A 55,628-nucleotide genomic window follows, 5' to 3' on the forward strand; every position below is an offset into this window, starting at 1 on the left:
GCCGGCGATGTCGGGATGATGCCAAAGGTAGCAAGGCGGCCGGCCTTTGCGGCGGCGGCCGCACTGTCGATGGCCTTGAGATAGGTCTCATCGAGGCCGATATTGTGGTCGGATGGGAGCACATGCACGAGGCGCGGACCATCCTTGGCAGCAACCAGGGCTGCGGCAGCAATCGCGGGTGCGGTGTTTCGGGCTATCGGCTCGAGCACGATGGCGGTCAGTTCTATGCCAACTTCCTGCGCCTGCTCGGCGACGAGGAAGCGGTATTCAGAATTGGTCACCACGATCGGTTTGTCATAACGGTTCGGATCTTCCAAACGCTTCAGCGTCAGCTGGAACAGGCTCAGATCGCCGGTCAGCGCCAGGAACTGCTTGGGCCGGGCAACCCGCGACAAGGGCCAAAGCCGCGTTCCCTTACCACCTGCAAGTATAACGGGTACGATCAGTTCGTTCGACATTCTCAATCCAATCCCTCCAAAACGCGGCGAAGAACTTGCGCCAACGTATCTAACATTTCGTCAGTGGTTTCCATCGCGCCGGTCTCGACATAAATGCGCATTTCCGGTGCATTACCCGACTGGCGGAAATGCACTGTATCGCCATTGCCGAGCGCCATGCGCACGCCGTCGAGCGTGGAAATCTCTGCCGGGGTGACAATACGAGCATCTATGCCGGCGCGGAAATCGGCCGAGGATTGCACGCTATCGAGGAAGATCTTGCCCTTGTCAGGCGCCAGGTCCTTGACGCGATCGGCCTTCATGAAGCGCGAGGGCAGAGTCGCGGCAAGCTTGGACAACGGCTGGCCTATTTCCTTGGCGAGCGCCAGGCAGGCGACCGCAGGCAGCATAGCGTCACGGGTCGGAAGCCTTTTCAGCAAACCCTTAGCTAGTGAAATGTCGTCCTGCAGTAGGAAGCCGCCATTGGCTTCGAAGCCGACGACCGGGCTTATCTTAGCCGCTGTCATGCCGACCACGACGTAAGGAGAGCCGATGCGCGTGCGCTCGACGACATCGAACCAGCCGGATTGTTCGATCGCGCTGGTCGACGACAGTGGTGTGACAATGGTCTTTGCACCGATCGCCTTGGCCGTCAGCACGCCCAGCACGTCGCCATTGATCTGTCGGCCGGTATCGTCGATCACTAGTGGCCGGTCGCCATCGCCATCAGTCGATACGACGGCATCCAGCTTTTTATCATTGATCAGCGCGCGGGCGCGGGCGACGTCCTCGGCATCGAGCGCCTCCGTGTCGACGGCGACAAAGCCGTCAACACGCCGGAAGGGATGGCATTCGGCGCCGAGGCCTTCGAAAATTGTTACCGTCAGATCTCGGCCGACAGCGGAATGCAGATCTATGCCGACCTTGAGTCCGGCGAGCGCGTTGCTGCCGAATGCCTCGACGTAGCGCGCGACGTAATCTTCCGCCACGGCTGCAAGCGCTGCGCCAGGTTCGAGCGCGGTCACCGCGCGGCTTTCAGCGATAATTTCCTCGGCGCGGTTCCGTAACGGCGCTTCGTCTTCCTTGAGGTTTCGCCATCCGGCCGGTAGAATTTGATGCCGTTATAGGCTTCGGGAATGTGGCTACCAGTGATCATGATCGCGGGCGCTGAGCGCGCCATAGCATAGGCGGCTACCGCTGGCGTCGGCACGTTGCCTGCCCAGATGGGCTCCCAGCCAACCGCCTTCACCGCCGCAAGGCACTGTCCAGCGATACGCGGGCTTGAATCTCGCAGGTCCGCGGCCACATAGACAACACGTGCGGCTGCCTGCGATGCGCAACGCTCGAGAAATGCCCTAACATATCCTGTGCAAACGTCCTGGATGAAATCGATCGCGCGTCCGCGCAATCCCGAAGTGCCGAAAGCTGCAGTCATTTTTAGGAACCCAAATTCAGAAAATTTCATTTGCAATTCCATTCCGGGATTGCATCAAGACTAAATTAATCGATGGACGAAACTAGCGACGTTCAGTCATCTGCGCGACCTCATTTGAATATAGATAGTCACAAGCCACCGCCAACAGCGAAACGGTGCGCCCGAAAATGAATTCGTTGCTCTACATCCTGTCGATCGATCGTTTTACAGTTGACCCCAAGCCTCGGCTGCTGCATCGCACAAAAGAATGCCCAACGAAAGCAATTTCTGTAAGAAAGCTCATAGGATTCTAATATTCGTGCCCTCCCTTCTCCCAAGCAAATGCACGCAATCACAATTGACTGCTTTCGCTTGAATGCTTTTTGGTAGGCTCTAAAGGGGATCTTTCAAATATTAAAGGGAGCTAAGCCGCCGTCAAAGGGGCTTTTTCAATACCTGTTTCGGGTGGTCATAAAGCTTTCTCCAAACTATCAAATCCCCCTCTGTGAATATTGAATTCTCCAAAAAGCAAATGTGAAAACGCCGATCTGGCAGAGTCCACCGACAGCCAGTGCGATTGGTATGCAAAAGACACCCGAGGAAGAAGCAAGGAAATAGGCAGCAGAAAGCGTCACAACAGAAACAACACAATACGACAAAAGCATCGTTTTCCTAAGGTGCATTGCAAAAGCACCGACCCCGGCGGTTGCGCCTGCGTACTGAAACCCAGCCGCGGCGGCCATGGCGATAAGAAAGGAGTAATACTCAACATATCTCTCTCCATAAATCATGAGCAGCACCTGGCTGCCGATTGCGTAGGACGCGCCGGTCGCAACCACCCCTACACACAACATAAATCCAATCCCGCCAAGTTGGGTGCGCCAAAACTGTGCCCACGCTCGTTGGCGGGCTTGATACGCGAGACGAGGGAGGATTGCTTGTCCAAAGGCTGTCTGGACCAGGCTACCTAGCGTCACGAATTGATTAATCGCGCTAAAGTAACCGAGTGTCGAAGCATCAAACTTATGCTCCACCACCAAACGAAGACCTGCAGGCGCTACCGACATAAGGAGATTTGCCAATGCTAGTGGGAAGCTCAGGCGAATGAGAGAGACCAACTGCGATACACCCAGTCCAGGCCATCGCTGACGCATAACAGATAGCGCTACTGCAATATCCGCTCTTTCGAAAAAGAAAGACGCCGACGCCATGGCGAGAAATGAAATGATCGAACCGAGTACTATGTTGGAGGTCACGGCATAGGTCGCGACCAAGAGAATGTTGGCCGGCACCACACGCACGATCGTCAAACGGAGCATCTTCATCGATTTCGCCTGTACCTGCAAAATCGCGCTCCATATGTCGAAGATACCCTCTGCATACTTCATTATGATTGCCGCAAGCAGATATGGTACGAGTTCGAAGCGGCCTAACCCAAACACCACGACAACAAATGCGAAGGAAAAGAGTGCGAGAGGCACGACTAATCGTAGCAGAACATGTCTGTCTATGGCCGTGAAATCAGCGGCAGCCAGGATTTGCTGTCGGGAAGAAAGCCACGCTAGATAGGAGACCGGTATCACTATGGCTTGAGCAAAAGAAAAATACCCTAGTTCGGTCGGCCCCTCAATTCGCGCAATCGCGACAATAACCAACCACTGGGTCAGAGCGGCCAGTACGGCCGCAGCGGTTATTGCTACGGTATCTCGACCCGTCGTCGCAATAGAATTAATCGATTTATGTATCGATATAACATAATTTGGAACAAATCGCATAAATCTGACTATTCACATTTTGGTTGAAGAGGGAACTTATGTGTAGACCGCGATCAATATAACGATTCCGGAGCAAGGAAAGCGTTTCTTCTACATAAGCATAATTATCATTGCGCCGTTTCTAGAAAAATAGAGAAGATACGAAATGATGGCCACATAAAAATCCGAATCTAGACGCCTTTACGGCGGCGCTCCGCGCACACCCAAACACTATCTCACCGCGTCTCATCCTGAGTAAAAAGGAGCAAAAGCACGACGAAAGCGTCCCGGAGGGCTATCCTGAGATAAAGACAAATTTCATTTTTACCAACTCCAGCAACGATCGAAGCAGCAATAAACAATGGCGCAGGAGATTACGAGAGAAATTCTCCAGCAAACGGCTGGGGAGTGCGGCAAAAGAGAAACCATAAGCGGAGACAAGGCATCCTTTGATCAATCGAAACCACGCGATTTTGCTTTTGTAACGATTTTCCATAATTTCAGAGATAGAAGTCACCGATGATCTGCCGCCGAACTTTCATCCGGTGGCGTTTAGAGCTTCGGCAGCTTTTGGTACGTCAAATGGCGCGGTGTGAGCAGCCGGCGGAAACGAGAAGCTTTCGCTCGCGCACGACTGCCGCCCATCAAATACGAGGACAAGATTTTCGGTGGCAATCTTGTCATCACCGTCGCGCCAACCGATCGACGCATGTGCGGACCAGGTATCGATATCATGAGCAATGCCGGGTAGATCTCGCTTTCGCAGTCGCCGACGCGCAAACCTCGGCCCCCACAAACAAAAGCAACGGTATGCCGGATATTTTCAGCCGTGGAACTCTCCTTTTGCTCAATGGATACCGGCGTCAGACTAATCTTCTTGCTCAACGCCGTCGTGTGTTTGAGCCGGGTCCAGACTTGATGGCGCGAAAGCCCCAACTGCAGGCCATCAAGCGTGACCGCTAGGCTCGAATCCCTCAGCATTCCATAATCGTGTGCATCCTGAAGCGCCTGACTTTTGCCCTTGCAGCTGTTCACGTGAGCATGGTTGGCATCTGCTTTCTCGTTGATATGTAAACTCCGCCGTATCCTGCCGTCGGGTTCCGGCTCGACGCGACACATCGGCCAGGAATGAACTGGAAATGAGCAGAAAAGACTCTACCTCACCGACGCGGTCATTCGAGAAGCTCGTATTGGCCCAGCCCGACAGGCTAGGTGCCCGCACCGATCGAACCGCCCATTTCCACTAATTGCCTCAATCGACGGTCGAGCGGCTTATCTGCAAGATTGCCGTCGGCAAGTTTCCCATCAGGCCATGGTGTACTGTTCCGTCGACACTGTCGCTGCTCGATTCATTGCCAGAGGTGCGCCCGCCCGCCGACGATGACCTTGGCGAATCTTCTGACATATTCGCATTCACGAAGCCGCCTCTATGCGCATCTTCATGTTTGTCGCACCTTCAGCTCCGCCAGGCCGACAAAAGCTGTCACATGGTAAGTTGCAAGCTCGGTATCGGCTTTCCCCAAACGGGCAGCGCCACCGCCGCGGATTGGCCCGCAGGCTTGCAGGCGCTTAGCGCGCAGGAGCCATTCTGGAGTTTGCAGGAAGCGGAGCAACGGTATAGTTAGTTCGTGGATCGTCATTAGCCTAGATCCCGCTAAAGACTTTTACGCAAAATACGCAATGTCTTGCACGAAATAATCCATGAATATGCGTAAATGAAGAGCTTTATAGACCTAATAAATTCCCCATAAGAGCATCTATAGAAGAGGTAAGCGAGGTAGAAATGCTAGGAGTTGCCATGTGTTTCATGATCACTGCAGCGGATTTTCAGTATTCATTAGGTGTCAATATTCATATCGGATTCAAAGATACGTCCTATAAAAACATCGATAGAGTGATCGATAACCTCGATTATTTGGGTATAACCAACGTCCGCGACCATGTTCCTGCGTATGACTGGATGTTGAAGGACTACAATAAGTTGGCTGACGCTGGCATTAAAATGGATTTGGTCTTAACCCCTGTAAATGGGTCGTACGACCTTCCATCAAATATCAGCTATTTAAAAAAAATATATATGCATAATTCCCAAGCCGTTAGGTTTGTTGAAGGAGCTAATGAAGTGCTCCTTAACAACTATCGCTACAAGGGTGGCAATCACGTCAGTGATATGGTCGGATTGCAGCGTGACCTATACAATATGGTTCACCAAATTCCTCTTCTAGGGGCGCTTGACGTACTCGGCCTAACGGGTGGGGGAACTGACAAAAATCTTTACGCCTCAATAGGCGATCTTTCACCATACGCCGATTATGCAAACGTACACTATTATTCCCCTTTTGGTGTCGTCCCCGGCACGTTCTGGGCTCAGTTTACAGCTCTCGACAAAAGCTTATATGCCTCAAAAAACCATGCCGTAATGAGCGAGACCGGCTACAATACCTTCAATGATCAAAGTGGGGTTTCGGAAAAAATACAAGCGGTCTACGGATTGGAAACAATACTGCGAGCAAAAAGTGAAGGATACGACTTAACGTATCTTTACGAACTACAAGACCAAAAACTGGACGGCGAAAAAGCTACCCGGCAGAATCACTACGGTCTCTTCAATTTCGATGGCACGCCCAAGCTTGCTGCAATCGCCATTCACAACTTTATGGAGATATTGAAAACAGGCCCGTCGCAGGTTTCTCCGGCCGTCGACCCAGCCCTAGATCGACTCAAAATCGAAGGATTGGGAACGATTGCGCAGACGCTGATAATAAATGAGGAAAATGGAGCGTATGATTTAGTTATCTGGCGGAATGACGAGATGTGGGACTATAAAACACATTCCGAGATAGATCGACCGAAGAGAGATATCGTCGTAACCTTCGGAACGCGATCAAATGTACGTGTTTACGACCCACTACATGACGACACTTTTCTTGTTAAGTATGACGACACCTCGAAAGTAAGCGTTACGCTTGGAAACGCCCCTATAATCATGGAATTTATACCTGCCAAAAACGCACTCTAGCTTTCCGGAACAGCCTCACAAAACTCATCCTCCAGAGTGTATAATGAAGCCAAAGCGTGTCGCACTTAGTCTGCCTCATATCCCGCGGCTTTGAAGAAATTCCGGCATTGAGCTCAATGGCAGCAGGATGCGAAGTGCTCCTTGCCGTCGTTTTGCACCGCGTCAAACGCTTTTCAGCGGGAATATCGATCAGCGCTGGCACAAACATTGGTGGTGAGGCTTGCCCCGGCTGCTTTCGCGACTGTCGGCGACAAGCCGTTCGAGCAACAGCACTCACCGACGCCCCGCCGTTATGTAAGCGTCCGGTGAAGGCCGCCTTTCTAACCGCCGAACTCTGCATGTTCTGATCTCTCCATGATCGCTCATCAGCATGCCGCCGGCGCCCGCAAGGAAAAGGGGGGCGGATATGCCCAGGGCCTGGGCCTGGGTCGGTCTCGCGGCGGTTTGAGCACGAAGATCCATGCAGCAACAGAAGCACTCGGCCTTCCCATTCGATTGATCGTAACCATCCGGTCAGGACCGCAGTAGCCGAGGCTTTTTGCGATTTCTTTCTGCCACTGGTTTCGATGGCGGGTCGCCAATTCCGCGAAGATTGCGGATAATCTGTTGAAGGTTTTCAATCCCCACTTGGGTGAACAAGATGATGTGCTCGCTCAGCTCCGAGGCCGGATAGTCATCATATGCACACAAGCAGCCATCTTCAGAGAACATCTCAATCGAACATTCTCGCAAGAAGTCTTCGTCCTCACCAAGCATCGCTGCGACATATTTCAGTGTGTAGAGGGCAGAGTTGCGGTAGCCCATGATGCCTCGTTCTGTGTTTTTCAGATTTGGTCAGTGCTGCTGGTTTTGGCTCTTCGCAATCCAGCTTTTCCGAGTGTCCGACGGCGGGCAATTTTAGCGACACGGTCTTGAATGATATCAACGCTTAAATCTTCTGGGTCAAAGCGGCCACCATACCAACGCAAGAACTCTCGATGCTGCGCATGTCGTGGCTTCGCCATAACGTTCAGGAATTCCTCGAACCCCGAGGTGCTGCCAACATCTTCCGGCGGCGCTCTGCGCTCACCATCGATGAAGCGCGGATATTGCATTCCCGGCACGAGAACTTCTCGCGCACTGTTTGGATGACCTTCCACTGGCGCGGGATCACTTCCAATGTCTCGGTAACGTCCTCGCCCAGTTTCACCAACTTGGCCGAGCCGCAGCACGGGCAGTTTGTCGGCGGGCTAATGACGACACGTTCGCGCGGCAAGTGCTCCGGAAACGGCTTCTTGGATGGACGCTTGCGTTCGAAGGCTTGGACGTCCGATGAGCGTGCCGCTATCTCGGCTGCCAGTTCGTCATGGCTGGCATCGGCTTCCAGCTCCTCGAGCTGCAATTCCATCTGTTCGAGAAGGCGTGCCTTGCGCTCCGAGCGGCTGCCGTGGATGTCGCGCCTGAGCTTCTCGATCTCCAGCCTCAGCCGGGCAATCAGCACATCCGAATGTGAGTTCACCGCCTGGGCACGGGCAGCAACGGCCTCGGCTTCACGGCGTGCCGCGCGCTCGGCGAGGATCATCGCATGCGCGCTGGCAAGGTCGTCGGGAAGCTGATCGGCCGTATCGTTCATGGCGAGAGGGAATCATATTCGCTCCCACCTTTCCAGCCATTTCCACTATCCAGCGGAGCTCGGACGCCAGGTTTTTTGCGGCATCCGCCAGTCGATCCCTTCGAGCAGATAGCCGAGCTGCGCAGGCGTGATCACCACCGTCCCGTCGGCCGCTGATGGCCAGATAAAGCGGCCGCGCTCAAGCTTCTTCGTGAACAGGCAGGCACCCTGGCCGTCGTGCCAAATCACCTTGATCAGGCCGCCCTTCCTGCCGCGGAAGCAGAACAAATGGCCGCTATGCGGATCACGTTTCAGCGTCTCCTGCACCATCAGCGACAGGCCAGGAAATCCCCGCCGCATGTCCGTATAACCCGTCGCCAGCCACACCTTCACACCGTTCGGAACCGGGATCATCGCCGCTCCACAACATCCAAGATCCGCCCGAGCGCCTCAGTATCAACATCGCTGTCCACTCGGATGCGCCGGCCGCGGCCAAGCTCGATCGTCACGATACTTGTCTTCTTGCGCGCCCGTGGTGCCGGTTCCACGGGATCGGGTGGTGGCAATGCCGTCACGACCTCAATCGGGACAAATGGCGGCAGGGACGGCGCTGACATTTGGCAGAGCTCTTTGCGCCACCGGAATAGCTGACTGACATGAATCCCGGCCGAGCGCGCCACATCCGAGACAACGGTTCCAGGCTCCAACGCCGCCGCTACGAGCCGTTCTTTCTCTTCGCGAGACCAATGCCGGCGACGCTCGACCGACGTGATCACCTCAATATGCTGCTTCGTCATAGGACTACTCCCAGTGCTACCACCAGGACTTCCAATGTTCGGCTTCACATCACAAGACGGCCGTCACCGTGGGGATACGATTGATCGGCTCTCCAGGGCAACGCAATGACATTGCCTTCGCCCATGACCTCGTCGATGGTTTCGAGGCCAGGGCTGCTATTGCCGACAAAGGCTATGATGCCGATCATCTGTGCGACAGGATTGCGCAAAGCGGAACGCATCTCGTCATCCCGCCAAAGCGCAACCGAAAAGTCCAGCGCGGCTACGACGCTGACCTCTATAAGGAGCGCAATCGCATCGAGCGCTTCTTCAGCAAGCTCAAACAGTTCAGGCGCGTCGCAACCCGCTACGACAAACTGCTTGTCAACTTCATGGGTTTCGTCAAACTCGCCGCAATCGCGATATGGCTCAAATAGTTAAATCGTCACCACGACCTAGCGCTCGATGTCGAACGGAGCGTCGATCCGCTTGACGGCTTCCAGTACAATCGGCGAGATCGGCGCGACGTTCTTTCCACGTTTGGTATTCAAAGCGATGTCGGCGAGCACGAAGAACTTGGGGCGCAAGTGTGCCCAGCAAAGTGCCTGCGTCAGCGGACCGCGATCTCGATCAACCCTGAACAGAGGAATTGCAGCCGCCATAGGCATCCACCTGCAGCATGCCGGTGAAAGTCTTCAGGTGGCGTTCTGGATGCTCCTGCCGCCGGTCTAGCGAAGCGTAGTAGAGGCCGGCCGGCGGAGACTGCTCACCGAACGGCCATCATCCCGGACATAGGTCGATATGCGTTCCGTATCGGTCTTTTGTCGTCGGCATGCAGCCGGTCGGCCGCCAGAACATGCGCCTCGATCAACGAATGAGTGGGCTTTAACGCTGCGGCGCATGCGCCGACCTGGTCAGCCGGTGTTTTTAATGGGGGTTCGTGCCGACAGCATCAAGCTTCCAACTCCTCTTGCTCACATTGCGAAGGACGGCGATGATCGGGCGCTCTATGTAGACATGTATTAAAGCTCCACCTGCGAGAGCGGCCGCCAGAATTAACGTATAGATGGCGGGCAGCGGAAACTGCCTTAGGTAATGGGAGGAAATTCCTGCAAGAGCGGACAGAAAAATGCCATGAGTGAGATAGATCGAGTAAGATGCGTCTCCAAGGAATGCGAGGAACCGAAATTTGAGCGAGGGAACTCCAATGGGGCAAACGCCCACGGCTATCACGATGATTAAAGCGCTAAGTGAACACGAATAAACCACAGTGGATATTAAATAATGAGAATATGATATAATCGAATAAAGGAAATTCGCCCCACAAAAAGCCAATGCTATAATAGCTACCGATAGGTTACTATTGCGGAATACCCAAGGACGTAGCTTATAAATGATGCCAATGGCGGCGCCAAGGCCAAAAAGAATATTAATTGGGGTAAATAGAAAATCGGCGGGCGCGCTTAACGATAATACACTTAAAATCATGGGACTGGCAACCCATAACACTACAAAGTAACGCCCCACCAATGGGAAGGCAATCCAGAAAGCGAAAATTGTGTAAAATAGCATTTCATATCGGAGTGTCCATGCTTGCGTGGGGTTGATAGTCCCATATGGGAAAAAGAACGCAGCTCTTATATATGCCCACCAATCGGCTTCGCCGTCGCGCGCAAAAAAACGTAGGGCAGCGTAGGCGGCGACGCAAAACCATAGAAATGGAACAATCCTTTCTATCCGTCGCAGGAAGAACAATTTGACCGATACTTTCGGAGCGAGCGACTTGGCATCAAGCGATATGAACACCATTATAAATCCGCTCAGCACGAAAAACACATTCACGCCAATCGCCCCAAGAAAGAGATTATCGACATTGATTATCCTGCGTCCGATGTATTTTTCGAGACCTATCACAATATTAATATGGTCAATAACCACAAATATTACCGCTATCGCCCTAACATACTGCAAGCCAACCAATGTATTTCTATTTTCGAGCCCTGCCATATCGATTCTTTTCTTTAGGAGAAGTTATTGTAAAGGCATTCATCAGTGGGAAGTCGGATGGCTCCGTCGTCTGCTGGCGAGATCCCAGTTGCTTCAGTCGATCCGTCTGCTTTGAAATGGATCAAATTTTCGAAAGTCGCCGTACGGCGCGTCGTCACCTTTGTCATTACGGGATCAACCACAACGCCTCGTTCACAGAAATGGATTCCAGCTCGAAATTCCTCGTCAGGGAACCAACAAAGTGATTTCTTCGCTACCACGAAATTCGATGGAGCGCATATATATTGCCTGAATAGAATTCGACCTACACAGATGTGTAGTCCGGCGCGCCCGCCTCATTGGAGACCGCGTGCAGGTTCTTTTTTGGCCAAAACATAATCATTCTCCGTGACGACATTCTTTTTGAAGACATGTTGGCAGCTTGAATCGAGTAGTCTTTTGTGAAAGAGGAATCCTTCTATTTTAGATGTCAGCCGCCTGCACTCTGCCACAATCGAACAAGATCGCGTTGGGATGGTTTTGGCCGCACCTTATCCATTTCCGAGACGCGTCGGCCGCTCGTCGTCCACTCTAGGCATTCTCGAAAGCCGATGCTTTTTCGTTGGGTACGAATATGAAGTTGTTAATATAGCGGCCGACTTTGCCGGTCAGGCCAACGTTTTGAATATCTTGATCTCGCGCAGCATTAAACTGTGAAAATGGTACTGGTCGGTTGGCGTCGATAAAGTAAACGCGATAGTTCAATTCTATCAACCATTGAGCTATACGCATTACAGAACCTTTGTTGTGGCGTTCTTCGATTTCAATCAAGAGAGTTGGTCGTTCCCGTCGTAGGGTAGCGGCTGCACCTCGTAGGACTGACTCTTCATAACCTTCAACATCAATCTTAATGAAGCCTACCTGGTCAAAAGAGAAGTCGTCCAACCTCATCAGCGGAACTTTGTGCTCCACAAAGCCTTTATCGGCATCCGCCATCTCAAGCTTATTGGATGACGCTAACGTTGCCCATGAGGGATTGTCACTTGGCATGCGAATTACAGCTGACCCAGCATGATCGGACAGGGCAACCCGATGCAGTTCAATTAGGCCGTCGTAATGTTTTTCCAACTGCTGTTGCATGCTTGGCAAAGGCTCAAATGCAATTACCTTCGACGTGAGCTTGAGCAAATGATGTACATAAAGGCCACGATTTGCGCCGATATCAATCGAAGCCTTCGATGGGTCAACCAGTTTCGATAGCTGCCCGATCTCAACCTCTTTATCTGTGAGAATGCGAATCTGTCTTCGGTGGACTGTTCTAGGAAATAGAGCGTTCGCGATACGTTTTAATAGTCTTCTCACGGTCGTCTCCCGCGCGTTGAATTCAATGTCAAACGTAAGTCGTTTTTTTAGATTTTCCCAGCAGAGTTTTTCTCTGATTGCTTTTGAAGATGGTCGGCGAGCGCGTGCCCGACATATCGGCGTTGGTAACTATCCGAGGCTGGACGGATTCTATCTCTTGTGACGATTGACTTTGTTTGCTTTTGCGCGACAGCGGACGGATTTCGGCTGTTCGCAGGCTGGCATGCTGTTGAGGACGGCGCATGCCGATCGCGATTCCCGACTGCTGTGCAATGAACGACCAGGTTTTAGTCGATAGATAAAGGACGATTTTCCGCTATTTCACTAACCCTCTCCTTCGGGGCCCGCAACTAGGTCGCCGCCGCCAGCCCCCGAGCACCCGCAAGGCCTATGCATAGGACGCTGTGAGCTGTGTTTGCTTCCTCTACCGAAGGTCGAAAACTCCTACGACACGTCTGCTTTCGTGTGAATTTGACCGAAGCCTCAGGGCTTTAAGCGTCCCCTGCCCTAATGCGTGAAACCGTCAGCAGAAATTGGATCCAGGATTTTTTGTCAATTTCAAGTGAAATCTTGAGCTAAAAATCACAGCGAATTGCTTTGTTGCGCGAAAATAGCTGGTCAAATGACTACGCCGCGTACCTATGTCACATCCTTTGCGACGCTTGAAGGCAATGAGCGAACCGCTTTCCGTACGGCAGGAGGCGCCCCCAGGTAGTTATGCAAGAGCTTCATATTCTCCTGGCTGGCAAGCATTGCCTGAACGGCGTTCATATCCTCCATCGCCACAGGATCGGCCTCCAGTGGCTTGGTTCCCCCGGCTCCAACACCGTCGAAGAAATAGGCCGCGGGGACATTCAGCGCGCACATGATCGCGTAGAGCACCGATGCACTGACTCGGTTCTTGCCTTTTTCATATTTCTGAATTTGCTGGAAGGTGATGCCGAGCCGAGCCGCGAGAACAGGTTGGGACATCCTTTTGGCGCGGCGAGCTAGAAATATGCGCTGCCCCACATGAATATCAACGGGATGAGCCCCCTGGGCGGTAATCGTCCGACGCTTCTTTAGTCCAGTTGGCTCTACGTCCACGACTTGGCTCCGATGCAAATTGGATCTTTGTCAGGAGAGCACCTATCACGCAAGCGGCGAACGAGGACGGCGACATCGGGGAGGCATTAGAAATTTCCTGCGAATCCAAATCGTTCTGTCGCGTCAACAGCAGTTCAGTCATCATATAGTTCGTCAGCAGAATGTCTGGCGGATTGGTGGCGATGCTCGCTGCCGAGCCTTCTGCTTCTTGTTGCGCTCGGCTAAACTCTGTCTGGCCATGCGCGCCCCCCGGCCTTCGATCCCGCTCAACAGCGTATTCTTGTCCGCCAGATCGTCAGGACCGATGATACCGCGGTCAACCGTCCAGAAAGTTTCTCCGTGGCGCCACCGATTAAGTTGCAGAGCGCCCGCGAAGTCCTTCGGATCTTCCCAGACCTTGAGCAGGACTTTTTGGAGACGCGACGTTAACGCCGGCGAACGCCACTGTGATGGCAATTAATCTCTGGTAACTGACCGGGCATGAAGGCGGCGGACTCTGAAAAAATCGATTCCTCTGCAAACGGCGTTTCAAGAAGTAACGGGGGGACGAAGTCCCCTTATGAGAACGCCGTTTGCAAAATCGGTCATCAGATTAAGCGGCTAAGAGATCGTCAGGTTCGCAGGTGAACCTTGCGGCGGAACGGCTGGTCATCGCGGGCATAGCGATCGACGAGGCTGTCGAAGACGTCATAGGACGCCCGCTCGTTGAAGCCCTGGTCGCTCAGCACGGCGACAGCCGCGTCGGAAAGCTGGTCAATCCGGTCGGGCCGCCCTTCCTTGAGATAGCTGGTGATCGCCCAGAACAGCAGGGCCCGAGCGACGTCGTCGCGATCCGGGCGCCGCTCATCCCTACGCCGGTCCCGAAGCCGCTGCTGCCGCTCCCGCTGCTTGGCGTTCCGCTCGTCGAGGGTCTGTCGTGCCATGATGTCCTCCCTTTTTGTTATGGATGGCACTCCCATGGTCAGAGGACCGGCGGACCGGCGCAACCCGTTTGTCGCGGCAACGGAATCATTGTGTTTTGAATCGGAATTCCGGAGCTTTGAATCGAATGAGCGCAATTTGACTCGAGTTGAGCGCACGTCGAAACAAATTGCCGGCAAACCATCGGACCGAGATTCAGCGAGCAGGTGGAATGTGGCGACGTCCGCGGCCTCCCCCGAAAAATTCGTGAATCGGAAAATTACGATTTGGAATCGTTGGTCGAGACTATCGAAACGTCAGTCGAGGTTTTGGAATCGTTCGCTCATAGGTCTGAATCGAATGAGCGCAATTTGTTTCAGGTTGCCGGCAATTGATATCGCGTCGTTTCAGTCGGCGCGGAGCCGATCCGCTGATCTCATGGCAGCTGGCCGAGTATCCAACCTTCCCAGGTCGCGACGTCATCGTCGTCTGGTGCTCCTTCAGTGCAGCGCCGCTCGACGACGCCGATCATTCCGAGCAGACCAACGACGGCATCGAAACGATCCTCACCAGTCTTGTCTATCCCAAACCCATTGGTGATCGTCGCTTCCAGCGCCGCGCCGTCGATATGCGGACGGTTGGCCAACCAGAGCATAAGATGAGCTCCTGCAAAACGGCGGCCAGCCTGCTGTCGCTTACTCCACACCGGGCGCCGCGGAATGCCAAGTTGACTGTAGACATCTCCTGGATATGCTTCAGCGACAACAGGTGCTCCGGGCTTCGTGAGTTCAGCAAGGCTTCCGTCGAAAGGCCATCGAGCAAGATCTGGAAGGTTCGGGATGATGATCTCTCGCCAGCCGATAATGGCCGCCTTACCCACTTGATTGCCACCTAGCGTCCAAACAGCATGCAGGCATCGCCACGGTCCGCCGTTGTACGTTCGCAGCGGCGGAGAAGCTCACTGCCGCTTCCGACTCCCAGGGCATCGAACAGGTGTCGGCGCTGCGTCCCGCCTGGCCGCATTGGATAGAAGGGACGATCGATGGCAATGTCGTTTCGATGCTTCGCGACGTCGAACCATCGCTCAAATCGCCCGGCGCCAAATGCTCCCAACGCCGAGCGGAAGTTGGCGAGACCCAGTACTTTGCCATAAGCAACCGGCAGGCCGATCGGGAAATCGAAACCCATCACCAGCGCGCCGTCTGTTTCGGCACGGTTTCGAAGCCGAGGGATGAGCTCCTTCGTTTCGCCGACAGACAATGGCGCCGACAAGACCACTTCGTCCCTTGGCGCACGGCGACGCACATCCACCGCTTTTCCGGTCGATACTCCAGTCGCAGTGAGCAATGACCGCCACAGACATCCTGACCTCCCATGTCCCCACAAGGTCTAGGAGGTGGGGGATAGGATGTCCATCACCGCATCGCCGTCGAGCGCCTGGGCATCGAACAGCGCCCGGACCAGCCGATCGAACACCACTCGGTTTTCGAAGATCACCTCGGTGGCCCTGGCCTGCGCAAACTCCAGACGCTGGTGAACCCGCGTTGCCAGATCGGCGTCTCGACTGAGGATCGCGGTCGGATCTTTGTGTTCGAGATAAAGCAGCGGATAGCGGCTACTGAATCCTAACGTCTGTTCCATGTCGAGTGCGATCCGCGTTGCGCGGGCGAGATCGCTCTGCTCTGCGCCGCCGGAGCCTGCGGATACGTTGTTCAGTACGATGAGTTCCGCCGCACGTCCGGCCATCAGCATGGCGAGTAGCCGCTCATACCATTCCACGGTATCGGGTGTACCAGTTGCGAACGTCAGGGCATTGTGGCCGCCGTCCTTGGTGTCAATCGTTAGACCCTTGATGGAACCCAGACGCAGGGCATGATGGACGACGGCGTGACCCGCCTCATGAATCGCATAGCGCCAGCGGACGTCGTAGGGGACCGGTGGCCGATGGCCACGAATGCCGGCCTCGATCTCGGCATAGGTCAGCCGACGCTTTTCGCGCCGCGCCTTCAACCGCGCCTCACGCACGACGCGTTCGATGTCGGCGCCGGTGAGGCCCATCGCCCGCGTCGCCAAACGCAGGAGTGCCTGTGCGATCTCTTCGTCATCGCGATGCGCGCGGGGATCACGGACACCTGGGTTCGTGCTTGTGTTATCGACCCCATGCGGCTCACCTGCCGCGTTACGGGGTTCCGCCGCCCTACTCATGGCCTTGCTCCTTCCTGAGGTTCCGCTTCTACGATGACATCGAGATCAGCGCCCAAGTGATGAGCGAGGATGCCAGCGAGGGCTAGGATGTCGGGTCGAGGGATCTCGATATGCGTCTCCAACCTTCCGGACCTGCGAATGGCCTCGTCGATTTCATGGGGGCGATTGGTGGCGCCGACAACGATTACACCCTCGCTCCTCACGACACCATCGAGCAACTCAAGCAGCTTGTTGACGCACGCGTTCCAGTAGTCGGCGTACTGTCTGGAAGCTGAGACCCGCATGCCAATGCCGTCGATTTCGTCGATAAAAAGGATGCACGGCGCCTGTGCTCGCGCTTCCGCGAAAGTATTTGCCATCCGGTCAAGCACGGCGTTCAGATATTCACCCTGCAGCCAAGTCGAGACGGAGGTCACGACCAGCGGGATCCGCAGGCTGTTGCACATGGCGCGCGCAAACGTCGTCTTGCCCGTTCCCGGCGGTCCGGAGAGAAGCAGCTTGGTGCTCATGTCGGACCAGGCCAGATCGCCGGCCAGATAATCCGCAAGGTCCGCCTTCAGCCCAAGCGCCCACTCCTTCGCTCCGCCGTAGCCGGTCAGGGTCTCCACCAGCATCGGCGGCCGGCACTCTCCTGGCGTCCCATCATCTGCCGGCATGGGGTGGATCACTTCGGCGCCGGTCGGCTGGGCTTTCGATCTGCCTTTTCGTTTGCCCGACGACGATGCGGTCTCGCCCTCGGCGCTACGATCCTGCGACGAGTGCGATGCCCGTCCGCTGGGGTGCTCGGTAATAAGCCGCCGCGAGGGAGCCGCGTGGTCTTTGTCTTTCTCGCTGCGCCGCTCTTCACGGTTATGGACCGCAAGCCCGGCCAGTGCGTCGATACTGGACAGAATCGGTCGACCAGGCCGGATGGCAATAGCGAGATCGTCAAGCGTCAGGGCGCCCGCATCGATCACCGCGATGAGGCGGTCATGGCACAACACTGCATCGGCGCCATAGACCGCTTCCAGCAAGTCGGCGAGGAATGTGACACTGATCCCTCCGCCCGTCAGTCGTACATCGCTTGTTAGATCGACCTGATCCGGAACGCCGTGGTCGGTTTCAGCCACGGCGAGAACCGGCGAGCCGTGCGCCAAGGCCCAAAGCAATTGAGCGCGCATGGAAGAACGGCTCGGGCGATAACTCTGAGCGACCGGAATCTGCAGGAACACGCGTTTGGCTTTGCCTTCCACATAGCTCCAGAGCTCGTCCACGAAGGTAAAATCAGCGGCCATGCCGACATAAGGACCGAACGGTACAAAGGCCGTTTCTTCGACAAGGTGCGGCAGCGCCCGCTCGAACCCGTCGACCGACACCTGCACGGCGAAGACCCCGGCGGGTTGACGAAGGAACGCGACCAGATCACGCAACTCAACGCCTGATTCCTCCATGGCCGCTGCGAGCAACAGGACGGTCGCCATCGTTTTGATGCCAAGCACCTCACCTGCCTCGGCGACAACCCTGACCGCATAGGCGAGTGCACCATCGTCAGCGCCGTTCCCGGTCGGCAAGCGTCGCCTGAGCTGCGCCGGCCACACAGGCGCGACCGACAGCAGGTCGGGCCGCCCACTCGCGTCCTGCGGAGCGTCGATCAGGAAGGCAGCGAGACGATCGCGGATCCATTGCCGGTCTCGGTCCACCTCGCCCGCCAGATGGGAGGGATCGAAGGCCGGAACGTAGCGGCCGACGACAAGGCCGTCGACGATGGCGGTTGTCATCATCAGCAGACCGTTGCGGACAGCCAGCCGCCGGATCTCGCAGCGCTGCAGATGGCGCAGACGCCGAAGCAGGAAAGAAGACAGACGATCCATCAGCTTTCCTCCACGGTGGTTGCCGCCGAAGTGGAAACAATTTCCGCGGGACCGGCGTGCTGGACACCGGCATGACGGTCGCTAGAGACAGCCCCATCGTGCCGCGTGCTTGCTTTCTCAGTGAGCCAGTCGAGAACCAGACGGCAGGCTGGATCGCCCGACCATGCGTGGTGGCACAGCCGATCAAGGAGCGTCGGCGGAATGGCTGCGGCGTCGCCATCCCCTTGTCGGGTGAAGGCGAGCGCGAGGCCTACGACCAGGGCGGGGTCGTCTTGGCAAACGCGATGACGACTGCCGGACATGGCAGTGCCAGTTCTGGCAGGACCGCGTAATTTGGGCGGCGATGATGAGGTGGGTAAGATTTCTGCGGACATGCAAGATCTCCTCGCCGGTCCAGGTTGGTCACCGGCGTCTTCAGAGCATGAAGGGAACGGGGAAAGGCGGGCCGCGGGCATCAGCGTCGCAGCCATCACCTCAGCCAGAGCGAAGGGCGGACGCCTTCACGCGTCGAGCAGACGCTGCGCAAAGCCGACGCGGATGCGGGCTACGGGGCGGCCGTCGTCCTCATCGTCCTGGGAACCTTCCGCCTCGTCGAGCAAATTGTCTGGAACAAAGATGTCATGCCGGTCCGGCTCCGGACCTTCCCGCATCGCTTGCCCCACGCTTGTCACACCGAGGGACGAACGCTGATTGCTCCGCCGCAGGCGGAAACGCGACGGGGCCGGCGTGCTCGGAGCGACCAGCGGATCGACAATGCCAAGCGCGCGGCAGGCCTCGGCCTCGAGCAACGTCTGGACACGGCGGCCGAAGCACACGCGCAGTTCGGCCATGCAGGCGGCGGCGCCATCGATCTCCAGAAGGTCGTCGATCTCATTCAGCGCCCAGACGCCGCTGGCATGATCGCTCGGACGGCTGGCGCCATCGACGATCGCCACGCCGACATTGTCGACCATCAGGCGCTTGTGGTTCTTGTAGAGCCAGTCCGGCAGGATCATCGCCGAGGCCAGCATCTTCAGTTTCAGTTCCTCGAGACGGGTCGTATCGCCATAAGAGGCGAGTGAACGCTTCAGGTCGAGGATGAAGGCCAGATGTCTGGCGCGGTTCACCAGAATGAGGTCCGGTGTATAGTAACCCTTGGCCGGCGCCTCGCAATCGAGACGGACACCGTCGAGGTGCTTCCAGTCGTTGCCGGTCACCGCCTCGACCGCGGCTTTCACCAGCGGCAGCTTCAGCGACTGGACGAGAACGACGAGGTCCGGGTTCTGCTTCGACAGGCGTTCGAACGCCTGCTCAAGCAACTTACCCTCCCGGAAAGAGACCGCGCGGACCATGGAGGCGAGATTGATGTAACGGCCGAGGATCTCGTCTTCGACCGGATCGCCATCGGTAATGGCGGCGATCGCTTTCTCGATCATGACGTCAAAGTCCGCCTCGACATGGCTGTAGCGGACGAGATGCGGGTGACGGCGCAGCGCTGGCGGCTCAAGCCGGGCGTCAGGACGCTGCCCGTATGCGCGGGACGGCGCCGACATGGCGGCGCCGGCGTGGGGCACGATGGTGTTGGCGGCAGAAGCAGTGGTCGTGGTGATGGTCATGCTTGATCTCCCTTGAGAACCAAAGAGCGATCGACGGCAGCGTCCGGTCGTCGGACGGCACATGGCATCGTCCGCGTGGTAGCCGTGGATCGCAGGTGATGGCGCGGTCACGCCGAGTGCCGTTCGCAGTCGGAACGGAGGGCGGTAGCCGCTTTAAGGGACGAGAGCAGGCAGGATGCTTCCCAATGGAAAGCAAAAAGAGGTAGAGAGGTCACAGCCCGATTCCTTGTACTGAAGGCTTGAGGGTCAGGCCCTTGGTAGCGTTGGCGCGCTGCCTTGGGCCGCTAAGCTTCATCGCTGAAGCCCCTCTTATGTCGCAGGACCCAAGGCGGATCTCAAGGTCCCTGGCGGCAAAAAAGAGAACGGAGCCCGAACAAAGTTAACGGCGGGCTCACAGGCCAAATGCGGGAAGCTGGAATCGGAAAAAGGGCTCGAAAGCCCCTTCTCATTTCGTATCGTTCAGTCCCTGACCAGTTCAAGCTTACGCCGGCGTGGTCCTCTGGCGCCGGAAAGCAGTGCAGCAACTGGGTCGTCGATCTCTCCGGCCGCAACGTTTTCAGCGTCCAAAAGCGTTTCGGCTTCGAACATCTCGGCCTCCTCGGTTTGGTCGTCGAGGTTGACATGATCGTCGTCTTCGATCCCGGCAAAGTCGAGCGTTGGCGCCGCGACGCCAACTGATCTTCTGGCAACGGCCATGCCAGCGACTTTTCCTTCGACGTGGCCCAGATAAGCGTCGGGATCACGATCGTCTCGAGCCATGTCTCAAGGATGTCGACCTTGGCCCAGTTCGTGCTGTCCCGAAGTCTCCACAGCAGCGCCTCGACCTGTTTCCAGCGGGACGCCGATGGCAAACCGACCTTCATTGTCGACTTTCCGTCGCCCTGTGGTCCAACGCCGGTGCCCAGACTGCTCAGCAGTTCGTGGGCATGGTAGGCACGGACTTCAGCTTTCGGCGCGATACGGCTCTTCTTGATCCTCTTGCCAGTCCTCCGCGCTTCGGCCAGAGCACCGGACAGGATCTTCAAAAGCCCCAGGAGATTTCGCAGGAGAGCCGCCGGGCTTTCTCGCGTCCGCGTCTCGATTATGGCCTTCAGACCGTGGACACCACCAAGATCGACGCTCTCGCTCGGCACTTCGTGGCCAGCCAGGATTGCCTTCACATCGGCAACCTGGATCCGACCCTGATCTTCAGCGAAAGCGAACGCCGCTTCGATCTTTTCCGCCGGCGCCGAGATCAACTGAATCAGCACCGTCGGCCCGACTGCCAGTTCTACCGCCCGGTCCCGGTAGCCACCGAGGTTGCGGTAGACGCCGCGCCAGTTGCGCGCCGTACGCGCGGTGATGTTGCAGCGAGCTTCAACCCACTTCCCGAGCGTGCCGTCCGGGATATGAGCACTCACCTGCTCGAGCAGGGCGCCGAGCTGGAAAACGTGATCCGTTTCCTTGCGCCCGAGATCCGCGAGCGACTTCGCCTTGGCCTCGAGTTCCGCGGAGACCTCCGGGGAAATCTCGTAGGCAGCGTAGTCGAAGCCCTTGCGCGCTGACGACGCCAGCGCGTTCTTCCTATTCGTCATGTCAAACATCCCTGTTTTCACAGTACTCGCCACAGCCGCACCATGCGACTGATGATCAAATTATAGCACAACAATTCAAATTCATCAATTATTACAATAGGTTGCGTCATTTTTGATATCACAAAACGACAACCATTACTTTGGTATATACTCGTATTACTTCGAGCTCCGGGCGAATTTCGGCGGGAAAATGGCGGAAAATAAATCTTATACTTAGACAGCAACCATTGATAGCATTGACGACGCAATGGCCTTCCATTCAGAGCCAGGATCACTACCCAATCAGCAAGCCGCAAGCGCGCTGACGGTGCTCGCTCATCCACCGCATACGAAGCTGTCCCCTTCATCCGTCGCCATTGAGAGGCCGTTGGCAGCCAAGTCGCTATGCTTAAGAGCTTGTGAACGGCGACTACGTCAAAGCCGGTATTTTTTTCCAAGATCTATTAAAAACAAACAGAGTCTCAAAAAGGCACATCGCCATGGTAAACATTTATTGCCAAAAAACATTTGATTACAGACACTTGCAATGGGAACGACAGTCGGTTATATGTCCCTTTGTTCGATACATGGCCCAAGCGCCACATAGGAAAGGAGACGCCAAGTGACGACAGCTTTCAGCACCATCATGAGGACGATCTTCTCTTCCGGCGCGTCCCTTCGTGCTCGCATCTCGCTGAGCGCTTTTCCTGGCCGGACCTCCTCCAGCATGGCTGCCTCCGCCGCCCATCGTCGTCGAAGACGATGGCAATTGGCAACCATAGGAGGTCCCCATGTCGAACACGAACCCCACAACTCGTACGTCCGCATCCCCGCGTAGGACGACGGCCATTCCAAGAGGCCTCAGGAAACATGCTTCCTGGTGGCGCTCGGAAGTGCCGAAGCTGATCGAGCAGATCAATGCGGTGCTGGCGGATGCCGATGCACCGGCAGGTCCGCGCGCAGTTCTCATCGAACCGCGCTTTGTCAGTTTTCCGCTGCAGTCGGAGCTGACTGGTCAACTCGCCCGGTCGAAGTTTGGTGAAGTCCGCTATGGACTGCATCTGGCTCCTTCCGTCACGCTTGCCGATATCGGCGATGCCCTGCAGAGCGATGCCCTACGCTACTTGGTGGAAGCGCATCTTTGGCTGCAGGAGGTCGACGAGATCTCGCTTCGCGGTCCAAGCGGTATGCAGGATCCGGGGGTTAGCCGGTTGATCGAGCACCTCAATGCTGCTGCGGCTGCCTTCTCGGCCGCGGTCGAGCGAATTCGCCCGCGCGACGCCTGATAGCGGGCGGCTGCGGCGCAGCGGCAATTATTTCCATCAAGCAACTGCCGCTGACGCCGGGCTCTCAAGGGAGTTGCGGGCTGCTACAAGTCCGCCTCCCGACTTCCAATCATTGTAGAACGGGATTGAAGACATGACGAAGAAGGTAGCTTTTTACGCTCGGGCTGCGAGCAAGACGGGTGAAGGATCGATCGAAGCGCAGATCGAACGCGGCAAGGCATTTGTCGCCGACCGTGGCTGGGCGCTGGTGGGGTTCTTTACGGACGTCGAGAACAATGAGACGCTTTTCAAAGCCAGGCCGGGCATCAAGTCGCTCTGCACCGATATCGAACGCGAACAGATCGATATCGTTCTGTGCGACGCGCCCCTCAACGTGTCGGCCAACCACATCCACGTCGCGCGGTTTCTCGAGGAACTTGGCTCCGGAGGGATCGAACTGTGGTCGGCAGCAATGGCCGAACGGGTGACGCTACGCAATCTGCCCTATGTCGACAGCGGCGATCACGGCAAGCACGCCAACGCGCCCTCCTCGAAGAATGATCACGGAATCCGACCGGCAGGCTTTGGATATAAGCTGTCGTCGGCCATTGATGTCACAGGTCGGCGGATTTTCGGATATCGAGTTATCCACCCGGACGAGGCCGAAGCTGTCCGCCGCATTTTCCGGATGTATGCGGCTGGCCGCGCGCCCCGCGACATCGCGTCGGCCCTCAATGCCGACGGCGTCAAGGGGCCGGGCGGCAAACCGTGGCGGGAGGAGGCTATCTACGGAAACCGGGCGCGCGGGACCGGCATCCTCAATAACATCCTCTACGTCGGCATGCGGCAGAATGCAGCTAAAGAATTCGACGGGTACGTGCCCGCGCTGCGCATTGTCAGCGACGAGCTCTGGCAACGCGTTCGACAGCAACAGGCCAATGTCAGGAGGCGGTTTTCCCAGTCCCGGTAAGGGGCGCGAACGCTGAAGCGTCAGTAGTTCTAGGGAGGCCACCTACCTCGGCCTCCCTTCCAAAGAATAGACCCGTATGGAGTTGGAGATGAAGAAGGTACTGTTTTACGCCCGCTATTCGACGGACCGGCAGCACGAGGTCTCGATCGAAACGCAGATCGAGCTCGGCGAAGCCTTCGTCAAGGATCGTGGTTGGAAGCTGGTTGCGACTTATTCCGATGCCGCAATCAGCGGAACGAGCTACATGCTTCGTCCTGGCATCCAGAACCTCATGGCGCATGTCCGGCGCGAACAGATCGACATCGTCCTCTGCGTGACTGTCGACCGACTGTCACGAGATCTCGAGCATGCGTTCAAGATGCTGAAGGAGTGGCAGTATCGCGACATCGACCTGTGGACCGTCCATGGCGCACAGGCAGTCACCAACCTCGAGATGGCGTTGCGAACGGCCCTCAGCCAGGAATTGGTCGAGCAGATCCGCTATCGAACGCGCGAAGGCATGAAGATGGCCGTAAGGAAGGGCAAGGCGTCGACCTGCCTCGCCTACGGCTACAAACTGTCTCAGCAGCGCGATTTGATGGGTGATCGCATCAGGGGTTTGCGGGAGATCGATCCCGAGAAGGCCGACCTCGTCCGTCGCATCTACCAACTCTATGCTGACGGCACGTCGCCGCGCGACGTCGCACAGCTCCTCAACAATGATGGTGTCCCCGGCCCGCGTGGCCGGAAGTGGCGCGATACCGCAATCCGCGGCCATGTCGGCCGTGGCACCGGCATCCTCAACAACGAGAGCTATATCGGCCGGATGGTCTGGAACAGGCGCCAGTATCGCAAGAACCCGGAGACGGAACGACGGACCGCCCGCGCCAACGATGCTGCTGAATGGGTGCTCAAGGAAGTCCCGGAGATGCGCATCGTCTCCGACGAACTGTGGCAGCGCGTCAAGGACCGGCAGAAGGAGATCGGCGACTTGTTCGACTTCGGGCAAAGCAAGCGACTCAATGCGACGCACCGGCCGGAATACCTCCTGAGCGGCATGCTGGAATGCGCCGAATGCGGTGGCCCCTATGCGATCTCCGGAAAGGACCGCTATAGCTGCACCAATCGCAAGAAGCGTCTACCGATCGACGAGCTCCACGGCGCCTGCTGCGGCAACAGCAAGACAATCACCCGCCACGAACTGGAAGAACGCGTCCTCAACTGCATCCCGGCCGCCTTCTACTCACTCAACATTTTCGACCGGATCTCGGAGAAGATGGTCGCGCATGAGGTGAGCAAGTTGAAGAGTGCGCCGTCCCTCCAGGACCAGTTGATCACCGAGCTTGCGACGATCAAGTCCAAGCAGGCAAGCCTGATGCAGCAGATTCAGGACCGGCATACAGAAGGCCGGCCGCGTCTCGCTATCCTCGACGACCAGCTCGACGAACTGGAAATCACCCGTGAGAAGCTGGTCAAGGAACTCGCCGCCACGGCTGAAGAGCCGGCGGAAGATTTTCAGGAGAAAATTGCGAAGCTGAGGGCGCAGTTCAATCCGGCCAATACCGAGATCGCCATCCGCAAGCTGATCTTTCTGGCGCGCAACAATGCCGACGAGCAAGCCAAGCGCCGCCTGATGCCGATCGTTCGCGATCTGATCCAGACGGTCGTTATTGGCAAGACACCGGGCCATCAGCCGGCGTCCCTGCAGGTCCATGGTGATATCGCCAATATCATGGCTTCGATGGATGTAATCGACATGATGCAGCAGCAGTTTGTCGCTTCGGCCCAGAACGATCTGATGACCCGCATTGCTGCTGGCGAGATCGATACGGAGGCAAAAAAGGAAAAGCTCCTCGAGGCTTATGCCGAGGAGCTTGTGAGGAAGTATCCCGAATGGGAGAATTTACAAGTTTCGGTGGTTGCGGGGGCAGGATTTGAACCTGCGGCCTTCAGGTTATGAGGTTCCAGACCAGCCAAAGTCATATCCCGTCACATCGTGCCAGTATGCGCCAGTTATCAACATAACATATTGTAATCATTTACATTTACCTGCACCGCTGTTTCCCTTTGTTTCGACGGGCATACCACCTCCAGACCGAGCTGTTGCCCGGTTTGTTGCCCGAGAAACAGAAGGAAACGGAAGATGAGACGAACACACCTCAACGACAAGATAATAGCCAATCTCCCGTTCGCAGTGTCGGCGGACCATCGCTACGAGATCCCCGACTCGTCGATCGAGAACCTCGCCATCCGCGTCGGATCGAAGAGCAAGACGTTCACCCTGACGGCCCGCTTCGGAGGGTCGCCGAACCCTTCGCGACGGCCGCTCGGAAAGTTCCCGAAAATGTCCACGGCGACGGCGCGTACGATTGCAGACAACTGGAACGACAAGATCAAGAAGGGCCAGGATCCAGCCGCGGAAGAAGCGCGAAGGCGTGAAAGGGAGGCTCGGAAGAACGACGAAAAGCTTCTCCGCCTGCGAAGCACATTCGCCTCCGTCATGGAGGACTATATCGTCTACCTTCCCACGCGAGAACGGAATAGGGCGACAGGGAAGCTGGTCGGCAACATCCAACGGGAATTCCTGAACCCCGATAGAAATCCCTGGATGAACAAACCAATTTCGCAGGTCACGGACAGCGATGTGAGTTCGCGCATCGCAGCCATCGCGGACAGAGGGGCGAAAGGCCAGGCGCGGGAGTGCCTCAAGCACCTTCGAACCTTTTTCCGCTGGGCGATGCTGCCGCACCGCCGGGACGCCATCGGGCTCGCCCGGAACCCGATTGCCGATCTCACTCCCTCCCTGATGAAGCTTCCAAAGAACACAAGGTCGCGACATTTCGGCTATCTCGAAATACAGGCCTACATCGCGACGGCAGCGAGCTTTGAATATCCCTATGGCCCCTTTGCTCGCGCTCTGATCGAAATGGGCCAACGGCGAGAGGAAACCGCGCGGATGAGGTGGTCGCACCTCGACCTCGAGCGCAAGGTCTGGACAATCCCGGGGGGGACTTCGAAGCCCGAGACTGACCATGTCGTGTATCTGTCAGACTGCATGGTCGGAATGCTGAAGTCTTTGAAACGGGCTCAGGTCGTCGGACACGGCGACTACGTCTTCAGTTCGTCGCACGGCCAGCGCCCCATCGCCAAGCCGAGCTGGTTCAAGGGGGAGTTCGAGAAAAAGTTCGCCGAGGAGCTCGAGAGAATCGCGCCCGGCGCCTCCCTCCGCCATTGGACATGGCATGATGTCCGCCGGACCGTCCGGACCCAGCTCGAGCCGATCGTCGGCAGAAGCGAGGTGGCGGAAGCGGCGATTGGACACGGCAAGACGGGGATCGAAAGGGTCTACAACCTCTATACTTATGCCCGGGAACTGAGGACCGCGTTCAATGCATGGTCTGAAAAGTTGCGGAAGATGAGCGAGGGCACGCTCACTCTCGACGACTGGGAGGATTGGAAATGATCCAGGATCCCGCCGATTCCGAATTGCGCGTCATTTCCCGGGAAGAGCTTTATCAGCTCGTGTGGAGCACGCCGGTAATGCGGGCGGCCGCACGGCTCAAGGTGTCGAACAGCTACATGGCCAGGATCTGCACGGCGCTCGACGTGCCCCGACCGCCACGTGGCTGGTGGACGAGGACGAGGGCCGGCCAGACACTGGCCAGGCCGCCCCTGCCTCCGCCCAGGCCGGGACGGCCGCTGTCTTGGTCGAAGGACGCGTGGGGCGGCAGCCTGAAGACGTACTATGACCGCCGCAGGGTTTGGCACGCGCCCGCGGGCGACCTCCACCCACTCGTCGTCCTCGCAATCGAGATCTTCCGCACTGCGGAAACGGAACCGACCGCGTCCCTCCTCGTCACTCGCGCGAACAACGCGATCGACGTCGCGGCGACTGTGGAAAAGCTCCGACCCGCTCTCGCATGGGCGAACACCTTGTTCCTCGCCCTCGAAGCGCGGGGGCATTCAATCATCGTGGCTGCAAGGCGCCGTTTCATCCGCCCTCGGATCGAAATCTGGGACGAACCTCCCGTTCACTGCAGTGAAAAGGCGGCTCCCGATCTCGCCCCCCGATGGCCGACTGTCGCAACGCTCCACGGCATGCCCGCGGGCCTTGCAATCATCGAGACCTGCCGGGAGACCCAAATGCGGTATCTCGGCGGCGGGAAGTTCGAACCCGTGCCGCCCAGATCACGGAAAGGCGTTCGCCCGGTTGTCGGCATCACCTGGAACGAGTGGCGACCTCAACCCAGCGGCAAGTTGAAGCTGGTCGCCTACTCCCCCATCCACCCGCCGCAATGGAGGCGGGAGTGGTGGACACCCAAGCTCCACGGAAACCCGCGGGAAGTCGAACTGATCATCGACGAGCTTGAAGAAATCGCTGCCGCGCAATCGGCCGCGGCTGCAACTCCCTAGCCTGCCGAGACACGCCAGGGACATCGCATCCGCCTGCCAGGCGGCAGCGGGCGCATGGAATTTCGTACACAAGCAAGATTTTCAAACGCACACCATCCAACCTCGAAAGGATAGTAGCATGCAGAAGATCCATCTCACGGACGATATTGTCCGCAGCCTGCCGTTCACGGCTCTCGGCCGCCGGGTGCACTTCGCCGACTCGACTGTCGAGAACATGCGTCTCGTCGTGGCCGCCGACCGGAAGGTCTTCTACTTCGTCCCCGACCAGCCCGGCATTTCCGGAATCCTGAGAATTGGCGGACATCCAGAGACCGCCACGGAAACGGCGCGCGAGATAGCCGCACGGTTGAAAAGAGCCGTAAATCTCAGCAGCATCGTGACGAAGCCGCCCGAGCAGCTTGACGCACACTCCCTGCCATTCGCCGCCGTGGTCGAGCTCCAAGCGCAGCAACTGCACCTCCGGCGCCACAATCGCAGTGCGGACAAGGACGCCAAGTTCCTGAAACGGTATCTCATCGACCCCTCGGTCAACCCGTGGGCGCTCAAGCCGATCGGAATGGTGGCCGCCACGGACGTCCTCGACCTGATATACTCCATGCGGGACCGGCCCGCACTGGCCCGGACCTGCCTGTCCAAGGTCAAGGCCCTGTTCAACTGGGCAATGCATCCCTCAAGGCGAGTCGAGTTCGGGCTACCGGCGAACCCCGTCTCCGATATCACGCCCAGGATGCTCGACTTGCGCCCCCGGTGGCGAGACCGTCACTTCTCTGAACTCGAGATGAGGGCCTACCTTGCGGCGGCGGACCGGCTTGAGAAGCCTTCCCAGCGGGTATTCTGCAAAGCTCTCACGCTGACCGGACAGCGCCCCCTGGATCTAGGCATGATGAAGTGGTCGGAACTCAACCTGGACAAGGGGATCTGGATGAAACCGCGAGACCGGGACTTCCTATACTCGAATACGCCCGAGATCACGCCGCTGTCCGAACGCACGGTCTCGCTGCTACTGAGCCTTCGCTGCGGCACTTCGTCATCCGTCGACGAATATGTCTTCGGCTCGGACTTCGGAAGTCGGGGAAAGCTGGCCAGGCTGAGAGGGATGGTCGATCGCCGGATGAGCGATTATCTGCAAGGGGCCGCACCGACAAGGCCAAGGGGGGAGCCATGGCGGTGGCACGACGTTCGCCGCTCGGTCATCGAAATCCTCATGGAGGCGGGCGCCCCGGTGGAAATCGCTCGCCGCGCCATCGGAAGCGCCCCGGATCCGATGACTTCAACGACTGCCCTCCGTTCGATCAGAGAGGCGCTCGAAAGACTGGCGCTTGCACTGAACGAGATCCGGCAGGACGGCGAGAGGGACGATGAGGACGGTCCCGGCCACTCGCCCGGGTAAAGGTGGATCCGGCCCCGGTTCCGTCTACCAATCCAAGCGCAACGCCCAGCGCGAGCGGCATTGGAAACGGGGGGCCGCTGGCTGGAAAAGAAGGACGCCGAGCGGCCTCGCCAGCCGCTCGGATCGGCTGTTCGGAACCGGACGATCTGCGATTCCTGGATTCGGCGATTTGAAAGCGATAACCTTGATGGCGGGGCAGCTAGGTGAATGGATGTCAAGGGTGGCTTGGGCAACATTGGAGGTGCTCATAAACTAACTCCTGTGACGTCGTGCTTCGAGCATGACTGTCGTTGCCGGAGACATTTGACGTCTGCCGGACAGCACCGGGGCCTGTGAGGGCTGGCTTCGAGAGGGGGCTTAAGTGTGCCGGTAAGAAGTAAGGGAGAATGCCGGTTGCCGATTGCTCATCACGCAATTCAAGCTAGAGTGGCCTCGCAGAAACGGTTGTTATAAGATTCGCGAATGTCGCTTCCTCCCTTGATCGGACCAAACGCGTCGGATGCCGGCGGCGTTGCCGGGCGTCGCGGCTTTCGGTTTCAAGACCATGTTGCGGCTCGATTTCTGATTCATCTTCTACAGCAGCAGAATCTTGCGCAGGTTGAGTGCGAAACGGGTGACGACATCGCTCTGCGTTGGGATGACGGTTTGACGCGACACAATGAGTACGTCCAGGTCAAGACCACAGACAGCACCAGCAAGTGGTCATTAAGCGAGATCTATGAGCGCTCGCCTGCGTCCTCGAGAGGCACGTCGCTTGTCGAGCGCTCCCTCGCCTCGGAGCAATTTCCTGGGCCGTCTTTATTTAGGTTCGTCACCGTGCGTGATGTCCGTTCAGACCTTCTTCCGTTGAAGATCGCAAGAGCCGACCGTTTCGACCGTAACGTGGTGGACGCGTTTGCATCGCTGGCCCCCAGAATTGCCAAAAGGCTTCCTGGCTCGATTTCTCCACAGGGGACGACGGTGGAACAGTGGACGCACTCAATGCTCTGGGAGACCGTTGGAGGCGGCATCGAGGCCTTGAGGCTTGAGAACCTGAACTCTCTGCTTCGCCTCGCTGAAGCCGATGGGGAATGCCTGCTCGTTTCAGCGGCCGAACAGATCTACGACGACTTGGTCGTTCTGGCCGTGACAGCCGGTGACGCATCCCGCGTACAAAATCCATCGGCCAAAGTGATCACTAAAGGAGCTATCACCGCATGGTGGAAGCAGCAGGTGGTGCTCATTAGGCAGCGGAACCAGTCATTCGTAAAGGTCTATCAATTCGCGACACTAGGATTCTTCACTGAGATCCACAGGATCGAAGAAACGGATCCCATACGCTCGATGGCATCATACGACGCGGAATTCGATGGTGGGGCATGGCGGAAGGACGATCTCTGCGAGTACCTCATCGACTGGCTTCCCGAGATTTCGTTATCGGCCCGAGTTCTTGCTCAGACGCCCAAGCTGGAGGCGCGAAGGCAGATTCATCGGGCTATCGAATCCTTCGACAGGAGCCGCATCGACGAAGAAGCTCTCCTGGCTCAATTGCTCCTTCATGCTATCCTCAGGCACTACAAGTCCAGCGAGCCGCTTACATGCAAGCTCTTCAGCGTAGCGGGCACCACGGCATACGAAATGAACGCTCACATTGTGCCTTCGCCGACGGGAGACGAGTTGTGGCTCGGGCAATCCCACATCACTGCGACGCGCGATTTGGCCGACGTCGCCAGTGCAGTGGCCGCCGCCCTTGCGGACACGCTTGACCGAGATTTTTTGAAGAAGGAACGGGAGATCATCCTCCAGCTCCGCGAACCCCAGCACGTCCGGTCGAGCACCATCGACGGAATCTTCGACCGACATTCGAAGCTGGACGACCTTGTAAAGGTCTTAAATGTGCCCGTTTTAGTTGCATACGACAGTGCTGTACTCGCTGCGGGCTTCGCCGACGATTACGTGACGCACCTTCAGGCAGAAGTGGAAACCACGTACCAGTTCATAACGAACCAGTTTTCAGATGCGTTGAAGAAGGTGCGCATCCACGTTTTTCTGGTACCCGTGCAGGGACCCGAGCTGCTAGATGAATTCAAGCTTCGGCTGAGGAGAGCCTGACGTGGATACCAAGGATTTGCGCGCACTCCTCAAGACCGACTTCTCCCCGGAAGAAGCAGGACTTATCCTCTCTGCGATAAGCCGCCTCGTTAACGCTCGGGCCACCCACGACGAAGGCCGCGAACTGGTCATTCGCTGCCTGGATCGGCGCGAACGTTTCCCCGACGGGCTGTCGATGGTTCTGGATGGATTGGTGCGATCCGTGGGATTGCTACCATACGTCGCCGAGAGCCGAGCCTCAACCTTGGAAGACCAGCTTCTGCTCGAAGCTCACCGCATGCCGATCGTCGGCGAGAAAAGGGTGTTTCATACTCTGCAGCTTCAAATCTATAGGGAGCTTGTGGCTGGCAGGAACGTCGTGCTGAGCGCCACGACCAGCGTAGGGAAGAGCGCCATCATCGACGCGGTTATCGCCACCGGCAAGCACCATCATCTAGCTATCATCGTCCCAACAATCGCCTTGATAGATGAAACAAGGCGCCGTCTCGCCACACAGTTCGGCGATCATTACGACATTGTTACCCACCCGACCCAGATCACTTCTCCCGAGCGTGAGACAATCTTCATCCTCACGCAGGAAAGAGCGCTGACGCGCAAGGATCTCAGCCTCGTGACGTTCTTCGTCATCGACGAGTTCTACAAACTCGATCTGCGGGGTGACGACGATGACGAGCGCTCTGTCGATCTTAATCTATGTTTTCACAAGCTGGCCTCCACAGGAGCACAGTTTTACCTGATCGGACCGCATGTCGACGGAGTTGTCGGCCTGGCTTCGTCCTACGAATACCTTTTCGTGCCGTCGTTGTTCTCCACCGTGGCGTTGGACATCGTGCAATTTAGGTTGCCAAGGCACGGAGGGCAGCGCGAAGATAAGCTGATAGAGCTTTGCTCCGATCTCACTTCACCGACGATCGTCTACTGCCAGTCGCCGCACAGCGCTCACGATGCTGCCAGCGCCCTGCTGGATGCCGCCCTTTTTCCACTGGTCCCGGAACTGGATGACGCGGTTGAATGGCTGACCTTCGAATATCCGTCGGACTGGATCGTGACCACGGCGTTGAAGCACGGAATCGGCATTCATCACGGCAACATTCCGCGAGCGTTACAACAGTACGTGCTTCGCGCGTTCGAAAGTGGAACCCTTAAGCTGCTCGTCTGTACATCGACGATGATCGAAGGTGTCAACACCGTCGCCGAGAACGTCATCCTGTTCGACAAGCGACTCAACAACACCTCATTAGACCATTTCACTTTCCGGAACATTGCGGGACGGGCTGGACGGATGAGGCGGTACTTTGTGGGCAAGGTCTTCGTCCTGGAAGAGCAGCCGGCGCCGGATCGGTTCACCGTGGAGATTGCCGTCGGCACACAAGGCCCGAACGCGCCGATCTCGCTGCTTCTGGATTTGGAGGATGAAGATCTGACGGAAGTCTCTCGAGACCGCGTCAAGGGAGTGCGCGATGCAAGCCCGCTGTCCCCGGAGACCCTGCGCCTCAACCGGCATGTCTCGGTCGACCGGCAGGAGGCCATTTACCACCTGATCACGAGCGATCTTCTTCTCTATCATGACATGCTCGCCTGGACCGGAATGCCACGGCCGCCGCAGCTACTCGGTGTCTGCGATCTTGTCTTCGACTATCTCGACACGAACGTTCTGAAGGGTTACGGCATCTTTTCCGGCAACGCCCTGAAGGCGTCAATTACGCGCGTGCAGATGTCGCAACGCTACCGCGAAGTGGTCGACAACTTCGTTGCACATCGAAGGGCCGACACCACTATAAGCGACGGGGTGGAACTTGCGCTTCGTTTCATGCGCAAGTACCTCTCCTACACATTTCCCCGCCACCTCATGGCGATATCTCATATTCAGGCTGACATCTTTAGGAGAGTTGGCTTGGAGCCCGGAAACTACGGCCTTTACGCAGCCATGTGCGAAAATCTCTTTCTCCCCGCGGGCCTTTACGCGTTGGACGAGTATGGCGTTGCACCGGAAACAGCACGGAAGCTGGGGCCGGGAGACTTTAAGACCCTCGACGCGGCTCTCGACTACATCACAGCCATCGATCTGCAGAAGACCCAGCTTCTTAACTTCGAACGGGACATGATCGAGGATATGCGAGCGACGTTAAGGCGCAAAATGTAGGATCCTTCTCGAACCGCAAATGCGGGTCCATCAGCGCTGAACAGATACGTTGTCGCTTTGCTTGAAGTATCCGCGAGACTACCTCCGATACTGCATTCCGCGCAAACCTTCTGCCTCCCCGATCCATCGAGATTTCCGCTTCTGGGAGGCAGCTAGAATGCAAGCTTTGGCCGGCACGGGGGCGCATTGTAGACCATTGCCAACCCCTAGGTTGCTCCATCCCCATCTTACCCTATCCTCAGCATTCTTCCACAGGACGGCTGAGATGTAGCGTTGCGCCGGATCGCTATGAGAGCAAACTAGATAGGCTTGACCGCAGTCGTCTTGCTTGGCATACAAAGCATGGCCCTACACGCGGGCCGGTGTGCCCGCCACGCAAAGCTATGTCAGCGTTTAAATCTCTAAAGTGTCACTCCATGCCAACGGGCATGGGTCTGGCCATTAGCGGGCACATGGTCGGATCATACCAGGATATGGATATGACCGAAACGAAAGAATTTCGCAGACTAAAGGCTCTGGCAAAGCGATACGCGCGCGCGAACAGGATCGCGCAACATCAGGCCCTTGACCTGATTGCGGGGGAACTGGATTTCCCTAGCTGGACCAAGTTTATCGCCGCCGGCAAAAAAGGTTGGCAGATCGCTACCGAACAAATGGAGGGCCTCGAGGCCTTTGTTAAGCGCCCCCTCCCGGCGGCAACCTTCCGGAACGGTGAACCTGAAACCATGAACCGGCGTTTCATATACCTCGAAGAGGCCGAACAGGGCATGATTGGGGATCATGCATATCGGCTTCAAGTGGTTCTTCACGACGTCATCATCGCAGGCGAAGGATGGAGCATCAGGGTGCCAGAGAACCCTGGCGCGATCCCGATCGTAGAGACACTTACGGATCAGAGTGGGGAGTGCCCGGTGCTTGACCCGGAGTTCCTGGAGACCGCACTCCGTCTGGCCCGAGATCGGGCGGCTCAGGTTCGTGCGGAGATCTCTACCGATTGGCCCCGACGGTCCACAAAGCCGGATCTTGGCGGTGTTGTTCGGCACCCGCTGAGCCACGTGGAGTCGGATGTGTGGTTCTGTGTACATTGCAATGGAAAGATCACCGGCGCTCAGATCGCGCAGAACCTCTGGCATTGTCCGTGTTGCGGGGCATCGCCTCTCGACATCTTTGACACTCCATTCTGGTGTGATGATGGGAGCAAGTCATTTCTTCCGGTGACAGCAGACGGCCCCGCGGATAAAGGCAAGCCCGATTTTCGGATTGTCGATAGCCGGCCCAAGCTCGACCTGAATGAAGACAAGGTCGTTCTTCTCGTCCGCAGCGCTTTGCTTGATGACGCAACCAACATCAGCGAGAAGCTGGGCGCTCTTCGTGCCGAGATCCGTGTCGATGACGACAATGGTGTCTGGATTGGTCTTGAGGAGGATTTGTGGCCGGAGGACAAGGACCCGGCTCAGGCTTTGGCGGTAGCGGAGCTGCTGGGTCTGGAGGTTGAACTTGAAACGATCTGGTCCGCGATACCTTTCGCGTGGCCAGGCCTGGGCGAGTTAACCTCGAGCACGAGTGAGTATACGCGAATAATGCTGGACGCGTATGAGCAGTATGGCGGCTTACCAGACAAGAAAGCTAAGGCATTGTAGGCTGTCTTCGACCAACGCTCTGGCCAGGGAAGCCATGTCAATGGCAGGCGCGTTGGCCGCGACCGCCGCCGCCCCGTCATCAGCAAATTGGCGGCTTTAACTAAAGGGCCGGAGAATTCCCGAAGTTGGGATTAAGGGCTGGGATGCGGCGCTAAACAGCCGTTCCGCGAGGCGAGCCCCCATGTCAATTTGCGCCGACAGCAGACATCGGCAGTCGGCGCTTTGCAGTAAAAGCAGCCATGGCGTTGCCATTGATCTCCTCAATGGTCCACAGGTATGCGGAGAGAAATCGCTTTGTCACGCCCCAAATTCTTGGTGACCTGTCGAATACCATGTTCACGCCTCGGCTGACGTTTAATCGGAGCGGATTTTCGGCTACCGAAAGCTGAATTCGCGAATGTTGCCGAACATCCCGTGGTCCTCGAGAGGCATCTCCTCGACGGGGGGCGCCACGACGAATTCTAATTGGCTCAGGTCCATGTTCTCAATAAACGGAGCAAAGGCGACGACGCGGTCTTGGATAGCGGGCAGAGGCGCAGAGAAGATCGAGGGGATTCCGCTACCGCGCGTCGCGGGGGTCCATGTCTGCGCAAACTGCTCGACTGGCCCCAGCCCCAGGGAATATGAGCTCAGGTAGTGGAGTTCCTTACGAAATGCATCTTGCGTAGGCATGTAGACACCCCGGCGGACATACAACTCATCGAGCGAACCTGGCCCCTCATCACCGAGATGATCAAGGTAATCCGGCAAGAATGCTTCTATAAGACCGTTGTTCGCCTGGAATATCGCCGCCATTTCGGCGGGCGTAAAAAGGGGAACAATGCTTTGATCGACCGCATTGATTACAAACCGACCGGCCTGAGACGGATAGCAGAGCTGGTCGAAGTCGCGGATCGATGCCTTAATAGACAGCATTTCCGGAGAGTCCTGTCGGCGCCTTAGACCGTCGACCCAAGACTCTGTAAAACCGCGTAGAAACGTGTCGAGCTTGGCTGAAGGGACATCTCTTCCCAGAACATAGTCGCAGAATTCGGCAGACCATTTTTTCTGGCTGTCTTTGAAGAAGTCGTGGCTGCGAATGATGAGTTCGTCGCTCGCCATGACTTTTGGGCCAGAGGCGAAGGGGATGCGCTCTACCGGCGCCACACCGGAACTGTCGTCCAGAAGGCGCTGGCGCATGTAAGGATCGCTTAGATTCTGAGGGAGGGTTATGTGCCGAAGCCGCTCTCCCTGTTCCCAGGTCTGCAAGTAAACGTCATAATCATCTCGATCGTCCATTTGATCGGCTTCAACGTTCATTACTATCGTCCTCGTATTCGATGTGTCCCCGCATACCCTGGGCCTGCGGGAGGTGAACATCCCAGCTTGAACTCGTGACATCGCCGCGTGCTGCATCCGGAATATGTCGAGTGGATATTCCACTTCTTCTGGCGGGTTTGGGACGAAGAGCAGCATGGTGTGCTCGCATAATCAAAGCAGGTTGGGTGGGCGACTGGCACGGTCTCATGGCAGAACTGATCGATTCGGCTCTGCTGGTGGCCGTTGACAATGTCGTGGATGCTCATCCCAGTCAGTCGAAGCTACTGATCGACGTCTGCTTGGATGCGAGCTGTCCGAATGAGGGCTACGCCGGGGCCCCGCATTCCCTCGCCATCGATGAAGACGACGCCGGCGGCCTCTTGGGCGGCCCGCACCCTTTCGATGGATTCGACGAGGACGTTTCCCTCGCCCTTCTCTATTCTGGCGACGACCTGGCGGCTGATGCCGGCAAGCGCCGCCAGTTCCTCCTGGCTCAGTCCCAACAGTGCACGGCCTGCCCGCAGGGCGGTCATCATCTCGGAAGTGGTGTCCATGAATCCTTGGAAAGGATTGGGATATCGTTGTCAACAATTACAAGCAAGGATTCATATCGAACCGCACCAAGTGGCGCGATCCTTCGCGCATGGCAACGGACCCTAGGCCGCTCGGGGCCGTGTGAACTAACGGAAAGGCGCTCGAGCGTGGCGCCGTCGCCGTTCCGGGAACGTGGAATGCAGGTTCCGAGCGGCCATTTGCGAGCGGGATCTCAGCGCCAGCGACGCCGCGCGAGAACCGCCGTTTGCCAGTCCGTTCCTCGCGCGGTCCGGCCATCATCACGCCACCGAGATTGTATATCGAAGCTACATGGACCTCGAAGCAACGCCATCCGTACGTCGACGAATGCAGCGCACACGGAGGCACGACAATTCATTCGAGGTTTCAATCAGATCGCAGCTCTTCGACAAAGGGTTCCGCTATCGGGTTCATTACCCCGTGCCCGGAATGAAGCGAATCACCTGCGACATCGCTCTACCCGGGTTGAAAATCGCAATCTTCCTCGATGGCTGCTTCTGGCATGGGTGCTATATCCACCCGCCATCGGTGAAGAAGAACACCACCTTCTGGATGGAGAAGATCGAACGCAACCGCGCACGTGACAAGCGGGTCCGCGAGCACCTTGCGCAGATCGGCTGGACAGTTCTTCGATTCTGGGAGCATGAGGCGGTCGAAGCAATCGTGACGAAGATCGTTTCGACCGTCGAGCAACATAGAGCAGCGAAATCCTCACTTCGCGGCAGCGCGCGCTCGTTGCAGAACATGAAGCGGGCGCCTGGACAATTCGAAGCTGTCGACAGCGACGTAGTTGCTACGGAGGTCCAGACGGTCGAACAGCCTCCTCGCGTCCCATAGTGGATGCACGACCACCCCCCATCGGCTGTTGCCTTCATCGAGGGAGAAGATCGGAATGTCCGGCCTCCCCTTCACGCTCGATACCGTGTTGCCGGGGATGAAGGTCTTCGTCTGGAGCGCAAGCTCCATTGCGGCCTTCGGCCAGTCGTTGAGCTCGAAGTGGCCGTAATTCCCGTCGATCCCGCATTCGTAGCAGGGATCGACCATCGCCCTCAGGTAGGAAAGGCCCAGCCGCCAGTCGAGAAGACCATGGAAGTTCCTGTTGTTGTACCTCTGCAGGCACCTGTAGCAGGAGGATCCGCATCGCTTCATGTGGTCGGGGTCGGCCACGTCGGTCCTCGGCCATGCCGCGTCCTGGTCGAGGATGCTGCCGATGAGGGCGGAGACGGGAATGGTACTGTCGCCGAGCAGGTGGCGGCAGAAGCCGGAGCCGTTCGGCAGCGCGTCCGATATCTGGAGATATGGCAGGCGCTCACCGCTCGGAGAGACCATGATGTTCGGCGCCAGCGCGTCGAACTCCTCAGGGGCGATGTCGAGATCGAGGGCAGCGCGCTGGACGATGATCTCCGTCGCCGAGATTGCCGCGGCGCGGACGCTTGTGCGGGACGGGTCGCGTCGGCCCATGGAGAGGCCGATGTCCATGTCGAGCAGGCGGAGGTTGGGGTTGAGCTTGACCGGTCCGATCTGCAGCGAGTTGGTGACCTTGGTGGAGGCGAGCCATGCGCTTACTGACGGCTCCTCGACAGCCCGGTAGCGGCCGTTCTGGTCATCGGCGAGGACATCCGTGGAGATTGCCTGTCCCGACAGCTTCAGAAGCGGCTTATCCGCCCACCACCAGATACGCTGGGCGTTCGTGTCGATCGCCTCCTGAACCTCGAAGCCGGTGAAGTCCGTGTCGTCCCTGAAGCCGGGATTGACGAGGAAGATCTCGGACTGCTCCGCGAAGTTGACGCTGAGATTTGCGTCGGTCTTCTGCTCGTCGGGCTTGCCGAGGCTCGCCAGCGTCATGCGCTGGCCGACCTTGGAGGCAAGGTTCTCGTCAGTGGGGATGAGTTCCGTGCGATAGGCCGCAGGCGTGATGCACCGGATTCCGGTGTCGGCCAGAGGCGCATCGCAGGCGTGGCAGGCGGCGGTATGTTCGGTGCCCCTGCTCCATGCGCCGCACTGGCCGCAGAAGCGGAGGTGGAAGTCGTCCTTTCTCCAGTCCGAGATCGGATCCACCGGGCCATCGAAGTTCGTTGCATGCTGATCGGGGTCGAGCAGCACGCCCGTGAACCCGATGCAGCGGTGACGCAGCTTCTCCCTCGTGCGAACGCTTCCGGGCGCGAAGTCGAAAATCGCCATGTCCTGGTCGCGGTCGATCGTGTCCCACTCGGCCTCGAAGTTCCCCTTCCCGTTCGCCTTCTTCAGCTCCACGTAGAGGTTCCGCGACCGCGTCGGCATGCCGTATAGCGGCAGCAACCCGCGTTCGGCGAGCGCCGCGGCGATGCCGACCGCCTGCAGCCCGAACTCCTCCTCCAGACCGTCGACATCGGCAAGGACGGTATCTGCCGAGACCTTGTCCACGATCTTCTTCAGATCGCAGCCGGAGACTTCGGCGAGGATGGTCGCCAGCCGGACGCGCCGATGATCCGTCCGCTCCAGTGCGTCGGCCAGTCGATCCCGCCAGTTCATGTCCTGCCGGAAATATTCTCTGCAGTAGAGGAACTCGCCGTGGATGTCGCCGGGGACGACGTCGTCGCCAGCCCACGTCCCGCCGGATTCCTCGCGCAGGATGCGGAAGGCCTCAACGAGCCAGAACTTGCGCAGCAGTCGGGACGGAATGTCCGTCAGTCCCGTCGTGATGAAGGGCGGCGGCGGAGCCGAACCTGTGATCTCAATCGGGTTGTGGAAGTAGTGGATGTCGTGGCTCTTGCTGCGGCAGACCGTCAGAACCGTGGAGAAAGCCTGCCCCCGGCGGCCGGCGCGGCCCACGCGCTGCTGGTAGTTGAACCGCTGCGGGGGCATGTTGCCCTGGTAGACGGCCTGCAGGGAGCCGATGTCGACGCCCACTTCCATCGTCGTCGTGACGGAAAGCAGATCGGCGGTGTCGAACAGCTTCCGCCAGCGGAAGTCCTCGTCGCTCTCGTTGTCGTCCTTGACGAACACGCCCTTGAACTGCTGGAGCCGCTCGGCCGGGTCGCTCGTCTGGCCCGTCAGCTCCTCGCATTTAAGCCTGAAGTGCGGCTCGTCGCTCGAGATCGCGCGCATCACCCTTCGTCCGAGGAAGTTTTCTCCCGTTATCTTCGAGGCCGTCAGATCCTCTGGTCGGGTGAGCGTCTCCCCGCACCGCGTGCAGCGTCCGAACCCGGAGTGGAGATGAACGCGGCCGCAGCGCTTGCACCGCCAGGCGGCTCCGGCCGGATCGGCGGCGCGGAAGTAGAGCATGCTGATATCGATCGATCCATCGCCTCGGGTCTGCTTGAGCGTGGTGCGCAGCTTGTCGAGGAAGTCGTTGCACTCCTGCTCCGGATGCTGGAGGATCTTGTCCATCAGACGGCGGAACTTGTTGTCGCCCCTGCCAAGCATGTCGAATGCATTGCTCCAGGCATTGCGGGTCACGTCCTGGAACTGGTTGGGCGTGATCCGGTACGCGTCAGCGAAGATGCGGAGCATCGCGTCGTCGCGCGACTTCTCATTCGTGTATTCCTCGGAGCCATAGAAGCTCGGCCATCCGAGCCCGGTCTCCTCGAGTGCGAAATATGTCTTGCTGAACAGGAGGTCTGTCGCGTCCAGCGGCTGATCGTCCTGCACCCTCTCGCGCGCCTTTCGGATCAGCTTTAGCTGTTCCTCGGGAACGTCGTGCTTCCACGATATCTGATCGCTTCCATCCCTATCGAAGAACTCGTACCAGGCGTGGCGCTTGTTGATGCGGTTGAGCTTCGTGTCTGCGCCCTCGACCGGGGTGGATCCAAGCTTCATAAGTTCCGTCAGGATCGGACGCGTGAGGTTGCCCACCTTGTCGCGCTCGAACTCGAAGAGATCCTTCAGCGGGATGCTCGGAGGGTGGCCGGCTGCGTCCTTTCGCTTCTTGAGCGCCTTGAGGCGCGGCTGGAGATGGTCGGGATCCTTGTCCTCCATCATCAGCGCGGTGATCTCCTTCTTGAGGCGCTGGTACTCGGCCTCGTCTTCGGCGCCGTAGGCATGATCGAGCGCAATGCGGGTCGCAGCCGAGATGAGGATCTCCCGGCGCAGGTCGCGCTGGTGCTGGACTTCGACCTCCAGAGCCAGGTTCGCCGCATCCTCGCGGCTGTCGGAGAAGGCGACGAGCTTTCCATCGCCGTCCTGCGCCTTCAGCGAGGCGACCAGTTCGGTGGCGAGGAGCTGGGAGGTCTTGCCGAAACCAGTCCTGAAGCTTCGGATGGGCGAGAGACGGCCTTCGCGCCTCTTGGAGTTCGCCTGCCGATATCGTCCGGAATAGTCGGTCCCGCACTTGGCACAGCAGAATGGAACGGCTGTGCCGTCGTCTTCCATCGTGCGGTTCTGGAAGCCGTCGGTGCCTGACCAGCGAAGCAGGTGGCCGGGCACGTCGCCCTTCTCTTCCCTGTCGCTCACGACCCCCGTTCGCGGATTGAGATACCCCGGTGTCCAGCGATACGGTGTCCTGCCAGTGCGGATCTCGACTTCGGCCTGCCCCTGGCTCGGCCAGAAGAGGGCGAATTCGCGGTAGCTGGCATCCTCGAACCGTATGGACGAGGCGCTTTCGGGAAGCTTCTCCAGTTCCTGCGGAGCCGGAAGCAGCGAAACCCTGCGCGACGAGCCGGGATCCGTCTCCCCGCGCTTGCCGCCCAGATAGAGATCGCCGCAGGCTTCGCAGTAGAGCATCTCGAAGAGCCGCTTGCGGCCTTCCTGATCGGCCTCCCCGTCGTAGTTCTGGCCGCGCTCGATGCTTGGGGTCCCCCAGATCACGGCGCCGTCATCCTCTCTGTGGATGGAGGCGAACAGGCCTTCGATGTTGCGGACGAAGCAATGCATTCTGAAGCCGGGCAGCGCCGCGACGGCCGCACGCTTGGGAGCCAGTTCCTCTGGCAGCACGGTGGCCGGAAGGTCTGGGATCGCTCGCAGTGCAAGCAGGCCGCGGACAGCTAGCCTGTCTTCTGCGTCGAACAGGGCGTTGCCGATGTCACCGACCGCGCGCGGGAGCTTGGATCCCGGCTTTTCGGGGTTTTGAAGCGCGAAGTCGAGCATCGCGGCCGCGGTCGCGCTTGCCTCCTCCAACATGGTGGCTGGGGTCTTTCCGGCGGAGCCGGGGATGCTGGCGGCCGCCGCCAGGAAGCGGTCGAAGAGTTCGCGGGGGTTTCGTCGATGGTCCAGCTCCTCCAGCGCGCGTGCGAGATCGGCGAGGCTTTCACGCGACGGCATGGCCTCCGGGCGCTGGACTTTGATCGGACGGCCTGTGACGACGCTCTGTCTCCAGGCATGATCGATGTCTTTTGCTCCCGCCGTTCCAGCGTCGCCGAACATGTTCTTCAGGTAGTCGATGCTGGCAGGAGCGTTTTCCTCGTCCATCGGCAGCGAGGCGGACGACGACAGGATGCGGAGCTTGTGGGCATGCGCGGGATCGGCCAGCCCGAGCCGCTCTACAAGCACCTTGAGAAGGCCAGCCATTTCGGCGCCGGCCGAACCGCGGATCAGGTGCAGCTCATCGAGCACGAGGTAGAAGCGCGCGTCGTCGTTCTCGGTCAGCCATGCGCGTGTCTGCGTCAGGATCGGATCATCGACCTCGCGGACGAGCATCGCGTTGAGGATCGACTGGTTGGTGACGAGGATGTCGGGTGGAGTCGCCTGCATGTCCCAGCGCGAGATCAGTTCGGCGCCGTCCGTCGTGGGGAAGATGTAGCGCAGGTCGGGATCGCCATCGGCGGCGAGCCGCTGCTGGATGGACTGGTAGCGCTGCAGTTCGGTCTTCAACTCCTTGCGTGCCCGCGCGTTCCGCTTCTTCCATGCCTCGTCCTTGCCCTTGCGGGGATGGCGAAGGAACCCGGTGACGGGGGACTTGCCCGTGTATCGGCCGAAGAAGATGCGGTTGCCATTGAAGTGGCGCGCCATGACGTCCTGAGCTTCGTCGGAATCGAGCGCCTTGCGCAGACGAACCATCTGGTCTTCAACGAGCGCATTGAGCGGATAGAGGATGAGAGCGCGAACCGCCTGCGGTCTGTCGGGGTGCTCGTTCCTGCGGTGGTGCTGGAACTCGCGCCCCTTCTCGAGCCACAGGTCGTCCAGAGGCTGCAGGGGCGCGGGCCACGATGCCGCTTCCCGTGCGAGCTGGGCGAGGATCGGCAGCATGAAGGATTCCGTCTTGCCGGAACCCGTGCCCGAGGTGACGATGCCGGGGGTTCCGTCGCGCGCACCCTTCTCAAGCATCTCGACCTGATGGAGGTAGGGCGCGTAGGCACCCTTGAGCTCTTTGCTGGATCTGTCCCGGTCGAAGAGGCCGGAAAGTGCGAGTTCCACGAAGGCCTGTCGTTCTGCCTGCGAAAAGTGGGGGAGCCGTCCTTCGGGATCGTTGATCAGCCCCTCAAGACCGTATCCGATGGGCTCGTAGCGTGGAACCGCCTCGAAGATCGGGTCGAGCGCAAGCTGTCCGGGCGTGGTCAGAAGCTCCTTCCTCAGCGCCGACACGCGCGGATCATCGATCCGGAACGCCGTGTCCAGATAGGCGAGGAATTGGTCGATCATCCTGTTGAAGCCGCCGATCGGATCAAACATGGTTCAGCTCTCTATGTCCTTGAAGTATTTGTTGTGCTCGTGCTCGTCGCCTGCAGCGGTGGCAGAAAGCCACTTCGCCTGCCGGAGGAAGACATCCTTCAGATCCGCGATCTTCGTCCACGCCGGGGTGCGAGCGAGAGCCTTGGCGGCGTTCTGCATGATAACGCCCTCCAGGCCGTCGTCGATGAGGAAATCGACCGCCTCCTGGAACCTTTCCGGATCGGAGGCCGATGGCCACAGTCCTTCGAATTTCGCGGCACCGGGGCGCGCCACTTTCGTTGCCGTCAGGGGGAACAGGTGTCGGAGCGCGGAGCCAGGAACCGAAACGCGAACGCCATCCGCGCCCGCGCTGGCAAACAGCGCAAGGTTGCGCGGCAGCCGCCCGACCCTTCTCATCTCGATGATCTGAGGCAGCCAATATTCGCACGGGCCGTTGGTGATGCCGCAAAGTGCCACGGCGACCAGCGCGTCGGGGCGAGCGCTTGCCTTGTCGATGGCGGCTCTGAGGCCTGAGTGCTCATCGTTGATGAGGTCGGCGAGCGAGATCCTGGTGGGGTCGCAGAAGACGATAGCGGCATCGTCCCCGGCGACGGCCGTGGCGATGTCGACCGCTGCAGCCGCGGAGTCGGTTCCGACCAGCACGGGAACGATATCGACGCCCATCGCGATGACGGCGGCGAGTTCAGGGAGAGTGAGGCCGGTAGCGACGGACAGCTCGCGGACTGTCTTCTGCCTCTGCTCGTCGGAAGCGAGTGGCGACGGAGGAGCTGCCGGAATTGGCTCCACGACTGGCTCGGCTGCGACTGCCGCGACTGGAACCGGGGCGGCGGGAGCAGCGGCGATCTGGATCATCTCGTCGCGCAGGCGTGCGACCTCTTCGCGAATGCTCGCGGTCTCGCGGACGGCATCGCCACGGATGCCTTCGGCCGCGCTCGCAATCCTGCTGCGCAGTGTCTCCTCGTGCTTCTCCGTCTCGTTCCTCAGGAGGGTTTCCCGGTGGGAGAAGGTCGCAAGCTTGGCTTCCGCGTCCGCGATTTCGCCCCGAAGCGAGGCCAGATGGGCGCTACCGGCTTCCGTCTCTCTGCGGAGCTGACCTTCCAGTTGCGCGCGCAGCCGCGCCTTCTCTGATTCCTCGAACCTTGCGAGCATGTCCCTGAACGCCGGATCCCGTCCGAGAATTTCGGGCAGGATGTCGGCAAGCTCGCTGCGCATCGCCAGGAGGCCGGCGACAGCGGCCAGATCGCCCTTCTCCTCGTCGCTGACGGCCCTGTCGGCCAGCAGGCGGAGGAGTTCTGCGGGAGCCATGGAACCAGCGCCGCCCGGAAGACTGACCGCCGCCGTCGACCGGGACAGCCACCGCTCCACAGACTGGAAGATCTCGTCCGCGGGCCGCAGATCGATGTGCTTCGGCTCGGACCATCTGGGCTGGGAGACGAACACCACAAGGCCGTGCGGAAGCCTGATCATCTCGGGGCTGTTTTCGAGCGCAACCGTCGCTACTGATCGCAGCGTCGCCCGATTCAGACCGTACCGACCGGATGGGAGTGCATCGAAACCCGATGTCAGCCACTGGCCCGGCCTCACCTCGATTGCGGAAACCGCGGTTTCAAGCGGAATATGCAGCGTGCCTTGAGAAAGCGCGGCAAGCGTCTCGTCGTTGCTGCCCTCCGGGGGGATGTAGCCGACCTTGAGCCATGTCGCCGCCGAAAAGGAGACGGCGTCGAACTTTCCAGGGGCGGCGCTCTCGTTGACGAGCTTCGGAACTTTGAAGATCGAACTCCCCTGGATTCGGGCGGCCATCGTTGAAACGCCGCCCATCGAGAATGCCGGGCTGATGGCATCCTCCTTCGGAAGAAGAAACTTCGCCTCCTTCTTCTCGCCTCCGACCAGCCAGAAGGAGTCAACTCCGCCAAGGATGATCCGGCTGTCGCGGGTCTCCTTGACCTTGCCGCCGTTTGTCTCTCCGTCCTTCACCTCGGCGATGATCGCGACATCGTGCGACACCACCTGCCTCACCCTGTAGACCGTCTTGCCTGATACTGACATCTTCTATCTCTTTGCGGGCATGACACGGGCAATCCGCGTCGACCGTGATTTGCTGTCATGGATCGCACGGCCCCGGTTGGAGGCCGATGCGAGAAATCTGTCGATCCATTCCGTGCCGCCTTTTGCAGCGTGCTCCTCGACCGGAACGAGACGGGACACGGCGGCGAGCGACGAGGCCCCGATGGCGTACTGATACCGCCAAGTCCCATCTGAAAGTCCCGGAGCGGCGTTGCAGAGCGCCCTGTCGGACACCCAGCGCGCCCAGCTTGAAGGCAGGAGGACGCGCGGGCGCTTCGCCTGCAGGATGCCATGGCGATGCAGGAACAGCGGGCCGCGCCCCCGCAGTTGATGCGCCAGGATCGCCACAGACGGGGAGACGAAGGTCTTCACGGGCTTTCCGTCGATGACAGACCGATAAAGGAAAGGGTTGCGCGATTCCTTCCTTTCGAGTCTGTAGAGACCGTCGGCAACCTTGTTGTCGTAGCGGACTGCGAAGAAGCCATGTCTCTCGTCAAGCCTGCCGATCACCTGGTAGCCGTGCACCCCGTCGGGATCGCCCACTTCGGCGAGCGCCAGTTTCGGCGTGGGCTTTTCAGAGATGGCCATCCTCTCGATGAAGTCGCGGCGCACGCGCTCGTCGGCACACCTGACCGTATACCGGGGCAGCGCCCACTTCGACGGCCCGTGCCATGTCTCGACCTTGGCTCCGGCCGCGCCTGCTGCGGCATGGAGGCGTTCGAGCACCGCGATCGGAGTCGGGCCGCTGATCCTGACTAGATCCGGGTCGACGCGCTCGGCCATCAGCGGGTTCTGAAGTATCCGGCGCACCGGGAAATGGCGCAGCAGTGTCATCTCCAGCCAGCCAGCATCGGAGAAGGAGCGGACCAGATCCCATTCCGAGGGGCGGTCGTCCGCGGGCATGCCTCTCTGCACGATCTCGATGGCTTCGGAGAACGAAAGCCCCCGCGCCGTCCGTTCGTAGAGCGCCTCGCCGATCGTTACCAGCTCTTCGCAGGGTGGGACGCGGTTGCCGCTCCACTCCTCGACGGTGGAAACAAGCGACGGCACCGTTTCATGGTGGAACTCGTCCTCCGAGATCTCCCTTGAGAAGTCGAAGGAAAGTCGGCGGAGCTCGCCGACCTCGTTCGCGCGCGGGACAAGCAGGATCTCGCGGTTTTCCCGGTTGCTGCGGGCGACGAACGTTCCCGAATGGATCCCATCCTTGAATGAGAGGCCGTCATCGCGGCGAACCATGTCGATCTGCTTGCCGTTCTTCTCGACACGGATGGCCGCCGGCATCGGACCTGTGATCACTGGTGCGAGCGGCGTTCGGCCAAGGTACGCGCCGCCAACCCTGATGCCGTCGCGCCAGCCGAATTCCCTCGGGACGCCCGCCGCCTGGCTCCCGCCCCCGACCTGCTTCCTGAAGGTCGCCACGACCCAGTCGGCGTTCAGTCCGGCAACGGACCGGATCGCGTCGGGGTCGCATTCCGAGAGCTTCGAACTCTTCATCAGGAGGATGTTGGATGGCGATGTTCCTGCCAGGTATCTGCCGAAGCCAAGGCTCTCGAGGAATACGATCCCGTTTCGAACGAGCTTTCCAAGAGGCTTGGGAATGAACTTGAGCGCCTGCTCTGGGGTCGAGATAGCCACCCGGTCGCCGAGCGGCGAGACCCTAAAAAGCTCGTGCTCCCCGAAGTCGCCCTCTGCGACCTCGATGTCTTCGAGCGCAGCCTGTTCCGCCACGATCGAGTACCAGGCCTGCCAGAAAGGCGTTTCCATGTATTCGCGCACGCCGCGTTTGCGCGCGTCGTCGAATTTTCCGAAGTTGTACACGAACGACTGCATCGTATCGCCGCGCATCTTCGATGTCTGGATCTTGTTGGCGACGGTAAGGGGGTCGAGAAGTCTTTCCGGAGGAACGAGATCCCTTGCCTTCCGCAGTTCCACCTTGTGGCGCCACGTTGGAAAGGCCATCTGCAACGTGCGGCCGATCCGGCTAATGTGGCTCGGAATGTTCTCGGGCAACACAAGTTCAATCCGGTGTTCCCGCCAGAGGAACTCCCTCAGGTGCTCCCACATCAGATCGAGGCCGTTCATCGGGAACCCGGTGAAGTACTCGTTAAGCTGCTTCGCGAGAAGGTCGTCGCGGAAATCTCGATCCCCGGGCTGCCTTGTCTTGGTCGTCTGCATCCAGCAGAGGAACACGAGGATCCTCACATAATCCGGTGCATTTCCCTTGCGCGGCGCCACATCTCCGGAAAAGCGCTGTTTGAGGATGTCGATGTGCGGAAGGGTTTGGATGAGCCGCTTCCTAGCCTGCTCAAGATCGTCGACACCGAAGATATCGAGAAGATCGTCGTCGGCGACATAGACGCTAGCTATCGGCCCCGTGCTGCCCGGAGCCAGAAAATACCTTTCGATGCATTCCGCCTCGAAATTCGCCAATCTATCTTCCCCTCCCCCGAGCACCCTGAGCCGAAGCTGCTCCCTATCGGTAACGCAGATGGCCGTCCCCATTCTTGCCTCGGCCCTTGTCGCGCGGCGGCTCGGGATGAAGTACGAGGTGCGGAGCCTTGAGCGATGCGTCCGACGACATGTCGGTGTCCTCGAAAGTCAGTCGGGCAAGAAGGAATGTTCCCTTGTTGCCGCCAAGCAGGACAGCGGCGCCGTCCTCCGGAATTGCCAGCGATGGGAGGTTCGAAACCCGCCGCTCTGATAGCTGGTCATGCAGCAGCTTCAGTCGCGCTCTTAGATAGCGCACAGGAACGTCGAGCTCCATGCTTCCTGCTCTCGAACCTACGATGGCGAGAAGCTGGACGATGGCCCTGTCGATCGCATCGACGTCGCCTTCACGCGTCAGCGGCAGAGCAACCATGCCCGCAGGTACGATGCCGCGGCGCTGCTGCTGCTCGTAGACGGCGACGAGGTCCTGATCGGTGAACTTGTCGCGCGAGGCGCGCCATTCATCGCGCCGACGAAACCGCAGCGGCATCTCGCTCAAGCGATAGCCATTGGCGGCGACAGCGTCGGCCGCAATCGGTTCCCCCCAGCCCACGGGCCAGTAAGTTCCGGCGCCGTAGCCGTCTCGGGCGCGCTCGGATTCGTTCTTCTTTCCCGTGAAGCGCTTGACCATCTTGGGCAGTTTCTTGCCGTCCGCCAGTGCGTCCTTGGTAATCCTTGCCTTCACACCTTCGGCGCCATGAAGCAGATGCGGAATGAGCTTTGTCATGAAGAAGGGCGGGACAGCGTTGCCAACCTGCTTGTATTGCTTGCCCCGCGGCCCGGTGAATTCGAAGCTGTCTGGAAACCCCTGAAGGCGCGCGCCTTCTCTGACGGAGAGCGGTCTATCATACAGTGGATGCGTGAAGCAGCCAGAGGTGACGTTCCCGAAGCCGGCAGAAATGGTGTAGGCGGGCGAAGCCTCGTGCAGCCGCCCATAGAGCGTCGCGTAGTCGGTCAGGCGCACGCGGCGAAAACGATCAGGCAGCAATTCCGGCGGGATGTCTTTCCAGGAGCCGCCCTGCGGCACCTTGCTAATCCGCTTGCGGTTCAGGTCGCTGAGAACGTTGCACCAGTGGTTCGCAACCTCACCATCTGAATCCGCGACGAAGTATTGAAACTCAGTCGGCACGGACGGCATCTTGGTGGAAGCCTTCCCGTCGCTGCTTGCCGGAGCTACCAGGTCACCGATAGCTTCCGAAACCGTAACGTAGGCGGGTAGGCCGTGAGTACCATCGACAGCATGCGTCGGCTTTGGAAAGGTGGGGGGGATCGGATCCACTGACGCGATGAGAATAAACCTGTTGCGGAGCTGCGGTAGACCGTAATCCGCCATATTTACGACGTCGGCGAAAACGTGGTAACCGCGATCCTCGAAGAGCGTGAGCAGCTCCTTCACGATGACAAGATTCTTGCCGTAAACGACGCCCGGAACGTTTTCCATGACAACGCGCTGCGGGCGCCGTCCAGCCGCCGTGAAACCGTCCAGCAAGCGGATGAAATGTACGAAGAGCGCGTTTCTGGGATCATCGAGGTGGAAGACCCCCATCGTGCTGACAGCCTGGCATGTGGGGCCTGCGAAAAACCAGTCGATCTTCTCAATCCCCGCACGCTCAATGACGTCGGTCGCCGACACCAGCGAAACATCGCAGCAATCGACTAGCGCTTCGGGGTGAGCCTGCTTGAAGGTCGCAGTCGCATTCTTGTCAATGTCGAGCGCCCATTTCACTTCGAGATCGGGGATTGCAATGGCCGCACCAGCCGACATGCCGCCGCAGCCGGAATAGAGATCGATAGCAGTCTGCATGATTCCCCCAAACTTCTCGCGGCACACTATCAAGATAAACTGCATTCTGCGATGGCATTTAGTGTGACGGGACTAAATTTATACGTGTTCGCTTCCGGAGTTGTGGCGGAGGCTCGCTGTCAAGAACTGCCCTCCGGCGGGGAGCCAACTTGGCGCCCTATGCAATCCCGCTGAACTTCTCTCTATGCAGCGCCAAATAAGCCGGATGGGGCCACAGCCGCTCATCCGCAGGCAGATGTATGCGATCCATCTGCTTCGCAAATAGCGTCCGCAACTCCGAGGGCACCTTGTTGTGTGAAACAAGGATCCTGTATTCGTCGGTCAACGAGATCAGATGCCTATCGAACAGCCAGTGCACGGTAGCCGACAATGCGATGCCATTCTGAACAACATCCGGGCCACCATCGGCGACCGACCATATATGCGCCGCCTGGGCCTCGGACTTGCCGCCGCCATTCACAATTCGCAACCCTGTGATCGCACAACGGCTGTCGTAGGAATCACAGACCTTCCTGCGAAAACTGGCCTCCCGGATCTTGCGGTTCATCAGGATGTGCTCGATGCGACGTTCCTGTTCCTCAATTGGGAGGTCGAGCAGCTCTTGTGTGCGATCATCAACGTGCTTGGGATCGAGTTCCAACCGGATGGCGTTGTTGGCCGACAAGGTCTCAGAAAGGCCTGCACGCACAATAGCCGCAAAGTCGCTCTCTGGAATTGTGCGGATGGATTTCCCTTGAAGATAGGCGCCTACACGGGTCGAATCCGGAATCGAGCGAAGGGTTGCCTCCCAGTAGCGCCCCTCGTGGACGAAGGGGACGGGTTCATCGAACTCCTGATATTCTGCCAGGACAGCGTATGCGTAGCCGGGCCGAGCGGCATCGTCGTTGACGGCGATCACCTTGGCGGTGGCCACGTATGCCCGGCGCCCCCCATTCCGTTGCGGCTCTCGATAGATGATCCTATCGCCTACCAAGGTGTCCGCCACGCCGCGGTACTGTTTCGGAAAATGGTACCGGAACGCGATCTCGTCGTCGTAACCGGAGTCCCGCTTGGTATCGAAGATTCCCTTCAAGATGTGCCCTGCCTTGGTCTGTCGAATCTCGTTTGTTTGTCGGGCATAAGCCTAGACGGAGGGGGACCAAGCAGCAACGGATCAGATGATGGATTTCAACCCTAGGAGGTTCGCGTTGAAGAGGCCGGACGGTCCTCGCCAAGACACGCTCGTCCTGACACCCCAACTTTCAAGCAATAACTCAAGTCGCTGCCACGCGGGTGCTGGTTACGTGGGGCATATCGGCGGCATTCCGGAAAGCCTACTTGCCTGGGTCCTTGGAAGGGCTCCTCCTCAAAGGTTCTCTGCGTCTACCTTGCGACACGGTTTTGCGCCCGACCTTGGCCGGTTCGAATCCCGCTCTCGCCAGAGCTTCGGCGAGCGTTTCAACGTGGTCATTCCCCTCCCCAACCTGGCTGGCGTCGCCATCCTTGCCCGCTTCGTCCCTTCCGCCGTGTGGCATGTTTCCCTCCCGCCAAGCGTTGCAACCACCATGCAGCTCGCAAGCGAAGCTCCCCGAGCTTCTAACGAGTCCTTATCTGGTCAACGAGTGACACGCTGTCCAGCCGCCGGATGGACACCCTGGCGCCGTAGGCATCGTTGCCGGCGGGCAACGCAACGGCATGGTCCCGGACCCCCTAGGCCGCCTCCGCTATTCCACTGTGCTCGATCCTCACCGACCGGTTGGTGACGACTTCAGCCGCCAGCTCAAGGACACGCTCTTGCTCCTCCGTGAGCATCGTGAGCACCCGCTCCCACTCCTCCGACAGCATTTGCGAGACTTCCGCCTCCTGGTGTTTGGGCAGCGGCCCGTACCCGAGGTCTTTGGGAGTGCCAAGAAAGATTGGCGTCTTGCCGAGCCCATAGCTTCCAATCATCCGCCGAGCTACGGACGTCGCACGCTCGACGTCGCTGCCGACCGTGCCGCCCGAGCCCAGTGACCGATCACCGAACACCGCCGCCTCGGCCGCCATTCCGGCGTAACTCACCGCAATGCGGTTGCGCAGACTCGTTTCCGTCGGAAGATAGTCCGGAACCAGGGTGTACGAGGTCAGCCCCCCGAGAAACTCCGTTGCATTCGGGTCAAACCTGTCCCTGATCTCGATGGTCGCGCTCGTGGCATGTCCGAGCGCGAGCGAGACCAGTGCATGCCCGGCTTCGTGGACCGCAAGCCGGAGCTGCTGTTCCGCCGTGTGCCGCAATCTCGCCGGCAGGCGGTTGATGAGATCCCGCAGTTCCAGGTCTCGATCCTCGCTTCGCGCAGCCTCGCGTGCATCGCGGACCAGCTTTTCCAGGTCAGCCCCCGAAGCCCCGTCCAACTCCTCGGCGATATCGGATAGGGACTCGAGCGGTATCGATTCGCCGGTATGATGCTTAAGTATCCCGGTCCGTGACTTGTGGTCGGGGAGAGTGAGCTCGAACTGATTTTCGATGCGCCCGGCGCGCAGGATCGCTGGATCGATCCACTCGGGAAGATTTGTGGCCCCGATCACCACGACGCCGTCGCCCAATCTGGTCAGCAGGTCGAGAAAGGTGGTTATGACCACAAGCCAATAGTGATCGTTTCGGTGACCGGGGGAAGCGGATCTCCTTCCGATACTGTCGAATTCATCGATGAATAGGACCGCACCATGCCCGTCATCGGCATCGCTGAAGCTTTTTTGCATCGCTGCCAGAGTGTCATCGAGATGGCCCTCCGCCTGCCAGCGTCCCACCGTGGCCGAGATCAGCTTGAACCCCAGAGCGTTGGCGAGTGCCGATGCAAACATGGTCTTTCCCGTACCGGGAGGGCCGGATATGAGTGCGCCCCGAGTTATAAGACTCCAGGGCAGCTTGCCGCTCCTCCAACGCGCGACGTCCGCGGAGAGCCGTCTCGCCCATGGCTTCAGCTCCTCATATCCTGGCAGTTCGAAGAGACTTGGCCCGCCGGTTTCGGCGCGGAACAGATCATCGACCTCATCGATTCTGCCTTCGATCAGGTTTGGCTTGAGAACAGCGGCTAGAAGCGCGTTCTGTGGCTTCTCTGCAAGCAGAGCAGCCACCTCCTGAGAAAATGGCACCCGCTGGGAAAGGCGACGAGCCGCATTGATGTGCCCCGGCGTTGGTCGCTCCACCAGCATGACGGCAGTTGCTGCAAAGCGCACGTCCTTTGGCACATCGCCGATGTCCTTGGCGATCAATACCTCCAGCCCGTTGAGACCGAATATCGATATGCGCCTATGGGGGACACCCTTCTTTCTGGGAGGATTGGCAAGGCGAACCTTGGTTTGCTGGTCCACCCAGTCACGCTTGGCTTTCAGGATTGCGAATGCTGCTTCTTCATATTCCTCCGTACGATAGCCCTTGGGGACCACGAAAATCACGAATCCTGCGGCTCCGAAACGAAGCCCGGCGGCTCTCAGGGCGCGCACGAGAGTGCAGGACGCGAGGAACGTGCCAGGATCCCCGGAGTGCTTCCGGGCGAGCGCACGGCCAATCTCGAACCTCATGTCAGTGCTCCCCGCTTCGGGCACGGCCGCCCAGGCGGTACCACCGGTTCATCGTTCGCGCGATGCCTCGATCCGCATCCAGATAGAAAAGCTGGCTCGTGACGATCTTCCGCCCGTCGTCGATGCGGGGATGTCCATGGACGATCCCCGTCAGTGCGAACGCGTGACCGACAGCCGTCCGGTAGCCCTCCAGTAACGGGGCTTCCGCGATGGCCGCTAGGTCCGGCCCCCCCGTGTTCGCAATGTGAATGCTTTCGAGAAGGCGTTCCACCGTCTCGCTGTCCATCCATTCAAAGTTCAAGCTGTGTTCCTTTCTTGGTTATTGTCTCGCATCAACGTGAGAGCTCAATCCGCCGCTGCGATTGCCGTCCCCTTAGCTATGCCTCGCAAGGACTTGGAGATTCCGGCGCAAGTGACCGACTCCGCTGGATCCGACAGCCACCTCTTTCAAAGAGGTACCCGCAGGCCAAGCTCTTTCCGGGGAAGATCGCTCGGACGTTGCTTGCCCTTCTCATGTAGACGGCGAGACGTTCGGCAAACACACCCGTCACGGCGGCAAACCTTCGGCACTACAAAACTTGCCCCCCCATGGAAGGCCGTTAGATAGGATTCAGAGACCACTCACACGCAGGTCTGCTCCCCTCCTTGAATCCTATGCAAGGGGCATTACTTCAAAGAACTCGAGCCATGGGATAGCGTTGCTTTTATACGAAGGATTAAGTTCTATCAGCGAGTAGGGAGAGCGACTTCATGGGACGCCAACCCGGCACCCTGGCGAGAGATGCGGTTTCACCATTACGCTCACTTGAATCACCACCGTGCTCATGTTGTAAGCATTATGTTATTTTCGCGGTTTCGTCAAGCCTTTTTGGTGCCAGTTCAAGTCCTTCCGAGCGCACAAGGCCGCTATAGATCGCCGATGGAGAATACTACAGGATTCAAAGGTAATGTTGACAATTTCCTAATATCTATTGACCACACTCACCGACTCTGCTAGATTAATGGGTTTTAATTTAGTGTGTAGACATAGTATTGTCGGTGTGTTAGCGTCCTTCTCATACATGAAACAGAAGCAGAGACGAGCGGAGCCGGGAGTTTGTCCCGGACCCGAGGCAATGCTGTGTGTGGAGCTACCGCCATGATATTCAATGACCCTGTCGGCTTCTATACGGCGCGCGAGGTGTGCCGCATCACCACGCTCTCCCGGCGGTCGCTGTACCGCTACTTGGACAAGGGACGCTTCCCATATCCTGTGGAGTTCTCGAAGCGGCGAAAGGTCTGGTGGATCCCGGACGTCCACCAATGGATCCGCGATCAGCTTGGAAAGCCCCGCAGATGACAGAAGAACCAACAGACTCGGCCGCTACGAGCCCCGTCTCCGTGCGGCGGATGATCCGCGACGGAAACTTCCCGCCGGTCCCAGTGTCGCTCCGGAATGAACGGATCGTCTGGCGGGTTGAAGAGATCCACCAGTGGCGCCGCGAACAGCTTGGGAAGCCGCGCAAATGACGAAGATTTCAACGGAATCAGCCGTGAAGGGTGCGCGAACTGTTTCACCTGTCTACGGCGGTCACTTGCCAGGCGATCTTACGGTGGCTCAACCGACTTGGCGAGCAGCAATCGCGATGACGCGACGTGTCACAATGGCTCCGCCCCCCGGCAACCGCAGGGCGGTGGCGGGAGCCTCGAGCAGCGACAGCACGGCGACCGGGCGCCGCAGTCGGCGACGCCGTGCAGACATGGGCGGAGTCCTTGGCCGTTGCCCGGAACGTAGCCCGGAATCGGGTAGGAGGGAGCCTTACGGCGCCCCTCCTCCCACACCACCGTGCGTACGGTTCCGTACACGGCGGTTCATCG

At 58.7% G+C, this 55,628-nt stretch carries 40 protein-coding genes and 6 pseudogenes (1 of these 46 only partly in view); 14 read left to right on the plus strand and 32 right to left on the minus strand.

The annotated features are described in order from the left end of the window. The 5 genes and pseudogenes from CO667_RS22455 to CO667_RS34945 all read right to left on the minus strand — a co-directional run. Positions 1-458: the 5' end (the start) of a mannose-1-phosphate guanylyltransferase/mannose-6-phosphate isomerase gene (locus CO667_RS22455; RefSeq protein WP_097620467.1), read on the minus strand. The gene continues 967 nt to the left of window position 1, outside the view; 458 of the gene's 1,425 nt are visible here — the first part of the coding sequence; the start codon lies at positions 456-458; the stop codon falls past the left edge of the window. Between the two features lie 2 nt (positions 459-460). Further along, positions 461-1,872, minus strand: a pseudogene (locus CO667_RS22460) (phosphomannomutase). 470 nt (positions 1,873-2,342) lie between these two features. After that, entirely contained in the window at positions 2,343-3,626 is a 1,284-nt protein-coding gene (locus CO667_RS22465) for a hypothetical protein (protein WP_097620468.1), read from the minus strand. Between the two features lie 531 nt (positions 3,627-4,157). Beyond that, positions 4,158-4,586: a hypothetical protein gene (locus CO667_RS22470; protein ID WP_097620469.1), complete on the minus strand. Its 429-nt coding sequence runs from the start codon at positions 4,584-4,586 to the stop codon at positions 4,158-4,160. 458 nt (positions 4,587-5,044) lie between these two features. Next, on the minus strand, positions 5,045-5,245 hold the full coding sequence (locus CO667_RS34945) for a hypothetical protein (RefSeq protein WP_143540737.1): 201 nt from the start codon (positions 5,243-5,245) through the stop codon (positions 5,045-5,047). 158 nt (positions 5,246-5,403) lie between these two features. Here CO667_RS34945 and CO667_RS22475 point away from each other — a divergent pair, with 158 nt between their 5' ends. Next, positions 5,404-6,624, plus strand: coding sequence for a hypothetical protein (locus CO667_RS22475; RefSeq protein WP_143540738.1), 1,221 nt, complete (start codon positions 5,404-5,406; stop codon positions 6,622-6,624). 360 nt (positions 6,625-6,984) lie between these two features. Then, positions 6,985-7,125: pseudogene (locus CO667_RS22480) on the plus strand (IS5/IS1182 family transposase); the annotation flags it as partial. Positions 7,126-7,137: 12 nt separating this feature from the next. Here the strand turns inward: CO667_RS22480 and CO667_RS22485 are convergent. From CO667_RS22485 to CO667_RS22505, 5 genes and pseudogenes are all read right to left on the minus strand, one after another. Continuing rightward, positions 7,138-7,428 (minus strand): hypothetical protein, encoded by a 291-nt coding sequence (locus CO667_RS22485; RefSeq protein ID WP_097620473.1) that lies wholly within the window; start codon positions 7,426-7,428, stop codon positions 7,138-7,140. 20 nt (positions 7,429-7,448) lie between these two features. Next, positions 7,449-7,718, minus strand: coding sequence for a plasmid pRiA4b ORF-3 family protein (locus CO667_RS22490; RefSeq protein ID WP_245433196.1), 270 nt, complete (start codon positions 7,716-7,718; stop codon positions 7,449-7,451). Beyond that, a pseudogene (locus CO667_RS22495) lies at positions 7,715-8,185 on the minus strand (IS66 family transposase zinc-finger binding domain-containing protein); the annotation flags it as partial. The pseudogene CO667_RS22495 and the gene CO667_RS22490, both read right to left, overlap by 4 nt. Before the next feature lie 96 nt (positions 8,186-8,281). Then, positions 8,282-8,629 carry an IS66 family insertion sequence element accessory protein TnpB gene (gene tnpB / locus CO667_RS22500; protein WP_097620474.1) on the minus strand — a complete coding sequence of 116 codons (348 nt, stop codon included), beginning with the start codon at positions 8,627-8,629 and terminating at the stop codon, positions 8,282-8,284. Then, entirely contained in the window at positions 8,626-9,012 is a 387-nt protein-coding gene (locus CO667_RS22505; RefSeq protein WP_097620476.1) for a transposase, read from the minus strand. Before CO667_RS22505 ends, tnpB begins: the two co-directional genes overlap by 4 nt. A gap of 68 nt (positions 9,013-9,080) precedes the next feature. Here CO667_RS22505 and CO667_RS22510 point away from each other — a divergent pair. After that, positions 9,081-9,428 (plus strand): annotated as a pseudogene (locus CO667_RS22510) (IS5 family transposase); the annotation flags it as partial. Positions 9,429-9,449: 21 nt separating this feature from the next. Here the strand turns inward: CO667_RS22510 and CO667_RS22515 are convergent. The 10 genes and pseudogenes from CO667_RS22515 to CO667_RS22555 all read right to left on the minus strand — a co-directional run. Continuing rightward, positions 9,450-9,922 (minus strand): annotated as a pseudogene (locus CO667_RS22515) (transposase); the annotation flags it as partial. Continuing rightward, a complete protein-coding gene (locus CO667_RS22520; protein WP_097620477.1) occupies positions 9,919-10,998 on the minus strand; it encodes an acyltransferase in 1,080 nt (359 codons plus the stop codon). The pseudogene CO667_RS22515 and the gene CO667_RS22520, both read right to left, overlap by 4 nt. Positions 10,999-11,568: 570 nt before the next feature. Next, positions 11,569-12,339 (minus strand): FkbM family methyltransferase, encoded by a 771-nt coding sequence (locus CO667_RS22525; protein WP_179874198.1) that lies wholly within the window; start codon positions 12,337-12,339, stop codon positions 11,569-11,571. A gap of 639 nt (positions 12,340-12,978) precedes the next feature. Then, entirely contained in the window at positions 12,979-13,425 is a 447-nt protein-coding gene (locus tag CO667_RS22530) for a helix-turn-helix transcriptional regulator (protein ID WP_245433199.1), read from the minus strand. 153 nt (positions 13,426-13,578) lie between these two features. Continuing rightward, entirely contained in the window at positions 13,579-13,881 is a 303-nt protein-coding gene (locus tag CO667_RS22535) for a hypothetical protein (RefSeq protein ID WP_097620480.1), read from the minus strand. Positions 13,882-14,036: 155 nt separating this feature from the next. After that, entirely contained in the window at positions 14,037-14,348 is a 312-nt protein-coding gene (locus CO667_RS22540; RefSeq protein WP_097620481.1) for a hypothetical protein, read from the minus strand. Between the two features lie 413 nt (positions 14,349-14,761). Continuing rightward, positions 14,762-15,205, minus strand: coding sequence for a hypothetical protein (locus CO667_RS35640; protein WP_210421746.1), 444 nt, complete (start codon positions 15,203-15,205; stop codon positions 14,762-14,764). Between the two features lie 11 nt (positions 15,206-15,216). After that, complete coding sequence (locus CO667_RS35645; protein ID WP_210421747.1) at positions 15,217-15,597, minus strand: hypothetical protein; 381 nt, start codon at positions 15,595-15,597, stop codon at positions 15,217-15,219. Between the two features lie 117 nt (positions 15,598-15,714). Next, a complete protein-coding gene (locus CO667_RS22550) occupies positions 15,715-16,530 on the minus strand; it encodes an ATP-dependent Zn protease (protein ID WP_097620482.1) in 816 nt (271 codons plus the stop codon). Beyond that, positions 16,527-18,380: an ATP-binding protein gene (locus tag CO667_RS22555; RefSeq protein ID WP_097620484.1), complete on the minus strand. Its 1,854-nt coding sequence runs from the start codon at positions 18,378-18,380 to the stop codon at positions 16,527-16,529. The genes CO667_RS22550 and CO667_RS22555 overlap by 4 nt, the downstream gene beginning before the upstream one ends. Before the next feature lie 71 nt (positions 18,381-18,451). Here CO667_RS22555 and CO667_RS22560 point away from each other — a divergent pair, with 71 nt between their 5' ends. Continuing rightward, positions 18,452-18,712 (plus strand): hypothetical protein, encoded by a 261-nt coding sequence (locus CO667_RS22560; RefSeq protein ID WP_097620486.1) that lies wholly within the window; start codon positions 18,452-18,454, stop codon positions 18,710-18,712. A 168-nt stretch (positions 18,713-18,880) separates the two neighbouring features. Here CO667_RS22560 and CO667_RS22565 read toward each other — a convergent pair whose 3' ends face one another. The 3 genes from CO667_RS22565 to CO667_RS35470 form a co-directional block, all read right to left on the minus strand. Further along, positions 18,881-19,975, minus strand: coding sequence for a hypothetical protein (locus CO667_RS22565; protein WP_245433203.1), 1,095 nt, complete (start codon positions 19,973-19,975; stop codon positions 18,881-18,883). Between the two features lie 335 nt (positions 19,976-20,310). Further along, the gene (locus CO667_RS22570; RefSeq protein WP_143540739.1) at positions 20,311-21,549 is read right to left on the minus strand and encodes a hypothetical protein; all 1,239 of its coding nucleotides are present in this window, start codon (positions 21,547-21,549) and stop codon (positions 20,311-20,313) included. Positions 21,550-22,092: 543 nt separating this feature from the next. Then, complete coding sequence (locus CO667_RS35470) at positions 22,093-22,257, minus strand: hypothetical protein (protein ID WP_179874199.1); 165 nt, start codon at positions 22,255-22,257, stop codon at positions 22,093-22,095. A gap of 164 nt (positions 22,258-22,421) precedes the next feature. On the opposite strand from CO667_RS35470, the gene CO667_RS22575 reads away from it, so the two are divergent. The 9 genes from CO667_RS22575 (at position 22,422) to CO667_RS22615 (ending at position 35,419) form a co-directional block, all read left to right on the plus strand. Beyond that, the gene (locus tag CO667_RS22575) at positions 22,422-22,814 is read left to right on the plus strand and encodes a hypothetical protein (protein ID WP_097620488.1); all 393 of its coding nucleotides are present in this window, start codon (positions 22,422-22,424) and stop codon (positions 22,812-22,814) included. Positions 22,815-22,947: 133 nt separating this feature from the next. After that, positions 22,948-23,763, plus strand: coding sequence for a recombinase family protein (locus tag CO667_RS22580; protein ID WP_097620489.1), 816 nt, complete (start codon positions 22,948-22,950; stop codon positions 23,761-23,763). Between the two features lie 88 nt (positions 23,764-23,851). Then, positions 23,852-25,702: a recombinase family protein gene (locus CO667_RS22585; protein ID WP_097620491.1), complete on the plus strand. Its 1,851-nt coding sequence runs from the start codon at positions 23,852-23,854 to the stop codon at positions 25,700-25,702. Between the two features lie 183 nt (positions 25,703-25,885). Further along, complete coding sequence (locus tag CO667_RS22590; RefSeq protein ID WP_097620492.1) at positions 25,886-27,205, plus strand: integrase family protein; 1,320 nt, start codon at positions 25,886-25,888, stop codon at positions 27,203-27,205. Then, positions 27,202-28,155: a hypothetical protein gene (locus tag CO667_RS22595; RefSeq protein ID WP_097620493.1), complete on the plus strand. Its 954-nt coding sequence runs from the start codon at positions 27,202-27,204 to the stop codon at positions 28,153-28,155. The genes CO667_RS22590 and CO667_RS22595 overlap by 4 nt, the downstream gene beginning before the upstream one ends. Before the next feature lie 118 nt (positions 28,156-28,273). After that, the gene (locus tag CO667_RS22600; RefSeq protein WP_097620494.1) at positions 28,274-29,545 is read left to right on the plus strand and encodes a tyrosine-type recombinase/integrase; all 1,272 of its coding nucleotides are present in this window, start codon (positions 28,274-28,276) and stop codon (positions 29,543-29,545) included. A gap of 462 nt (positions 29,546-30,007) precedes the next feature. Further along, positions 30,008-31,636, plus strand: a complete 1,629-nt coding sequence (locus CO667_RS22605) for a Hachiman antiphage defense system protein HamA (RefSeq protein ID WP_097620495.1) — start codon at positions 30,008-30,010, stop codon at positions 31,634-31,636. Between the two features lies 1 nt (position 31,637). Further along, positions 31,638-33,779, plus strand: a complete 2,142-nt coding sequence (locus CO667_RS22610) for a DEAD/DEAH box helicase (protein WP_097620496.1) — start codon at positions 31,638-31,640, stop codon at positions 33,777-33,779. A 479-nt stretch (positions 33,780-34,258) separates the two neighbouring features. Next, a complete protein-coding gene (locus tag CO667_RS22615) occupies positions 34,259-35,419 on the plus strand; it encodes a hypothetical protein (protein ID WP_097620518.1) in 1,161 nt (386 codons plus the stop codon). A 375-nt stretch (positions 35,420-35,794) separates the two neighbouring features. Here CO667_RS22615 and CO667_RS22620 read toward each other — a convergent pair whose 3' ends face one another. Both CO667_RS22620 and CO667_RS22625 read right to left on the minus strand, forming a co-directional pair. Beyond that, positions 35,795-36,718 carry a hypothetical protein gene (locus CO667_RS22620; RefSeq protein ID WP_143540740.1) on the minus strand — a complete coding sequence of 308 codons (924 nt, stop codon included), beginning with the start codon at positions 36,716-36,718 and terminating at the stop codon, positions 35,795-35,797. A gap of 281 nt (positions 36,719-36,999) precedes the next feature. Next, positions 37,000-37,272: a helix-turn-helix transcriptional regulator gene (locus tag CO667_RS22625; RefSeq protein ID WP_245433206.1), complete on the minus strand. Its 273-nt coding sequence runs from the start codon at positions 37,270-37,272 to the stop codon at positions 37,000-37,002. A gap of 310 nt (positions 37,273-37,582) precedes the next feature. Between CO667_RS22625 and CO667_RS22630 the strand changes: the two are divergent. Further along, positions 37,583-37,927: pseudogene (locus tag CO667_RS22630) on the plus strand (very short patch repair endonuclease); the annotation flags it as partial. Between the two features lie 75 nt (positions 37,928-38,002). Here CO667_RS22630 and CO667_RS22635 read toward each other — a convergent pair. From CO667_RS22635 to CO667_RS22670, 7 genes are all read right to left on the minus strand, one after another. Then, entirely contained in the window at positions 38,003-43,876 is a 5,874-nt protein-coding gene (locus CO667_RS22635) for a DEAD/DEAH box helicase (RefSeq protein ID WP_097620498.1), read from the minus strand. Between the two features lie 3 nt (positions 43,877-43,879). Then, the gene (locus CO667_RS22640; RefSeq protein WP_143540741.1) at positions 43,880-45,922 is read right to left on the minus strand and encodes a hypothetical protein; all 2,043 of its coding nucleotides are present in this window, start codon (positions 45,920-45,922) and stop codon (positions 43,880-43,882) included. Between the two features lie 3 nt (positions 45,923-45,925). Beyond that, positions 45,926-48,370, minus strand: coding sequence for a hypothetical protein (locus CO667_RS22645; RefSeq protein ID WP_245433209.1), 2,445 nt, complete (start codon positions 48,368-48,370; stop codon positions 45,926-45,928). A 43-nt stretch (positions 48,371-48,413) separates the two neighbouring features. Beyond that, the gene (locus tag CO667_RS22650; RefSeq protein ID WP_245433212.1) at positions 48,414-50,231 is read right to left on the minus strand and encodes a DNA cytosine methyltransferase; all 1,818 of its coding nucleotides are present in this window, start codon (positions 50,229-50,231) and stop codon (positions 48,414-48,416) included. Positions 50,232-50,388: 157 nt separating this feature from the next. Then, complete coding sequence (locus CO667_RS22655; RefSeq protein WP_097620501.1) at positions 50,389-51,303, minus strand: HNH endonuclease; 915 nt, start codon at positions 51,301-51,303, stop codon at positions 50,389-50,391. A 617-nt stretch (positions 51,304-51,920) separates the two neighbouring features. Beyond that, positions 51,921-53,771: an AAA family ATPase gene (locus CO667_RS22665; protein ID WP_097620503.1), complete on the minus strand. Its 1,851-nt coding sequence runs from the start codon at positions 53,769-53,771 to the stop codon at positions 51,921-51,923. Between the two features lies 1 nt (position 53,772). After that, positions 53,773-54,072 (minus strand): DUF6634 family protein, encoded by a 300-nt coding sequence (locus CO667_RS22670; RefSeq protein WP_097620504.1) that lies wholly within the window; start codon positions 54,070-54,072, stop codon positions 53,773-53,775. Positions 54,073-55,628 lie beyond the last annotated feature (1,556 nt).

The sequence above is a fragment of the Rhizobium sp. L43 genome (assembly GCF_002531725.1).
Taxonomy (GTDB): Bacteria; Pseudomonadota; Alphaproteobacteria; order Rhizobiales; family Rhizobiaceae; genus Rhizobium.

What these genes read in the sequence shown, in the direction of transcription:
- CO667_RS22465 (WP_097620468.1), bottom strand. Translation starts at nt 3,626, where the DNA reads ATGCGATTTGTTCCAAATTATGTTATATCGATACATAAATCGATTAAT.
- CO667_RS22470 (WP_097620469.1), bottom strand. Translation starts at nt 4,586, where the DNA reads ATGCTGAGGGATTCGAGCCTAGCGGTCACGCTTGATGGCCTGCAGTTG.
- CO667_RS34945 (WP_143540737.1), bottom strand. Translation starts at nt 5,245, where the DNA reads ATGACGATCCACGAACTAACTATACCGTTGCTCCGCTTCCTGCAAACT.
- CO667_RS22475 (WP_143540738.1), top strand. Translation starts at nt 5,404, where the DNA reads ATGTGTTTCATGATCACTGCAGCGGATTTTCAGTATTCATTAGGTGTC.
- CO667_RS22485 (WP_097620473.1), bottom strand. Translation starts at nt 7,428, where the DNA reads ATGGGCTACCGCAACTCTGCCCTCTACACACTGAAATATGTCGCAGCG.
- CO667_RS22490 (WP_245433196.1), bottom strand. Translation starts at nt 7,718, where the DNA reads ATGCAATATCCGCGCTTCATCGATGGTGAGCGCAGAGCGCCGCCGGAA.
- tnpB (WP_097620474.1), bottom strand. Translation starts at nt 8,629, where the DNA reads ATGATCCCGGTTCCGAACGGTGTGAAGGTGTGGCTGGCGACGGGTTAT.
- CO667_RS22505 (WP_097620476.1), bottom strand. Translation starts at nt 9,012, where the DNA reads ATGACGAAGCAGCATATTGAGGTGATCACGTCGGTCGAGCGTCGCCGG.
- CO667_RS22520 (WP_097620477.1), bottom strand. Translation starts at nt 10,998, where the DNA reads ATGGCAGGGCTCGAAAATAGAAATACATTGGTTGGCTTGCAGTATGTT.
- CO667_RS22540 (WP_097620481.1), bottom strand. Translation starts at nt 14,348, where the DNA reads ATGGCACGACAGACCCTCGACGAGCGGAACGCCAAGCAGCGGGAGCGG.
- CO667_RS22550 (WP_097620482.1), bottom strand. Translation starts at nt 16,530, where the DNA reads ATGAGTAGGGCGGCGGAACCCCGTAACGCGGCAGGTGAGCCGCATGGG.
- CO667_RS22555 (WP_097620484.1), bottom strand. Translation starts at nt 18,380, where the DNA reads ATGGATCGTCTGTCTTCTTTCCTGCTTCGGCGTCTGCGCCATCTGCAG.
- CO667_RS22560 (WP_097620486.1), top strand. Translation starts at nt 18,452, where the DNA reads ATGACGGTCGCTAGAGACAGCCCCATCGTGCCGCGTGCTTGCTTTCTC.
- CO667_RS22565 (WP_245433203.1), bottom strand. Translation starts at nt 19,975, where the DNA reads ATGACCATCACCACGACCACTGCTTCTGCCGCCAACACCATCGTGCCC.
- CO667_RS22570 (WP_143540739.1), bottom strand. Translation starts at nt 21,549, where the DNA reads ATGACGAATAGGAAGAACGCGCTGGCGTCGTCAGCGCGCAAGGGCTTC.
- CO667_RS35470 (WP_179874199.1), bottom strand. Translation starts at nt 22,257, where the DNA reads ATGCTGGAGGAGGTCCGGCCAGGAAAAGCGCTCAGCGAGATGCGAGCA.
- CO667_RS22580 (WP_097620489.1), top strand. Translation starts at nt 22,948, where the DNA reads ATGACGAAGAAGGTAGCTTTTTACGCTCGGGCTGCGAGCAAGACGGGT.
- CO667_RS22585 (WP_097620491.1), top strand. Translation starts at nt 23,852, where the DNA reads ATGAAGAAGGTACTGTTTTACGCCCGCTATTCGACGGACCGGCAGCAC.
- CO667_RS22590 (WP_097620492.1), top strand. Translation starts at nt 25,886, where the DNA reads ATGAGACGAACACACCTCAACGACAAGATAATAGCCAATCTCCCGTTC.
- CO667_RS22595 (WP_097620493.1), top strand. Translation starts at nt 27,202, where the DNA reads ATGATCCAGGATCCCGCCGATTCCGAATTGCGCGTCATTTCCCGGGAA.
- CO667_RS22600 (WP_097620494.1), top strand. Translation starts at nt 28,274, where the DNA reads ATGCAGAAGATCCATCTCACGGACGATATTGTCCGCAGCCTGCCGTTC.
- CO667_RS22605 (WP_097620495.1), top strand. Translation starts at nt 30,008, where the DNA reads ATGTCGCTTCCTCCCTTGATCGGACCAAACGCGTCGGATGCCGGCGGC.
- CO667_RS22615 (WP_097620518.1), top strand. Translation starts at nt 34,259, where the DNA reads ATGACCGAAACGAAAGAATTTCGCAGACTAAAGGCTCTGGCAAAGCGA.
- CO667_RS22620 (WP_143540740.1), bottom strand. Translation starts at nt 36,718, where the DNA reads ATGAACGTTGAAGCCGATCAAATGGACGATCGAGATGATTATGACGTT.
- CO667_RS22625 (WP_245433206.1), bottom strand. Translation starts at nt 37,272, where the DNA reads ATGGACACCACTTCCGAGATGATGACCGCCCTGCGGGCAGGCCGTGCA.
- CO667_RS22635 (WP_097620498.1), bottom strand. Translation starts at nt 43,876, where the DNA reads ATGTTTGATCCGATCGGCGGCTTCAACAGGATGATCGACCAATTCCTC.
- CO667_RS22640 (WP_143540741.1), bottom strand. Translation starts at nt 45,922, where the DNA reads ATGTCAGTATCAGGCAAGACGGTCTACAGGGTGAGGCAGGTGGTGTCG.
- CO667_RS22650 (WP_245433212.1), bottom strand. Translation starts at nt 50,231, where the DNA reads ATGCAGACTGCTATCGATCTCTATTCCGGCTGCGGCGGCATGTCGGCT.
- CO667_RS22665 (WP_097620503.1), bottom strand. Translation starts at nt 53,771, where the DNA reads ATGAGGTTCGAGATTGGCCGTGCGCTCGCCCGGAAGCACTCCGGGGAT.